Consider the following 57,671-nt stretch of genomic DNA (forward strand, 5'->3'; position numbering starts at 1 on the left):
ACAGCACAAGTCCTACAGCAACAACTCAAGGCTATCGGCATCAACGCGAAGATCAACCAGCTCGAGTGGGGTAACTACATCGAAACGTGGAAATCCAAAGATATGAACCTGATGGTTGGACGCAACACTTCCGGTGTAGATGCAGACCGTTCGATGCGTTTCTTCTTCTCGACTACTGGTTCTGCCAACGTTTGGAACTACTCCAGCCCAGCATACGATGAGCTGGTAGCAAAAGCACTTTCCACGGTAGATCAGGCAGAACGCAAGAAAATGTATGAAGAAGCACAAATGATGCTGGTACAAGACGCACCTAACCTGTTCCTGGCATCTCCGAAAAATTACTATGCCGTTCGCGACAACATTGATTTCACCCCAACGGCTGCGGGCGAAGTATACTCGCTGACCAAAACATCGATCAAGTAACATAGTTGTAATGGAGGGCTCCGCCAGATGCTAGGCGGAGCCAAGTTTCTAAATATGGAGGGAAACAAAGTGGGATCTTATCTACTCAAACGCGTCGCCAGCTTGATTCCCATCCTGTTTGGCATTTCCATATTGGTCTTTACGATCCTGCATATGGTGCCAGGTGATCCAGCTTCCATCATGCTGGGGACTAATGCCACACCGGAAGCGATTGCGGCTTTGAATAAAAGCATGGGGCTAGATCAGCCTTTGATAAACCAATATCTGAGCTGGATCACAGGGATGCTGCAAGGAAATTTTGGCGTTTCCGTTCATTCCGGCGAAGACATCCTGCCGCAGATTCTCAAACGTTTTTCGATCACCTTGCAATTGACGGTGCTTGGTGTGCTGATCGGCTGGGCACTGGCGATTCCATTCGGTATTTTATCGGCCATCCGCGCTCATTCCAAGACGGACATCGTGGTACGTGTTGTGACCCTGCTAGGTATTTCCGTACCGAATTTTGCGATCGGAACGCTTTTGCTGCTCGGCTTTTCCCTCTATTTCGGCTGGTTCCCGCCTATTGATGTCGTCAGCTTTTGGGAAGATCCGGTAGAGGCGTTCAAGGTCTTTATTCTACCTGCAACGACAATGGGGATTGTGGTGGCGGCGGGCGTCATGCGGATGACGCGCTCTGCTTTTTTGGAAACGATGGACAAAGATTTCATTCGTACAGCGCGGGCCAAGGGAAACAGCCAATGGACGATCGTCATAGGCCATGCGTTCCGCAACTCTTCGATTCCGATTGTAACCATTGCAGGAATGCAGATCGGATACCTGCTGGGCGGATCAGTCATCGTGGAGCAGCTGTTTTCGATTCCTGGTTTGGGCCAGTACATTCTGGAGGGTATCTATCAGCGTGATTATCCGGTCGTGCAGGGAGGCGTGCTTTTCGTCGCTCTGGTGTTTGTCCTGGTCAATCTGCTCATCGACCTGATCTATACCTGGATTGATCCGCGTATCAAGTATTGACAAGGGGAATGCGACATGAGCACTTTTCGTAAGCGTTTTTTGACGAATAAAACAGCCGTCTTCTGCTCTATATTGCTGGCACTGCTTTGTTTGACAGCAGTGCTGGCGCCGGTCCTCGCTCCGCATGACCCGACAGAAATGTTTCAGGAGCACCGGATGGAAGGAAGCTCAGGTGATTATTTACTTGGGACTGACCAGTTTGGGCGCGACCTATTGAGTCGAATCATTTACGGAGCGCGTGTATCACTGGGAGTAGGGATTTCTGCCGTGCTAGTCAGCGTGGCATTTGGAACGTTGTTTGGTTTGATTGCTGGTTATTTCGGCCGTTGGGTTGACGGCTTTATCATGCGTGTGATGGACGTACTCTTTGCCTTTCCGGAAATTTTGTTGGCACTTGCCATTGTTGCTGCGCTCGGGCCAGGGACGTTCAACACGATCATGGCGATCGGAATCGTTAACATCCCGATCTTTACCCGCACGGTTAGGGGAGCCGTACTCTCCATCAAAAATTTGGAGTACGTGGAAAGTGCAAGGGCCATCGGGGCTAGCACGCAACGTATTTTATTCCTGGAAATTTTTCCGAATGTAACCGCGCCACTGCTGGTGCAATCCTCACTCGCGATCTCGGGTGCGATTTTAACCGAGTCAGCACTTAGCTTTCTTGGACTGGGAATCCAGCCGCCAGACCCGTCTTGGGGAGGAATGATTTCCGAAGCACGCCGCTATATGGAGCTGGCTCCAGGCATGATTATTTGGCCTTGTATCGCGATGACGGTGACGATTCTGGCATGCAACATGTTCGGTGATGCCATTCGCGATATTCTAGACCCGCGCCATCGGAGTAAATAAGGCTCACGTTTACGTAGCCCAAAAAGGCTCACGTTTACGTAGCCCAAAAAGGCTCACGCTTGCGTAGCCCAAAAAGGCTCACGTTTACGTAGCCAAGCCAACAGTGGGGAGGAGAAGCGTTGAATACGGAGCAGATCAGGGAAAAAATAGAGCGTAGCTTGGAAGCTGGCATGGATCAGGGGATATTTCCGGGTGGCGCAGTCAGTATGCTGCGAAACGGCGAGCCTGCCCTGACCGTCTGCAAAGGAATGACAGGTCTGGGTCCCGAGGCAACGCCTGTAGATATTTATACCTTGTACGATATGGCTTCTTTGACCAAGGTGATGGTTACGCTGCCGCTGGTTCTCATCAGCGTGCAGGAGGGCAAACTCTCCTTGACCGATGCGATTACCACGTATCTGCCTGAATTGGCAGAAGGAGAAGACAAAGAGAGCAAAGCGAAAATCAAAGTGATTCACCTCTTGACCCATACCTCTGGACTACCAGCATGGCGCCCTTTCTTTTTGCTGGCAAACAGCAAAAGCAAGTACCTGCGCCAGATCGCCCATGAACCGATGGTAGATTCACCTGGGCGAGAAGTCATCTATAGCGATTTAGGATTTATGCTGCTCGGCTTTCTTTTGGAGCGGATTTGGGACGAAGAGCTTGATGTACTGGCGAAGCGACTGATTTTTGAGCCGAGCGGGATGATTCATTCCAGCTATTTGCCTCTTGCGCAGGCCCATTTGCGCGAACTGAATATTGCTCCTACGGAGAAAGGCAATTCGTTTGAGGGAAACATGGCTGTTCACTATTTGGCGGAGCTGTCAGCAGGACGCCCGCAGTACGCAAAGGAATGGCAGCAAAAACTGGGCACCTACACTTGGCGTAAAGACGTCATCTGCGGAACAGTACATGACTGCAACGCTTATTATGGTCTCGGTGGCGTCAGTGGGCACGCTGGCTTATTTTCTACACTGGCTGATGTACAGCGCTATATGCAGATTTGGACATCAGATGATGCCCCCGTACGAATCGATGCTGTCCTTCGCGCTCATTCTACGCGGTCGCTTACTGATCCGTCTGTTCACCGCAGAGGGCTGGGCTGGATCATTTCCTCGTCGGGCGGGTCACTTGCACAAGTGGCTGCGGGCTGCAGCGGTGGGGATGTAGTGTCTGGGCGCGCCTTTGGACACACAGGCTTTACAGGCACCTCGATCTGGTCGGACCCGGCGCGGGAAGTGACAGTCATTACGCTTACGAATCGGGTGCATCCAGAAGTGAGTCCGCTCATCGGTTCGTGGAGGATGTCCCATCATAACCAGCTTTTTTCTGGCGTAGGTCCAGTCGGCACATCCTAACGAAAAGGGGGAGTACCCATGGCAGCAATGCTTACGATCAATGATTTGCGAACTTCTTTTAAACAAGCCGGCAAAAAGCTGACCGTGATCGAGGGAGTCAGTCTGACTGTAGAACCTGGCGAAACCGTCGGGGTGGTCGGTGAGTCTGGGTGCGGCAAAAGTGTCACCAGCATGTCCATCATGCAGCTTTTGGGACGAAATGTAGAGATGACAGGCAGCATCCGTTTTCAGGATAAGGAGTTGCTCTCACTTTCAGATAAACAAATGCAAGCCATTCGCGGGAACCAGATTGCTATGATTTTTCAGGAGCCGATGACCTCGCTTAATCCGCTCCATACGATCGGCAAACAGATCAGCGAGCCGCTGCGCCGTCACCAGGGACTATCCAAGGAAGAGGCCAAAAAGCGGACGATCGAGCTGTTGAAACAAGTAGGGATTCCGCGCGCGGATGAGATCATTTCTGACTACCCGCACCAGTTGTCCGGGGGAATGCGTCAGCGTGTGATGATTGCGATGGCGATGTCTTGTTCGCCCAAGCTGTTGATTGCGGACGAACCGACGACAGCATTGGACGTAACGATCCAGGCGCAGATTCTGGAACTGATGAAAAAAGTCCGCACCGAACAAGGCACTTCGATCCTGCTCATCACCCATGACCTTGGTGTCGTCGCTGAAATGTGTCACCGCGTAATCGTTATGTACGCGGGGCAAATCGTGGAGGAGGCGGACGTGGGGCAACTGTTCGATAATCCGAAGCACCCGTATACAAGAGGATTGTTGAAGTCTATGCCGAGTGTCAATCTCAATCAAGAGCGGTTGGAGGCGATTCCGGGTGCCGTACCGCTGCTCAGTGATATGCCTGCGGGATGCCGCTTTGCTCCGCGCTGTTCACAGGTAATGGACATTTGCCGAGAGAAAAATCCTGAACTCATGCCTGTGTCTGACGCGCAAAAGTGCCGTTGCTGGCTGTATCGCGAGGGGGAAGGACAATGACGCAACCACTGCTCGAAGTCAGATCGCTGACGAAACATTTCAAGAACAAACAAGGCTTTTTTAGCCAGGAAAAAGTAGTTCGCGCTGTCGATGGCGTCAATTTGACGGTCTATCCCGGAGAAACGGTGAGTATTGTTGGCGAGTCTGGCTGTGGAAAATCCACTACCGGACGCTGTATCCTGCGCTTGATCGAGCCGACCGAAGGCGAGATTTTGTTTGAGGGTAAAGATATCAGAGGGCTCAATGAAACCGAGCTGCGCCGTGCAAGACGCAATATGCAGCTAGTATTCCAGGACCCATTTGCATCGCTGAATCCACGCAAAACGGTGGGGCAGCTGCTGGAGGATCCGCTGATCATCCACGGGATCGGTACCGCAGCCGACAGGCGCCGCCAGGTCGAGGAGATGATTGGTATCGTCGGGTTGTCCAAGCAGCAGCTGGACCGTTTCCCGCATGAGTTTTCCGGAGGACAGCGGCAGCGGATCGGGATTGCGCGGGCACTCATCCTGCGGCCGAAGCTGATTATTGCCGATGAGCCCGTGTCTGCGCTGGACGTATCCATTCAGGCGCAAATTTTGAACCTGATGCAGGATTTGCAAAAGGAATTTAAGCTGACCTACCTGTTCATCTCCCATGACCTGAGTGTCGTCCGCCATATTTCCGACAGGGTGGCGGTCATGTATTTGGGCAAAGTGGTTGAGGTGGCAGACAAACAATCATTGTACGAGAATCCGACACATCCTTATACGCAGGCTCTGCTTTCTGCCGTACCTGTTCCGAATCCGCACCTGACGACTCAGCGGATCATCTTGGAGGGAGATCTGCCAAGTCCAGCAAATCCGCCATCTGGCTGCACATTCCATCCCCGCTGCCGCTACTGTATGGACATTTGCAAAACGGTCGCTCCTCCCACTAAAGAGGTAACGAATGGGCATTTTGTCTCTTGCCATCTGGATCACGCGTGAGATGCAGGCTGCTAGTAAATAAAGAGGAGGTTCGACAGAGCATGAAGCTGGAGAACTTGCAACAATTAACGACCGAAGGAAAAAACGAAAGCTCTCGGGATCTGGATCGCTTAAGCGCCCGAGGCATCGTGCAAATGATGAACGATGAAGATAAAAAAGTACCTTATGCCGTGGAGCGTGTATTAGATCAAGTGGCAGAGGCGGTAGAAGTCATTACTCATGCCATGGAGAATGACGGAAGACTTTTTTATTTCGGAGCGGGAACAAGCGGGCGTCTGGGCATTTTGGACGCTTCAGAATGTCCGCCGACCTTTGGTACCGATCCAGAGCTCGTTCAAGGTGTCATTGCAGGTGGACCATCCGCGATGATTCGTGCCGTCGAAGGCGCGGAGGATTCTTTTGAGCTTGGTCAGGAGGATGTCCGTAAGTACACGGTGACCGAAAAAGATGTCGTCGTCGGTATCGCTGCCAGCGGACGCACCCCTTATGTACTCGGTGTTTTGGCCCAAGCGCAGAGCATCGGAGCAAAGACGATCGCAGTATCGTGCAACCAGCCGTCGTTTATCAACAAAGGCGTGGACGTAGCGATCAATGTAGTTGTAGGACCTGAAGTATTGACGGGATCGACCAGACTCAAGGCAGGATCCGCGCAAAAACTGGTACTCAATATGCTCACGACCGGGGCGATGATCCGACTGGGCAAGGTGTACGGAAACTTGATGGTGAATGTGCAAGCGACCAACCTCAAGCTAAAAGAGCGGGTCAAACGAATCGTGATGGAAGTAACAGGTGTCGGCTATGCCGAAGCCGAGCAGCTGGCCGAGCTGGCCGAGGGAGATGCCAAAACGGCTATCTTGATGAAAGTGACCGGAGCGAGCAGGGAAGAGGCACTGCGTCTGTTGAATCTAACCAATGGAAGAATCAGGGAAGCAATCCAGCAATTCGGTTAAATGCTTTTCTTCGTAAATGCTTCATTTTCAAAAGGGAGGAGGGTTTCCCATGTTAGCCGAATTGATCCGCTCCGAGCTGCGAGCAATCGTCGGAGAGAAAAACTGTCTGGATCGGCAGGAGGCATTGGTTGCCTATTCATATGATGCGACACCGATGCAGCAAGCATTGCCGGACGCTGTCGTCATGCCTAAAAGCACCGAAGAGGTACAACAGGTGATGCGGATTGCCGCCCGTCATCAAATCCCGATTGTGACGCGTGGAGCAGGCTCGAATTTGTGCGGAGGAACGATTCCGACAAGTGGCGGAATTGTGCTTGCTTTGAATCGCATGAATCAGATTGTGGAGATAGATGAGCAAAATCTGACGATTACCGTACAGCCGGGCGTACGCACCGTTGACATTCACCAAGCGGTAGAAGCCCGTGGGTTGTTTTATCCCCCGGACCCTGGAAGCATGGTTATTTCTACAATTGGCGGAAATATTGCGCTCAACTCCGGCGGCTTGCGCGGATTGAAGTACGGGACGACCAAAGATTATGTACTGGGGCTTACGGCGGTATTGCCGAACGGAGAGGTCATCCGCACGGGAGGCAAGCTAATGAAGGATGTGGCGGGATACGACCTGACCAAGCTGCTCGTCGGCAGCGAAGGGACCCTGGCGATTATTACGGAGGCGATCCTGAAGCTGATTCCAAAACCGCATTCGCAGCGCGTCATGCTGGCGATGTTTGCCGATATGGACCAGGCGGCGCGATCCGTCTCTGATATTATCGCCAATCGGATTATCCCGGGAACGTTGGAGTTTTTGGATCAGGGAACGATTCGTGTCGTAGAAGATTTCAAGCAAATCGGTTTGCCTACGGATGTAGCAGCGATACTATTGATCGGACAGGACGGAGAACCGCAGACAGTAGACAAGGACATGGAGCGAATCGCAGCCATTTGCGAAAAGAATGCGGCAGTCCAGATCAAGGTAGCGACGACGCCGGAGGAAGCCGATGATGTCATGACAGCGAGACGTAGTGCCTTGGCAGCCTTGTCCCGGATGCGTCCGACAACGATTCTGGAGGATGCGACCGTTCCGCGTGCGCAGATCGCACCAATGGTTGCGGCTATTCAAGAGATTACAAACCGTTACGGACTGCATATTTGTACCTTTGGTCATGCGGGTGACGGCAATTTGCATCCCACCTGTATGACTGATGCGCGCGACGAGGAAGAGATTGAAAGAGTAGAACATGCCTTCGAGGAGATTTTTGCAGCGGCTATTGATCTTGGTGGAACGATTACGGGAGAGCATGGAGTAGGGATCGTCAAGGCGCCTTATTTGGAGTGGAAGGTCGGAGCCGCTGGTATGGAGATCATGAAAGGGATCAAGCATGCATTTGATCCGAACAACCTCTTGAATCCTGACAAGATGTTTGCCAAGCAATCCCGGAACAGAGTGGTGGTTACTCGTGCTTAAAGAAGCGCTCATAGATAAGCTAGATTACGATGAACTGTCCAACTGTATGCGCTGCGGCTTTTGTCAGCCGGCCTGTCCTACCTTTCGGGAAACGGGCTATGAGGCGGCATCACCACGCGGGCGAATTGCCCTGATGAAGGCCGTTGCAGATGGAGTCATGGAGCCGGATAAAGACTTCGTCGATCAGATGAATCTTTGTCTGGGCTGTCGTGCCTGCGAACCGGTTTGCCCGGCAGGAGTGCCGTACGGACAACTGATCGAGCAGACGAGAGAAGCAATCGAAGAGGTGCAGGAGCATCCGTGGTGGGTCAAAACAATGCGCAAAGTCGCTTTTACTCATTTGTTACCCGAGCAAAAACGGCTGAATCAGCTGGGGAGCCTGCTGCGTTTCTATCAGCGCTCCGGGGTGCAAGGTGCCGTTCGCAAGCTGGGGCTCTTGCGAATCTTACCAAAGCAATTGCGCGAAATGGAAGCGATCATGCCAGAAGCTTCAGGCAAAGGGAGCCGTGAAATTCTGGGAGCAACCGTGATTCCAGCGGTTGGGGACAGGGTGCAGCGCGTAGGCATGTTTCACGGCTGTATCATGGACGTATTGTTCAACGAAACTAACCTTAACACGGTGCGACTGCTCTCGCAGGCGGGGTGTGAAGTAGTGATTGCCCCTGATCAGGTATGCTGCGGAGCGCTGCATGCGCATAGCGGCGAGCGTGGGGAAGCCCGCAATCTGGCGAAGAAAAACATCACCGCCTTCAAAAATGCGGAAGTAGACGTCATTGTCTCCAATGCGGGTGGATGTGGAGCCTTGCTGCAGGAGTACGATCATCTGCTGGAAGACGACCCGAAATGGCATGAGCAGGCAAAATGGTTTTCTTCGCGCGTGAAGGATATCAGCGAGGTATTGAGTGAGCTGGTCAAACCGCAAACATGGGAAGCCTTGCCCAAGCGGATCACCTATCAGTCCTCCTGCCATCTGCGCAATGGAATGAAGGTGACCAAGGAGCCACTCGGCCTCTTGCAAGCCATCCCCGGAGCGACCTATGTGCCGCTGCGTGAAGGAGATCGCTGCTGCGGCTCGGCGGGTATCTACAATCTGGTGCAGCCTGAAATGTCCGGCAGTCTGCTGGATGAAAAAATGGAACATGTGGAAGCGACACAAGCGGATATTCTCGTGACGTCCAATCCCGGTTGTCTGCTGCAAATGAAAGCGGGCATCCACCGAGCGGGACTGGAAGGAAAGATGGAGGCTGTCCATCTCGTTGATTTATTGGCACGTGTTCAAAAGGAGAAGGGGAACCATCTCGGGTAACAAAAAAATAACTATGTCAAAAGCTTTTGCCTATTACCTTGATGTTGAATCAGGTATGGCAAGGGCTTCTTTTTAGGATGTGACTTCCAAATATTTGAAACAGAATATAGCCTCCTTACGTATAAAGAAACAGGGACAAAAGGGGGAGTAGTATCGATGTTTCAAGCGATAAACGAACAGTTGGCTGCACGAAAAGCGCAGCTGCGCCAAAAGCTGCATGGCGAGCACAACATTCAAAAGCTGAAAGAGCAGCACGAGAAGGAAGCTTTCAAGCTCGAAAGACTGCATGAACAGCTTCAGCATGAGCAACAAGATGTTGATAATTTAATGGGTATGTCCTTTGCGACATTTTTTTACAGCTTGATCGGAAAAAAGGATGAACAACTGTTGAAAGAAAAAGAAGAGCTGCTGCAAGCCAAGCTTAAATACGAAGAAGCAGCCGAGACCGTAAAGGATTTGGAAGAAGAGATTGCGGCCATTGAAAAGCAGCTGAACAGTCTGGCGAATGCACAGAGCGAGTACACCGAGCTGCTGCTCCAGAAGGAGAGGCTGATTAGAGAAAAGCGCCCTGATTTAGTGAAACAATTGAGGGAGTATACCGATCAGCAAACACAGCTAGAAGCAAGCCATAAAGAGTTGAATGAAGCGGTTGAAGCTGGCAGCGCGACGATTCTCCAACTGCATAAAGCCATCGACAAGCTGGAATCAGCCGGCTCGTGGGGGGCGTGGGATATGCTCGGCGGAGGGGCGGTTACGACTGCAATTAAGCACAGCCGGATCAACGAAGCACGCGACGCCATTCGCGGGGCGCAGAAAAGCCTGCGGAGATTTGAGCGGGAACTGCACGATGTTCAGCGCGAAAGCCACATTCGCATTGACATCGGCGAAATGCTGACCTTTGCGGACATTTTCTTTGATAACATCATCACTGACTGGATTGTTCAAAATCGCATCTCGACGTCGTTACAGCAAGCAAAGGAAAAAAGGTCAAAGGTAGAAAGGCTGCTGAGAGAGCTGCAAGTGGAGGCGAAAGGAGTGGGAGCCCAGCTTGGAGATATTCGGCATAAATCGCTTGCCTTGATTGAAAATGCTTGATCCAATACGTTGACCCATTTAGTAAAAGGACGCGGGAGCTCTTCCTGCGTTTTTCTTATTTTAGCGCAGGAAATACGGACCACTAACGGAAATTGCATATAAGAATGACCGAATGTATGATGATGGAGAGAATTTTTTGAATATTACGCAAAGTGTTTGGCGGTAAGTAAAAATCTGAGAGAAAGTGGTAGGGAACTATGGAAATCAGAGTTGCAGTTATAGGTCCTTATGATTTGCTTGATGAGGTTTTGCGTATGGCAGCAACATTTCCGGCCTTGGCTTTGCATCCCCTCGGTTACAAAGATGTTCAAGAGGCCAAGCAACTCGTACTTCAATGCAAGGATGAGGTAGACGTTTTTTTATTTGCTGGCCCGATTCCTTACCAAATCGCTCGTGAACATGTCGGTGATCCAAAGCCGATGGTCTACCTGCCGTACAATGGAACGAGCCTGTACCGTGTGTTCTTTCAGTTACTCCGAGAAAGTGGCTCACTTTTCACAGAAAGACGGCTGCGCTTCAGTATCGACGTTCTGAATTTGCAAGAAGTGGAGCAGAGATTGGATGAGCTATCTATCTCTGTTGATCACATGTATACGATGGAATACCAGCTCAACCAGCGTGCAGAAGATATTCTGCGATTTCATTACGACTTATGGACAAGCAAAAAGGTAGACGCGATTTTCACTTGCGTAGCATTTGTCTATTGGGAGCTGACCCGTCTCGGTATCCCCTGTTACCGGGTGACTCCCACGAAATCAACGATTCAGGACGGATTGCAACGCGCACAAATCGAAGGAAAAAATTTGCAGCTTAGCGATACGCAAATAGCTATTGGCATCATCAACATCGAAAATATCGTGAAAAAGTGGAGCGCCTCCGAGTACGAGCTTCAGCGCAAGAAAATTGCGATCCAAGAAATTTTGATAGATTACGGGGAAGAAATCCAGGCTCTGATGAATTGGCCGGACCGAAACGAGGTCATTTTCGTTACCACACGCGGCGTAATCGAACGGACGACGAGCATGTTTACTCGCTTCCCTTTATTAGAAAAAATCGTAAACCGGTTAAATATATCTGCCAGTATCGGAATCGGCCTGGGACGCACCGCGAACGAGGCGCAGAGCAAAGCATCTGAGGCACTGTCAAAAGCGAAATCTGGCGACGGTGGAAGCTGCTTTATCGCCATGCACGACGGAAATGTAGTCGGCCCATTGGGAAAGGAATTTCATCTGGCTTACTCTCTGCGCAGCAACGACCCGGAGCGATTGGATGCCGCTCGAAAATCGGGCCTTAGCATCGGAACGATCAACAAGCTCATCTCCTTTTGCCAAAATTACGGGAGCTCTCAAATCACTGCCGCAGATCTAGCGAGTCGATTTGGCGTTTCGTTGCGCAGTGCACGGCGAATTCTCAGCAAATTAGAGCAGAGTCATCTGGCTGTCGTGATTGGAGAAGAGCAGCCGATCTGCAAAGGAAGGCCCCGTCAAATGTATGAATTGAGACTGCAGATTTGAATAGCTGATTTTTACGTAAGATTCAATGGCTTTCATTCCATACAAGGAGGGGGCAAGAACATATGGGAGGCTACCTGCTAAAGCGAATCGTGTCTTTATTGCCGGTACTTTTAGTTGTAGCAGTTGTGGATTTTATTATCATTCACCTGACGCCAGGCGATCCTGCTGCGGTCATGCTCGGGTCCCAAGCGACCGAAGAGGAGCTGGCGAAATTACGAGAGCAGCTTGGCCTGACGCTTCCGATCTACACGCGATTTTTCCAATGGATATTCGGCATTCTGCAAGGGGATCTGGGATGGTCCATCTTCATGGACATGCCTGTGACGGAAGCGATCTGGGAGCATCTGGGGCCGACCCTTTCCTTGACGATCATTGCGGAAATCATTGCGATTTTGTTTGCGATCCCGCTTGGGGTAATGGCGGCAAATCGACGAGGGTCTTGGATGGACCAATCCTTCATGACCTTTGCGATGCTTGGCATCTCTCTCCCTAGCTTCTGGATCGGGCTGAATCTGATCTTACTTTTCGCCGTCCAGTTTAACTGGCTCCCTGCTGCAGGCTATCAACCACTATCCAGCGGGATTTTCAACCATTTGAAATACTTGATCATGCCGGCCATTTCGCTGGGCATCATGCAAGGAGCGCTGATCGCTCGGATGACCCGATCTTCGATGCTGGAAGTGCTAAATGAGAACTATATCCGTACAGCCGAAGCGAAAGGCCTGAAGATGTGGATCGTGACGTATAAACACGCACTGCGCAATGCGTTTATCCCGATTCTGACGGTGATTGGGCTGTCTTTTGCGACACTCATCGGTGGAGCTGTCGTCACCGAAACGGTGTTTAACATCCCTGGGATCGGCAAATTAATTGTCAACTCCGTATTGAGACGAGATTACGAGGTCATTCAGGGAACCGTCCTGATGATTGCAGCAGCATATGTTTTCATCAATCTGATTGTTGATCTCTTGTACGCGTACATCGATCCGCGTGTGCGATACGACAAAAGCTAAAGGGGGCTGGATGAATGGAAACATCTTCTGTAACGATGGCAGCAGCGCAGCCTGCCGCACCACCGAAGAATCACACGAGAATTGCTTTGAACCGCTTCTTTGCCAATCGTTTGGCGGTATCCGGAAGCATCCTGGTGCTATTTATCACCTTGCTTTGTGTCCTGGCTCCTTTGCTCACCTCCTACGATCCGATTGAAATGAACGTGCAGGATCGGCTAAAGCCGCCGAGCGCAAGTCATTGGTTCGGCACAGACGAATTCGGACGAGATGTATTTACCCGGGTCGTATACGGAAGCCGGATATCCATGGGAGTCGGATTCTCGGTCGTCCTGATTACTTCCATCGTGGGACTGATGTTCGGATTGTACTCAGCCTATTACCGCAGATTGGACAACTTTCTCATGCGGATCAATGACGGTTTGATGGCATTTCCGGCCATTCTGTTGGCCATTGCGATACTCGCAGCTCTAGGTCCCAAAATGAGCAATGTCATTATTGCGCTAAGCGTCGTTTATATACCCACCATCGCCCGTGCGATCAGGTCGGTAGCGATCACCGTGAGAGAACAGACCTACATTGAAGCGATTCGCGCTCTCGGAGGAAAGTCGTGGAGAATCATTTGGCTGCACATCGCTCCCAACTGTTTATCGCCATTGATTGTCCAAGCGACGTTCATCTTCGCGTATGCCGTCATTACCGAGGCGTCACTCAGCTTTTTGGGAGCGGGAACACCGCCGCCTGAGCCAAGCTGGGGAAACATTTTAAATGACGGCAGGACCATCATGAAGCAGGCGTGGTGGATGACCGTATTTCCGGGTCTGTCCATCATGATGACCGTTCTTGGACTCAACCTATTGGGGGATGGCCTTCGTGATTTATTAGACCCGCATACGAATAAAGCGAAAAAATAAGCGCTGCAAGGCAGGAAGGAGATGGTTTATGTGCCGTTGTTGGAAGTCAAGAACTTAAAAACTCGCTTTGCCACAGAGCTCGGCGAGGTAACTGCTGTCGACGGGGTTTCCTTTCATGTGAACGCTGGGGAAACAGTCGGTTTGGTAGGAGAATCGGGATGCGGGAAAAGTGTTACTTCCTTATCCATCCTGAGATTGTTTGGCAAGCATAGCGGGACAAAGCTGGAAGGCGAAATCTTTTTTGAGCAAAATGAGCTGCTCAAATCGTCGATGGAAGAGATGCAAGAGATTCGCGGAAACCAAATCTCAATGATCTTCCAGGACCCGATGAGCTCTCTCAATCCTGTATACACGGTAGGCAATCAGATCAGTGAGTCACTCATCCTGCATCAAAAATTGTCGAAGAAAGAGGCACATGAAAAAACGATTGAAATGCTCTCTCTGGTCGGAATTCCCTCGCCAGAAAAGAGATTAAACGACTATCCTCATCAGCTATCTGGCGGGATGCGGCAGCGTGTAATGATTGCGATGGGGCTGTGCTGCCATCCGAAGCTGTTAATCGCAGATGAACCGACGACAGCCTTGGACGTTACGATTCAGGCGCAGATTCTTGATTTGATGATCGGTCTTCAGGAGCAATTACAGATGGGAATCATGCTCATCACCCACGATTTGGGCGTCGTTGCGGAAGTGTGCGATCGCGTTCTTGTGATGTACTTGGGGCAAATCGTGGAGGAAGCGACTGTCGAGACTTTGTTTGAGAATCCGAAGCATCCTTATACCATCGGGCTGATGAAATCCATTCCGACCATTGATGGCGTGCGCGGTGAAAAGCTGCATGTGATTGAAGGCATCGTCCCGTCTCTGCACCAGATTCCTGCTGGCTGTCGTTTTGCCCCAAGATGCCCTTTTGCCGATGAAAAGTGCAGGCACCATCCACCAGACTTGTTTGAGGTGGGAGACAGCCATAAAGCCAGGTGCTGGCACCATGAAAGAATCGGTATGGGAGGAGGGGGCAGCGGTGCGATTGGAAACCAATGAGCTCAAGGAAACTCCACTCTTGCAAGTATCCAATCTGGTCAAGCATTTTCCGATGAAAAAAGGCTACTTTCAAGAAAAAACATACGTAAAAGCGGTCAGCGACCTTTCCTTGACAATCTATCAGGGAGAAACGTATGGACTGGTGGGAGAATCAGGATGCGGAAAAAGCACAACAGGCCGCATGATCCTGCGCCTCTTGGACCCGACGTCAGGCAGTGTACATTACCGAGGAAAAGAAGTGACCCGCTTTTCCGAAGAAGAGCTGAGAAACATCCGAAAAGAGATGCAGATTATTTTTCAAGATCCGTATTCAGCCCTCAATCCCCGCAAAAAAATTGGAAGAGCCATTCAGGAGCCGATGAGTATCTACAACATCGGAGATCCGAAGCAGCACAAAGAAGCAGTCCTTGAGCTTTTGCGAAAAGTGGGGCTTGCGCCAGAGCATTACGACCGATATCCGCATGAGTTTTCGGGCGGACAACGGCAACGGATCGTTTTGGCGAGGGCATTGGCAGTACATCCAGCCTTTATCGTTTGTGATGAACCAGTGTCTGCGCTTGATGTATCTATCCAGTCGCAAATCCTCAATCTATTGAAGCAGCTGCAGGAAGACTTCCAGCTCACCTACTTGTTTATCGCACATGACCTCAGTGTTGTCCGACATATTTCTGATCGGGTCGGCGTGATGTACTTGGGACATTTAGTAGAAGAAGCTCCTACCGATGCCCTTTTCTCCCAGCCATTGCACCCTTATACCCAAGCATTGCTGTCAGCCGTACCTGATCCGAATCCGAAGAAAAAAAGGGAAAGGATCGTCCTTTCCGGCGAAGTGCCTTCCCCCATCAATCTACCGAGTGGCTGTGTGTTTCACCCGAGATGTCCGCAAGCGATCGACACCTGCAAAACAGTGGTTCCGACTTTACGGGAATTCGCCAATCATCATCGTGTCGCTTGTCATCTCGTTTAAATAATGGATTTGCAAAAGCAGAGAGGAGAATGGCAATGCTGGATATCATCATTCGAAATGGGCAGGTGTACGACGGGACAGGTAATCCGTGGACTCGTTTGGACATTGGAATCAAGGACGGCAAGATCGTAAAAATGGGCGAGCTCTGCGACCAAGTAGCGGATGTCGAGATAGACGCAAAAGGATTGGCTGTATCTCCCGGATTTATCGACACCCATGTTCACTCGGATTTACTGTGCACCAAGCCGGACATTCACAAAATAAAAGTGCTCCAAGGAGTGACGACAGAACTGCTTGGGCAAGATGGCATATCTGTTGCGCCCGTCACGGAACAAACGAAGCCGTTATGGCAAAAGCAGCTCCGCGGATTGAATGGAGACATCGGAGACTGGCCGTGGAATTCGATTGACGAATATCTCGATTTTCTAAGCAAGTCCACCTTAGCAGGGAACGTCGCCTATCTGGTTCCGCACGGGGCTGTTCGGACGCTCGTGATGGGGTTTGAAGGGCGCAGGGCCACGAGAGATGAAATGCAAAAGATGCGTGAGCTCGTAGAAGAAGGAATGCGTCAGGGTGCAGTAGGGCTATCATCAGGACTCGTTTATCCGCCGAATTTGTTTTCTTGCAAAGAAGAATTGATTGAAATATGCAAAGGTGCAGCCAAATACGACGGATGCTTCGTCGTCCATATGCGCAATGAAAGCAACCACATCCTCGAAGCGCTTGACGAGATGTTGGATGTAGCTCGCAGTTCAGGCGTACGTCTCCATATCTCTCATTTCAAGGTGAGTGGACGAAGCAATCGCGAAAACTTTCAAAAGGCGCTGGACAAAATGGAACAGGCTCGGGCAGAGGGGATAGAGATCACTTTTGACCAATATCCATACACCGCCGGTTCGACTGTTTTACACGCGTTGCTGCCTCCGTGGATGCACAATGGGGGGACGGAAGAGCTGCTAGCCAAATTACAGGACGAGGAAATCCGCAAGCAGATCAAAGCGGACTTCGAGCACAACCATGATTTCGAAAACTGGGTGGAGAGCTGCGGGTGGGGCAATATCGTCATCGCTTCCGTTACCTCCGAGATAAACCGCGTGGCAGAGGGCAAAAATCTACTGGAGATTGCGGCTATGCGAGGAACCACTCCTGCTGATGCTGTATTTGATCTGCTGCTCGAAGAAAATGCCGGAGTGACGATGGTCATTTCTTGGGGAGATGAAGCGGATATCACCAATGCGCTGGGGCATCCACTGCAAATCGTCGGGTCCGACGGGATATTCGGCGGAAAACCGCATCCGCGGCTGTACGGGACCTTCCCTCGAATACTTGGACGCTTTGTCCGCGAGCAAGGGATTCTCACGATGTCTGAGGCGATTCGTCATATGACGGGAGCGCCTGCCCAACTGCTACGACTGAAGGACAGAGGGTACATCGCAGAAGGGTACTGGGCGGATCTGGTGATCTTTGATCCGAATACGGTAGCAGATCAAGCGACATACGAAGATCCGCTCTTAGAGCCGATTGGTATCCACTATGTGCTTGTGAATGGAGAAGTGGCTGTAAACGACTCGATTTTTACTGGCAAGACCGCGGGAAATGTGATTCGAAGAGAAGAGATTAGCCTGAAAATAACCTGAATATTCAAAGAGAAAAAGGGGGATTTTCCATGGTCAGAAAGCCGGGCGGTATTCTTTTGTCAGTGATTCTAAGTGTAGGGCTGTCGCTAATGGGGTGCTCTTCTTCCACACCCTCTGCTAACAGTTCTAGTCAAACAAGCGAACAAGCTGAGGCAGCTCCCAAAGAAAAGAATGAACTGCGTGTGGCCTTGTCCGTATCTCCGCCTTCGATTGATTTGGTGAAAACGTCGACGACTGTCGCGCTCCAGGTAGGCTGGCATATTTTTGAGCCGCTCGTCACGCTTGATAAAGACTACAAGCCGACGCCGATGCTGGCAAAGTCTTATCAAGTGAGTGAAGACGGGAAAGAAATCACCTTTACACTCAGGGAAGGCATTACCTTTCACAACGGCAAAGCTCTCGGTGTAGAGGATGTGATCGCATCGCTTAATCGTTGGAAGGAGCTCTCACCCAACGGAAAAACGGCGCTGGCAAATGCGACAATCACGGCAAAAGACAATGACAAGGTGATCATCAAGCTGGATAAACCGTCAGGCACCTTGCTCACTTCTCTGGCCTTTCCCCAACAGGGAGCGGTGATCATGCCCAAGGAAGTCATCGACTCGGCTACGGAAGAGGGCGTAAAAGAATACATTGGCACAGGACCGTTCAAATTTGTGGAATGGAAGCAAGATCAGTACATTCTTCTGGAGCAGTTTGCCGATTATAAGGCCCTGTCCGAGCCTGCCAATGGACTCGGCGGGAAAAAGGAAGCGAAGGTGGACCGCATTTACTTCCATACGGTTCCAGACGCGGCTACACGGGTTGCCGGACTTCAGTCGGGAGAATACGATTTTGCGGATGAGCTGCCTTTTGACAACTACGAGCAGTTGAAAGCCGATCCGAATCTGGTAACAGTCGTAGTCAAGCCGCAAAAGTATGTCGGTCTGATTTTCAACAAGAAGCAAGGCTTGTTCTCCAATGTGACGGCACGACAAGCGGTGAACGCTGCGCTGGATCAGGAAGTCATCATGATGGGGATTAGCGGAAACCCGGATTTCTTCCGTCTGGATCATAGTCTGATGTTTGCAGAGCAGCCGTGGCATTCGGATGCCGGGAAGGAAAAATACAATCAGAAGAACCCGGAATTGGCGAAAAAGCTGTTCTCTGATGCCGGCTACAACGGTGAGCCTGTCACCATCATCACCACAAAGGATTACGACTACATTTACAAAAGCTCGCTCATGGTCAAAGACCAGCTGGAGAAAATCGGGGTAAAGGTCAATTTTGAAATATACGACTGGCCTACGATGGTTAGCAAACGTTCTGATGAAACCAAGTGGAACATATTTTTCACCGGATTCCCTACTTACACGAACCCGGCTCAAACCTTGTACTTGGACTCTCGCAACAAATGGCCCGGCTGGTACAACAATCCCGAGATGGATGCTTTGTTAGACGAGCTTCGCCATACGATTTCGTTTGAAGAGCAAAAAGCGATTTTTGATAAGATCCAAACGTTGTACTGGGAAGACCTCCCGAGTGTAAAGCTGGGAGATTTGCATGGACTGGCCGCTCATCGGAATTACGTCAAAGGCTATCACTACTTCATGGATTCCCCATTCTGGAATGTGTCTGTCCAATAAGACTGTTTGGAAATGAGTGAAGAAGAAATGGCGGAAAAAACGTATGATCTCATCATCCGTAACGGCATGGTTTGCGACGGGACAGGAAATCCATGGACGCGGCTCGATGTTGGCTTGAAAAATAGCCTGATTTCGAGCGTATCCAATCTGGCAGCTGCGAGCGGAGACGTGGAGGTGGATGCAGCGGGTCTCGTTGTGGCGCCCGGATTCATTGATGCCCATGTTCACTCCGATTTATGGTGTACAAGGCCGGATATTCACCGGATCAGGGTGTTGCAAGGAATTACGACAGAGCTGGCAGGGCAGGATGGGGTCTCTGTTGCCCCAGTCACGGCGGGGACGAAAGCGCTTTGGATGAAACAACTGAGCAGAGTAAACGGCGACATCGGAGAATGGCCCTGGAGCAGTATCGATGAATACTTGAGCTTCCTGGAAAAGACCAAAAAAGCCGGAAATATCGCCTACCTCGTGCCGCATGGAAATATTCGCTCCATGGTGATGGGATTTACGGGAAGAGAGGCTACGCAAAAAGAAATTGCCGCGATGCAGGAACTGGTAGAAATGGGGATGCAGCAAGGGGCATTCGGTGTGTCATCAGGGATCCAATATCCACCCTGCGTCTATGCAAATAAGGAAGAATTGGTCGGCATCTGCAAGGGTGCGGCCAAATACGGCGGCTGCTTCGTCGTGCATATCCGCAATGAAAGCAATTACTCGGTAGAAGCATTGGATGAAGTGATCGACGCTGCTCGCAAATCGGGCGTTCGCCTGCATGTGTCGCATTTTAAAGTGTGCGGCGAAAGAAACCGGGAAAAGCTGGATATCGCCTTGGAGAAAATGGAGCAGGGACGTGCTGAGGGAATTGAGATTACGTTTGATCAATACCCGTATGCTGCAGCATCTACCTTTCTACATGCGATTCTCCCGCCGTGGATGCATGACGGTGGCGTCCGGAAGATGCTTGAACGGCTACGAGACGCTAGACTTCGAGAGCAGGCAAAGGAAGAGATTTTGCACAGCGGGGAGTACGACAATCCCGTCAGAAACAATGGTTGGGCCAATCTCGTCATTGCATCTGTCTCCTCTGATGGCAATCGGAGGCTGGAAGGAATGAGCCTCTTGGAAGTGGCTGAGCGAAAAGGGACCGAGCCGGCGTATGCCGCATTTGATCTTCTCATCGAAGAAGAAGGCGAGGTCATGATCATTATTCATTGGGGCAATGAGGAGGATGTCGAGCGGGTCATGAAGCATCCGCTGCAAATGGTCGGTTCAGATGGGGTGTTCGGTGGGAAGCCGCATCCACGGCTTTACGGATCATTCGCGCGAGTGCTGGGACATTACTCACGTGAGAAACAAGCTTTTCCGTTTTGGGAAGCTGTTCGGAAAATGACAGGCGCACCAGCCCAGCTATTGCGCCTTCAGGATAGAGGGTTTCTACGTGAAGGATACCGGGCGGATATTGTTGTCTTTGATCCGGCCACCGTGGTTGATCAGGCAACGTACGAAAATCCGCTGACGCTCCCCATTGGTATTTCTCATGTGCTCGTGAATGGACAAATCGTCGTTTCGAATGGGCAGTTCACCGATGTGACGAGTGGAGAAGTCCTCCGCCGTACAAAAGCGTCACGTAAATAACAGCAGTAACATGCAAAATGCCGCTCGGGTGCTGCCGAGCGGCATTTTTCTTTGGAACATTAATCAGGTTTGTTAAAAGTCGATTTTGAATTTCAGGAAACCAGCTTTTCGCAGAGCTTCATAAATGATTACGAGCGCAGGACCCAGAATCAGGCCAAAGAATCCCATGATCTGAAAGCCGAGGAATAGGCTGACCAAGGCGGCTAGAGCGCTGATTCCCAAATTGGAGGCTAGGATTTTAGGCTCGATGATTCGGCGAACAACGGTAATCACGAGGAAAAGAATAATCAAGCCGATAGCCAGATGTGATTTGCCTGTCAGGAAGTTGTAAATCGCCCACGGGACCAAAAAGGAGCCAGTACCCAGGATAGGGAGAATATCGACGAGAACGACGAGTAAAGCGATGACTGCGGCATATTTGACTTGCAAAATAAGGAGACCTACAAACGAAAGTCCAAAGGTCATAAAGCTCAGGATGATTTGGGCACGTAAAAAACCGACAGTGGCGCGGTTCAGTTGAGAGAGAACAACATCCACCTTTTCACGTGCAGAGGTCGTAAACATCCGCATGAAACCGGCACGTAGTCTCGGCAGGTCAAGACTGATCAAAAACAGCGCTACTAGATAGATGATAGTTGTGATTAGAAAGCCTGGAATAATGGCAGCCGCACCTAAAATGCCTTTGGCCAGACTGGATGCCGAATTGATTGCCCACGTTTTTAATCCGGCGAATACGGATTGGATTTGGACGACCGCTTCCACTGGCAAGGAGGCGTAGTACGTTTCCCAGCTCAGCAAATACGATTCCACCAGCTCAAATAGATGCTGAGAAAAAGCAGGAAGCCGCTGTGCCAGATCAATTCCCTGGATGACGATCTGGGTGCCGATCCAGTATAGTCCGAGGCCAAAGCTGACAAGGAACAGGAGGAAACAAATGATAACCGAGCCGAGCCGGTTCACTTTGATGGTGCGAATGAGAAACAGGACTAATGGCTCCAGCAGAATCGCCGTTAAAAGGGCGAGTAAAAACGGGATCGAATAGGGCAATAAATATAGAGCGATGGCAAGTACAATAATCAACAATAGAATTTTCCGAATCGTCATCAAAAGGCTCCATTCTCTTTGCGGTCGGGTTAGATAACTGCTCACTTATTTTAGCATTTTTTCCAGAGGCAAAACAATCGGTCCGCATCAGACTGGGCTTTTCGCAAAAAGTCAAAAAAATAAGAGTAGAGAAAAGAATAGAAAAAAGCGAGCTCTCAAAAATTACGTGATATGATTTTAATCTATATAATCGCTGATAGTTAAATCAGTGAAGAATATAGCGTTGCAAAACGACAATCTAATTCTTATAGCGAGGTGTCAGAATGAAGCGGTTTGGATTAGCGATTCAGATTGTCATCGGTCTCATTCTGGGTATCCTGGTAGGGGCCATTTTCTTTGGCAACCCGGCCGTGGCAACCTATTTGCAGCCAATTGGTGATATTTTTCTTCGGTTGATTAAAATGATTGTCGTACCGATTGTCATTGCCACTCTAATCGTTGGGGTAGCAGGAGTAGGGGACGTCAAGAAGTTAGGCAAGATCGGCGGAAAGACGATTCTCTATTTTGAAATCGTTACCACGATCGCCATTGCGGTTGGTCTTTTAGCAGCAAACCTGTTTCAACCGGGTGTGGGCGTGGACATGTCCCATCTGGCAAAAACGGATATTCATACGTATGTAGAAGCGGCTGAATCGACACAAAGTCACAGCATGATTGATACCTTCGTGAATATTGTTCCTAAAAATATTTTTGATGCCATTGTCCGTGGAGATATGCTGGCCATCATCTTTTTCTCTGTTTTGTTTGGCCTCGGGGTAGCTGCGGCAGGTGAAAAAGGAAAGCCCGTTCTCGCCTTCTTCCAGGGTGTAGCAGACGCGATGTTCTGGGTGGTAAATGCAATCATGCGTTTTGCTCCGTTCGGGGTTTTTGCCTTGATTGGTGTTACCGTTTCCAAATTCGGTCTGTCTTCGCTGGTACCGTTGGCTAAGCTGGTCATTCTGGTCCACTTGGCGATGATCTTCTTTATCCTCGTGGTCCTGGGCGTCATTGCCCGGATCAGCGGAATCAAGATCACCATGATTTTGCGTGTGCTCAAGGATGAATTGCTCTTGGCGTACTCCACCTCCAGCTCGGAGACTGTACTGCCGAAGATCATGGAAAAAATGGAGCGGATGGGCTGTCCGAAGGCGATTGCCTCGTTTGTAATTCCGACCGGGTATTCGTTCAACCTGGATGGCTCCACGCTCTACCAAGCAATTGCAGCACTGTTCATTGCCCAAATGTACGGAATTCATATGCCAATTAGCGCACAGATTACGCTCATGCTGGTACTCATGGTTACCTCGAAAGGAATTGCCGGTGTACCGGGTGTATCGTTCGTCGTACTGCTGGCTACCTTGGGCTCTGTGGGAATTCCGCTCGAGGGACTCGCCTTTATCGCTGGTGTCGACCGTTTGCTGGATATGGCTCGCACCGTTGTAAACGTAGTCGGAAATGCACTCGCTGCCGTTGTTATCTCCCGCTGGGAAGGGCAGTTTGATAGAAAGAAAGCAGACAAATACGTTCGTGAAGTGAAAACAGAAGCAAGCGCAGCGTAAGTAGCTGCGTATAGAAGAAGCCCTTTGCCAGGTATTATCTGGCAAAAGGCTTCTTTTTGTGCATCTCTGTCTAAAACGTGAAGTCCGGTTAGGTACCTCTGAATACTGTTTGTGTAAAACTGGATCCTCTTTGGGGCGCCATCTATAAACGGCACTATTTTTCCAACATATCGAATGAACCTTACAGAAGACAATTGCGGTAACCTCTTGAAATACTCGGGGCATTTATGACCTCTTTGTACAATATATTTTTTGTCGTTCCCTTGTAACAGGAACTGTTGTATATTTTTAACAATTAGTAAGGAGGTGGTAGTAATGAGTAAATTGAAACCAAGTGCTGATTTTACTCCTATTGCTCATCGCTATGACGAGACGAGAAATACTCCAGTACAGATACTGAAAGATGCCTATGAAACGTTACAAGAAGTAGGGATACTCCCAGAGAAGTCCCAGATACTAGACGCAGGTTGTGGTACGGGCCAACTTTCAATCCCTTTGGTAGAGAGTGGTTTTTCTGTTTGTGGTGTAGATATTTCTGAGGCTATGATTAAAATTGCTCAATCTAAGATTCATCCGAGTAGTAACGCATCATACGGTGTTGGAGATGTACAATCTTTATCTTTTACTAATGATTCATTCGATGCGGTTGTCGTGTCAAAGCTCTTTCAACACGTTGGTAACTGGCAAAGATCTATTGACGAATTAATTAGGGTGACAAAACCTGGAGGCTACATCATCCATATAAGGGATCAGGGAGCATTTCGAAACACAGTCCGTCGAAAAATGGAAGAACTGGCTAATGAAGCAGGCTTTAACAATCGGTATGTGGGTGTCCAGAACAGAGAGGATATTCAAAAACATTTCTTATCAAATGGGTGTAGTTTAATTGAAGTTGGATTTAACAAGTTAACATGGGAAAAACAAGTTACCTATGACCTTTGTTTAACTGAACTGAGAGAAAAGTTGTTTGCAGAATTTTGGGTTATTCCTGATGAATTCTATAACGGATTATTACAAAAATTGGAAGCTTGGATAAACGTCCAACAACTTGGTCGTGAAACTAATGAGAATTTATTATGTCAGTTAAAAATTGATGTTTTCAGGGTAAAGTAAAACAAATCCATTGGATTCAAAAGTCATAAGAAGGTAAGTTGTTAAAACAAATGGGTATCGATAGTTAAACAAACACAACGGATAGCTGCTAATCTGTTGTGTTTGTTTATTTTTCCGTATCCCTATACGTGCTTAAAAGATACATAAATCAATACGCGATATCCCAATATTAAATGCAGTACAAACCATCAACAGCAGCAGACTAGGAAAGAGTAATAAGTGTACTTTCGGTTGGATAGGGGTAACTCTTGATCACAATTCCTTTCAATATTGCGAAAATAATATCAATATTGCCAAAGCGCTACCATCGAGCATTTCTATATTTTGTAGAGTATTTTTAGCAAAAATGAAAAAAGGATAGCAGAAAACTGTAGATTTTATAAGGATTTCAGAACTGGCACAACATTTGCAATGTAATATCTGCATACAACTGGAAGGAGGAAGAAAGAAGAACATAAATCAGATTTCGAAAATGAGGAGGCGTAACAGTAGATGAAATACATATCAAATCTAGTGAAAGTGAATAAGGATCCTGGGCATGGCTCCCATATCTCCCCTGTTTATATGACTTCAACGTTTGTTTTTGATAATGCAGATATAGGAGCAAAACGCTTCGCTGGAGAGGACCCCGGATTTATGTATTCACGCCTGGGAAATCCAAATGTACGAGAGCTGGAAGAGAAGGTAGCAGGATTGGAATTTGGTGAAGGCTGTCTGGCGTTCTCTTCTGGGATGGCTGCCATAACGGGTTGCCTTTTGGGAATTTTGCAGGCAGGAGATCATGTCGTTGCACACACAGCGCTGTATGGAGCGACACACGCTTTTCTCGCCAAAACAGTAAAGAAGTTTGGGATCGATGTAACATTTGTGCCATTTAAGTCAGGGGAAGAGCTTGAACCATACATTACAGATCGAACGAAAGTGATCTACTTTGAAACTCCATCCAATCCGACCCTATCCTTGGTGGATATGAAGAGTGTGGCAGCGATTGCCAAGCAAAAGGGCGTACTGACCGTTGTTGACAATACATTTTTGTCCCCGTATTTGCAAAATCCGATCCTTTGCGGAATTGATATTGTCGTACACAGCGCAACAAAATATTTGTCCGGTCATGGTTATCTGATTGGTGGACTAGTGATTTCGAGTAAGAACATAATTGATCCGATGAGAAAAGAAGTGCAGAAGACAATGGGAGCAAATTTGGCTCCTATGGATGCATGGCTTCTCAATCAAGGGATACGTACATTACACATTCGGATGGATCGCTCGCAAGAAAATGCACAATTGCTGGCTGAGCGCCTGGAAAACCATAAGGCAATTGAGCGGGTTTATTTTCCCGGTCTAGAAAGTTTCGAAGATAAAACGATCATGGAGAAACAAATGAAAGGCCCGGGAGCAATGATTTCATTTGTCTTGAAGGACGGATACAAAGCGGGTGTTACACTTATGAATTCAGTGAAATTATGTACCTTAGCCGTTTCTCTAGGGGACGTAGGCACGCTGATTCAACACCCGGCATCGATGACACATGCAATTATACCCAAAGAAGAAAGAGAAAAAGCAGGTATCGATGATGGACTCGTCCGTTTTTCAGTTGGAATTGAAGATGTAGAAGATATATGGAGCGATCTGGAAAATGCGTTAGGTTAACGGGTGGAATCAAACCTGGAAAGTTTTTTTCAATCCTGCAAAAGCCAAAGAGTCGAATATTGCTGGTTTTTCTGATGAAGGTTCGCAACATTGAAAAAGTGATCAAAAAGTCAGCCCTAAAAACGTTGATTTTATGCGGTTGTAAGATTGGCATAAGAATTGCTGTTGTAAATAATCAGGTACACAATATGAACCATGGAGGTTATGAACGTGAAGTATGATTTCGACGAAGTCATCAACCGCGTAAATTCAGCTTGCGAAAAGTGGGATGCTCTTCCTAATCGCTTTGGTGTAAGCGATGCGATTCCAATGTGGGTTGCGGATATGGATTTTAAGGCACCTCCTCCTGTCATAAATGCTCTGCATCAAAGAGTTGAGCACGGTGTTTATGGCTATACACTTCGACCTGATTCGTACTTTGAGGCGATTATGGATTGGATGAAAAGAAGACATCATTGGTCAATAGAGCGAAAATGGATCGTTCACAGTCCTGGCATACTCCCGGCCATATCCTTGATCATCAATTCTTTTACACACCAAGGGGATAAAGTCATTGTTCAAACACCTGTCTACCACCCGTTCTCTCGGATCATCAAGTCACTAGGGCGTCAAGTTGTCAATAACCCGCTTACATTTGAAAAGGGACGATACACAATGGATTTTGTGGATTTGGTAGCGAAGATTGACTCCACTGTTAAAATCTTGGTGCTCTGCAATCCACATAATCCGGTAGGGAGAGTTTGGAGCCAAGAAGAGTTGACGATGTTGGGACAAATTTGCATTAAAAACAATATTCTCGTAGTTTCAGACGAGATTCATTGCGACCTTGTTTACAAAGGACATGAACATACACCGTTTGCTTCTATTTCAGATGAGTTTGCCGAGCATTCTTTTACTTGCATAGCACCATCCAAAACATTTAATTTAGCGGGTCTACAAACTTCCTCTATCATTATTCCGAACGAAAAATGGAGAGATATTTTGAACCAGTCAATAAACAGTCTGAATATCGGTTCCCCGAATACGTTCGGGATTGTAGCAACAGAGATTGCCTATCAATACGGTGAAGATTGGTTAGAGCAAGTAATCGATTATTTACAAGGGAACCTGGATTTTCTTGTTCGTTACTTCCAAGAGAACATTCCGCAAATAAAAGTGATTCAGCCAGAAAGCACGTATTTAGTGTGGTTGGATTGCCGAGAATTAGGGCTTCCTATGGAAGAACTTGATACATTTATGCTTCATAAAGCGAGAGTTGCGATGAATGAAGGATATATTTTTGGAGAGGACGGCATCGGATTTATGCGAATGAATATCGCGTGTCCACGCTCCATATTAGCAGGGAGCTTACGTCAAATAGAAGAAGCCGTTAACTTTTTATGTAAGGCATAGCGTGAAAAAAGAATGGAGCAAACCTAAAATGTAAAATGGGAGGGCAATATGTCAGACTTTACCTACATTCAGGAATTTGTCCAAACATTCTCGGAAACGATTAATGAAGTGCTTGGTTTTGATGTAACCATACTTGATGACACCGGAATCCGAATTAGTGGAACAGGTGCATACCGATTTACGATTGGCGAACCATCACCAGAGGGGTCCCTACTCCGGATGATCATGAAAACGGGGAAACCCGCCATGACTCATGATGTTATAAAAAATGAATCGCAATGTATGAACTGTAAATTTCTTACACAGTGTAAGGTTTCCACCATCATTGGTTTTCCCATATTCAAACGGAATAGACCTGCTGGGGTCATAGGTATCATGGGTTTTTCCTCTGAACAGAAAGAAAGAATGATGAGAAACACCGAGACGCTATTAAATTTTTTGCATCATATGAGTTTTCTGCTTGAGAATAAACTTTTATTGATAGATAACAGTCAAGAATCAGGGTGCGATGCGTATGAGGATGCCGCGGCCTTAAAAAATGTTTCCTTTGATAGCATTGTAGGCCACAATTGTGGACTTCAAGATGTAATAAAAAAGGCAAGACGTGTTACCAACAGTCCCTCAACTGTTCTTATCAGGGGTGAAAGTGGAACTGGCAAAGAGTTGTTGGCACAAGCGATTCATTATGAAAGTAATCGAAGAAAAAATCCTTTTGTTGCCATCAATTGCGCCGCGATTCCTGAAAATCTTTTGGAAAGCGAATTGTTTGGTTATGAGGGAGGGGCTTTCACTGGATCAAGACGGGAAGGGAATATTGGTAAATTTGAATATGCCCACAAAGGGACGTTATTTCTAGATGAAATTGGTGATATGCCAATTTCACTGCAACCAAAATTATTAAGAGTTTTACAGGAGAGAACCATTGAACGTATTGGTGGGAAAAAAATCATTCCTATCGATGTAAGAGTAATAGCAGCTACACATAGAAATTTAGAGGAAATGGTGGAAAAAGGCACATTCCGAGAAGATCTGTATTACCGTCTCAATGTCATACCGCTCATTACCAAACCTCTAAAGGAACGCCGTGATGACATTGTGTTACTTCTTACCTATTTTATTAGAAAACATTGTAGAATTTTGAAAATAAATGAGCTCTGTATCGATCCCGTATTAGAGCAGTGGTTGATTCAATATGATTGGCCAGGAAACATTAGACAGCTGGAAAACGCGGTAGAATATATGGTCAATATAGCTGAATCAGATACGATAGATTTCAATGATTTACCGGATTACCTTGCGAAACAGGAGAATTTTGTTTGTTTGAAAAGGGGATTAAGTTTAGAACAAATGATTTCAGAGTATGAAAAGAATATTTTACAAACCTTTTATTTTGCCGAACCCTATAAAAATGATAAAGAAAAGATTTCACAAATGTTGCAGATTAGTCTCTCTACGTTATATAGAAAGCTGGAAAAATATCAGTTGGTTTAATGGACTTGTAAAATTTTGTTTATAAATATCAGAATATTTTTATTAGTGAAAACCAAATTCCCAAGAGAGAGGTGCATTTTTGTGAAAAAGCGTTCCATTTTAGTTGCTATCTCCTTACTCGTTTCCCTTGTGTTAACGGCATGTGGGGGGGCACAAACGGCAACCGGGAGCAAGAATCTACTTGAGCAAATTAAAGCAGATGGAAAAATTAAAATCGGTACTGAAGGAATCTATCCACCGTTTTCCTTCCATGATGCATCTGGAAAGCTGACTGGCTTTGATGTTGAAATCGCAGAGGAAGTAGCGAGCAGACTTGGTGTCAAGCCAGAATTTATTGAGACCCAATGGGATGGCATGTTTGCCGGACTTGATTCGAAGCGATTCGATATGATTGCAAATAATGTAGGAATTCGTCCTGACCGTCAGGAAAAATACGATTTTTCAGATCCTTATATCTTGTCAAAACCCGTTTTACTTGTTAATAAAGACAATGACACTATAAAAACATTTGCGGATATAAAAGGGAAAAAAGCAGCCCAGACACTTACTAGTAACTATAAGGACATAGCCGCATCCAAAGGTGCTGAGATCGTGGGAGTCGAAGGGTTTAATCAAGCCATTGACCTATTAACTTCAAAACGTGCTGAAGTGATTGTAAATGATGGATTGGCTGTTCTCGATTTCATAAAGCAAAAGCCTGATTCGCCTGTTAAAGTCGTAGCAGAGCTTGATGAACCTGCAATAATGGGAATGATGTTTAGAAAAGGCAATAAAGAATTGGTAGAGGCCGTAAGTAAAGCAATCTCCGACATGAAGAAAGATGGTAAATATTTGGAAATATCACAAAAATACTTTGGGACTGACGTATCCAAATAACGGAGGGAGTGTTTACATGTTTACAGATGACAGACTTCAACGAATCGTTGACATCGTTGTAAATTCTTTTCTCCCTATGTTAAAAGCAGGGATCGTTTTTACTGTACCATTGACACTCATCTCTTTTTTTCTGGGACTCATTCTTGCTTTGCTTACCGCACTGGCTCGGATCTCAGGAATTAAACCACTTGACGCTGTTGCAAGATTTTATGTATGGGTGATTCGGGGAACACCACTCCTAGTTCAATTGTTTATTATCTTTTACGGTCTTCCCAGTGTTGGGGTAACGATTGACCCACTTACGTCGGCTATTATCGGCTTTACGATTAGTGTTGGTGCCTATAACTCAGAGGTTATCCGGGCAGCAATCCTTTCCATTCCGAAAGGCCAATGGGAGGCAGGTTACTCAATCGGGATGAGCTACGCCCAAGCGTTAAAAAGAATTATTCTTCCTCAAGCAACACGGGTCTCTGTCCCACCCTTGTCAAATAGTTTTATCAGCTTAGTAAAAGATACATCCTTGGCTGCTACCATTACGGTTACCGAAATGTTTCGAGTCGCACAGCAAATTACAGCTACCACATATGAACCATTAGTATTGTACTGTGTCGCAGCCGTTATTTATTTGATGTTTAGTACAGTCCTTTCAGAAGCACAGGGACGTATGGAAAGACGATTCGATCGTTATGTGACGAGCTAATATAGGAGGAATGTACGTGATTGAGATGAAAAACCTGCATAAGCAGTTTGGACAAACAGAGATTTTAAAAGGTATCGATCTAAAAATAGAGGAAGGGAAAACGGTTTGCATCATTGGGCCGTCGGGGTCAGGAAAAACAACGCTGCTTCGTTGTTTGAATTTACTGGAGCTACCTACAAAAGGGTCGATCAACCTCGGAAAATTTACGTTGGATTTTGGGGATAAAAAACACATTACAAAAGATACCGTCATCAAGTTCCGCCAGCAAACAGGCATGGTTTTCCAGAGCTATAATTTGTTCCCTCATATGACTGCCCTTGAAAATGTAATGGAGGGCTTGGTCATCGTTCGCAAGCAAGAGAAAGAGTCTTCACGGGTAAAAGCGCTCCACTTGCTGGAGAAGGTCGGTTTAAAAGAACGGGCAAACCACTACCCCTCTCAGCTATCAGGTGGACAACAACAACGCGTAGGAATCGCCAGGGCGATGGCAATGGAGCCTGAAGTTCTGCTGTTTGACGAACCTACTTCCGCATTAGATCCTGAGCTGGTGGGTGAGGTTCTGAAGGTTATGAAAGAACTGGCTAAAGAAGGAATGACCATGGTTGTTGTAACGCATGAAATGAACTTCGCTCGTGAGGCAGCGGATAAGGTTGTATTTATTGATAAGGGTGTAATTGTCGAAGAAGGAACACCGGAACAAATTTTTGAACACACACAGCATGAACGTACATTGCAATTTTTAAACAAACTATGTTCGTAGAATCATGTAACGATAAAAGAGGAGGGTAATGATGTATAAAACCATTGTTCTAGGGACAGGTCCTGCAGGGTTAACCGCAGCCATCTATCTAGCACGTGCTAACATGAATCCTTTAGTCATTGAAGGACCTGAACCTGGGGGACAATTGACATTGACTACAGATGTTGAGAATTTCCCCGGTTTTCCCGATGGGATTATGGGACGAGATCTGATGCAGAACATGCGTGAGCAAGCAAAGCATTTTGGAGCAAAGTTTGAAAGGGGATGGGTTAAAAATATCGATCTTTCCAATTCCCCCTTTACTTTAGCGGTTGAAGGATTAGGAGAATTGAAAACCCAATCTTTAATCATTGCAACAGGGGCTTCTGCGAAACTATTGAATATTCCGGGGGAGAAGGAAAATATCGGGCGTGGAGTAAGCACCTGTGCAACATGTGATGGATTTTTCTTTCGAGGAAAGAAAATTATCGTTGTCGGTGGCGGAGATTCAGCTATGGAAGAAGCAAATTTTTTAACCAAGTTTGCTTCAGAGGTTCGTGTTGTTCACCGCAGAAACGAGCTTCGCGCCTCCAAAATTATGCAGGATCGCGCCCGAAATAATCCGAAAATTACCTGGAGTTTAAATTACATTCCTGAAGAAGTGATTGCAGGAGATAAATGCGTTACTGGCTTGAAAGTAAAAAACAGCGATACAGGAGAAGACGAAATTTTGGAATCGGATGGTATTTTCATAGCAATCGGACATAGACCGAGCACAGCTTTTTTAGACAATCAAGTCAAAACGGACGATATGGGATATATCCTCGTGAATCCGGGTACAACCGAAACCAATATTCCTGGTGTATTCGCCTGCGGGGATGTTCAAGATCACAAATACCGCCAAGCCATTACTGCTGCAGGAAGCGGCTGCATGGCTGCTCTGGATTGCGAAAGATATCTTGATTCACAGGGGTGAGCATACAGGGCATTTTGGTGAAGGGGGGTGGTTTAGCAATCGTGTTATACGGAATATTTACAATATTAGGAATTGTGGAGGGGATAATGGATGAGAGAGATCAAAACAGAGCAAGAGTTTGATGAGGCGATTTTATCAACAAAACCAGTCGTTGTTAAATTTTATGCCGATTGGTGCCCGGATTGTCAGCGCATCGATCCATTCATGCCAGCTGTGGAAGAAGCGTACAGAGAAAAGATTGATATGATCGCAGTAAATCGAGACCATTTTGCAGACTTAGTAGAGAAGCTAGATGTGTTTGGAATCCCCAGCTTTATTGCTTTTCAAGAAGGGAAGGAACTGATTCGCTTTGTAAGCAAACTCGGAAAAAACCAGGAAGAGGTTGAGCAGTTTCTCAATCAAATCGTAGAGGTAAGTGGTAAATAATCATTTGCGATAGGGAGGATTGTCATTATGAAAGAGATCAAAACACAACAAGAGTTTGATGAGGCGATTTTATCAACAAAACCAATCGTTGCTAAGTTTTATGTTGATTGGTGCCCGGATTGTCAGCGAATCGATCCATTCATGCCAGCTGTGGAAGAAGCGTATAAAGAAGAGATCGATATGATCGCAGTAAATCGAGACCATTTTGCGGAACTGTTAGAGAAGCTAGATGTGTTTGGAATCCCCAGCTTTATTGCTTTTCAAGAAGGGAAGGAACTGAGTCGCTTCGTAAGTAAACTCGGAAAAAGCCAGGAAGAGGTTGAACAGTTTCTCAATCAGATAGTAGAGGTAAGCGGAAAATTACAGAAATAAATAATCATTCACTCGTATTACTCCTAAAACATCCCAAGCATATTCCTGCTTGGGATGCTACTTTCTAAGTGGCTGATGAATCGATTACGAAGAGGATTCAATCCTTATGACGAAAGCTAGTGGAAATGGCGGGAAGGAAGAGAACAGGGAGGTTTTACCTATGAGCATGATGCAAGAGGCGCAAATGAAGAGTCCTTTGCACACTCTGCCAAGGCTTAGCGCCATGCTGGATAGAGAGATTTGGATCAAACGTGATGACGCAAACGGCGATATTTTAACAGTAGGAAACAAAAAGCGAAAGCTGCAATACCTGCTGTCAGACGCGATTCAAAAAGGAGCAGACACGGTCATAACGACAGGTGGCCCCAATTCAAATCACGCTCGAGCGACGGCAGCTATGGCTATACAGCTAGGTTTGAAACCTATTCTTGTATTAGGCGGCCACAAACCGGAGAGCAAAAAAGGAAATCATCTTTTGAACCATTACATGGGAGTAGATGTTGTTTTTTCAGGAGCGAGTACGCATGAAGAGATGGAGAAGGCATTGAACCAGCACGTGGAAAAAGTGAAGGCGGAAGGATTGCGACCTTATGTTATCGGGGTAGGGGGGTCAAACGGTTTGGGTTCATTAGGCTTTGTAGACGCCTACTTTGAGCTGAAAGAGCAAGCGACAGAAAAGAAAGTGCAGTTCGACTGGCTTTTTGCGTCAGCAGGCTCCGGAGGAACGATCGCTGGATTGATCTATGGATGCTACCTGCACAAAGACGCCACCCGGATTGTAGGGGTATCGCCCTGGCTGCGAACTGCTGGTATCAAAGCCAAAATTGAATCTTGCTTACACGAAGCAGTCTCCTTAAAAGGCGATGGCCGAAAGCTTCATCTTGATGATCTCCCCGTGTACATACATGACGAATACATCGGAGAAGGTTATGGATATCCTACGGACGGCGGAATGGAAGCCCTTCATTTGCTCGCGAGCAAGGAAGCCATTTTGTTGGATCACGTCTATACAGCAAAAGCGATGGCGGGCTGTATTGATTATATCCGCAAAGGAAAAGTAAGACCTGGCGAAAAGGTATTGTTCTGGCATACAGGTGGAACTCCAGGACTCTTTGCGATCAGTGGCTGAACAAAGAGGTACACGAATAGCCCACGTTTGAGAAACCAAGAATTATTAGCTCTAATGGCGAAACAATCGGGACGATTAAAGCCAAACAAAATAAAGATGTAGACTGAGACAATTAAGTCAAAGACTGACGATGCGTCACTAAAGCTAACGGAGAACGGGAGCTTAAACATAACACAGAAGGCTGCTGACGTTTTTTTAAGCGGCAGCCTTCGCTATGCTAACGTGCGAGCAGGATAGTTGAGCAATAGTAAGAATACGTAAAGTAGGTTTATTCAAATGTCAGAAATTGTAGAAACGTGAGGGTTACCTCAAATAAAGGATGGAGTAAAAGGCGGGGTGTAAGGTTATGAATGCGTTAGAACAATTACCAGGACCGGAAAGCCAGACACCAGAAGATTTCGTACAATTCGCGAAAGATTATTTCGAATTAGCACTGCCGGTAGAAATTGTTGAAAAAGTTTATGAGGGTGTCCCTGTTACTGTGGAGATGATTCAAATGCTAAACCCCGACTGTGCTACTGAGGAAGTTTATCGAGAGTTGGAATTATTGAGGTTAATTTAACGAAAATAAAAGATTGAGCTAACGGGGGCCGATCCCCGGTTGAGTACCGAGAAACGGCCGCTGCTTAACGCATCCTTTTTTACATGTTTACTTGACAGGGATACGACCAAATGAACTGGATCTTTTAAGTTGCTGCTTCGGGTCGAAATTAGCGCGAAGGGAGGGCGTTATTGGCTTTTTTCTACGGGTGCTATCCCAGCCAAACTCTCCCCGGCAAAACAGTAACGGGGAGGACTTACGGTTGTGATGACACCGGAGAGGGGAGCGATTACCGGATTTCCTTCAAACGTACCCAAAAGCTCTCCTTCCATGCACGTCTCACCAGCGGTGGCTTCAGGGATAAATAGCCCGGGGTGCGGGGCAGTCAGCGTGGTGATCTCGTTGTAAAAGGCAACGGAGGAACCGGGGGAAGCGGCATCCACCAGGCCAAGGTGATGCAGGCAGCGGATGATCGCCCGGCAGCACTCCACAGCAGCAGGGATATCGATGGTTCCGCCGGGTTGACCCGCGGGCAATTCGATAATCAGCGCTTTTTGGCCGGCTCGGCACGATTCAACGAACAACTGCCCTCTGACCCCGCTTGATTGAATGACAATCGGGAGTGACAGCGCCTCCGCAAGCTCCCGAATTTCCGGATATTCCTTGTAGAGGGCGAGTGTATACGTGGTGCCTCCAGCACCGATGCAATGCAGATCGATCACATATTGTGCATCGCGCGTCTCTAGCCAGAGCGCATGGGCCAATTGCATGGTGGGGCTGCCCTCGGCCCTGCCGGGGAAAATGCGGTTCATATCGATCCCATCAAAAGGGGAGACGCGCGTTCTGTTTCGGAAGGAGGCGGGATTGCAAATCGGGATGACTTTCACGAGGCCGTTGATCGTCTGCTGATTAAGCTCCTTCATAAGCAGCATAGCAGCGTGAACAGCCGTCTGCTCATCGCCGTGGACAGCAGCTGTTACGGCAACGCGCGGTCCATTCCCGTTACCGAATTCATGTACGGAAAAGCTAGTGACGCTTGTCTGCTCAAACATTACCTCACGCATGAGGGAAAACCTCCTTTTCCTTACCGGTACTTATCATGCAATGAAACGTTTAAATAGTCCACTCCCGGCCGGGTCAGCTTAATTCCCACCCTGCCTCTTGTCGTAACGACATATCCCCGCTGCTCAAGGGCTTTCAGCCGGCTGCGTATTTGCTGCTCCGATAAATCCCTGTGCCATTCGTGCGTCTTCTCCGCGATTTTTTTCCTGCCAATCGATTCCCCCTTCTGGTTAAACGAATGAATCAATTTCAAAATAAACAGGAATTCCTCTAGATCCACAGGCAGCTCTTCTACCTGTGGGAGGGGGGCGGCTGTTTTTGCCGGTACTAGGCTCGCAGCTAACAGTGGCTCCTTCTGGTGCTTCTGTTGGAAAAAGCTTTCATCGGGGATATCATTCATGGTGATGATCGTCCCGTCGCAAACGGCGAGCATGTAATCGATCGTATTTTTCAGCTCCCGCACATTCCCGTACCAGTGGTATTGCATCAATCGTGCCATCACCTCGGGGAGGAGCTGGATGTGGTTCCTGCCGCTTTGCGAGAGGAAGTGCTTCACGAGATGAGGGATATCTGCTTTCCGGTTGCGGAGCTCTGGCAAATGGATATACAGGATTTTAAGCCGGTGGTAGAGGTCCTCCCGAAACGTTCCATGTTCGATCATGTACAGCAGATTCCGGTTAGTGGCCGCGATGACACGCACATCGATCGGGATGATCTTGTTTCCTCCGACCCGCATGATTTCTTTTTCTTGTAAGACTCGCAGCAGTCTGGCTTGCAGCTTTAATGAGATGTCACCAATTTCGTCCAGGAAGATCGTGCCACCGTTCGCCTGCTCAAACAGTCCGATTTTCCCACCTTTTTTAGCTCCAGTGAACGCTCCTTCCTCATAGCCGAACAATTCGCTTTCCACCAATTCATCAGAAAGTGCGCTGAAATTGACTGCGAGAAACGGGCCGTCCCGACGCAGCGATTCGTTATGAATGGCGCTCGCATACAGCTCTTTTCCCGTCCCGCTCTCTCCTTCGATCAGCACGGTCAAATTGGTTTTGGCGATTTTTCCAGCGATCTGCGTGCATTTCTCGATGGCGGGGCTGTCCCCGCGAATATCGGAAAACGTGTATTTGGCGATGTAGCCCTTTTTCACCAGCTCGCGCCGAAACGTTTTTTCCATTTCAATCGTTTCGTGCGCATTTTTAAACGTGGCGACGATAGCACCCTCACTCTCCAAATAAAAGCGGTGGACGATCACATCGGTATGCAGGACGGAAAACCAGCCGGATTCCTCCGGCGAGTTGTTCAATACAAATGAAACCAGTTCGGAGTTTTGAAACACCTCTTGCAGGTGTCTGCCGAGCGCTTTCGCATGAAACATGCCCAGCATGTGCTGCAGGTTTTCGTTGAACACGGTAATGACGCCCTTGCTGTTGACTGCCAAAATCCCGTCGTTAACCCCGTCCAATACTTGCTTGAGATGCTTGTTCAACCGATCCGATTCTTTGCTCTTTTTGGACAGGTTTTTGCTGAGATCGATGATTTTTCGTATGTATTTTTCGGAAACGATGTCTCCCTTTTTCGCAAGTAAACCAATATGCTGAAGGATGGTCATGACGGTCGTAATATCAATCAAACGCGGGCCAATATTCACGATCTCCTTGATAAAGGAGGGGACCAGGCTTACTTCTCCCGGCGTGATGGCAAACTCTACCTCCGGGATGTTTTTTTTGCCCGGGTAGAAAGGGATATAGTTGATATGGTTGATTCCGAGCTGCAGCAAGGTTTCGATTGATTCATAGACGGTTTCCGGAGCATCGTTCACATACAATGCGTTTGTCTGTTCCGGTAGAAACAGCAGCTTGTCAATGTGCTCAAAATTGACCGTCCGCTTGGCGACTACGACCGTGCAGCCGCTTCCGATAAAAGGAGCCGTCTCTTCCTCGATGGCAGAGGTAGAGAGAATGATGAGCTGGTTGTGAAATATTGTCGGAATGCCTTCTTCATAGGAGTAGGCATAGATGCGGACGAAATCGCCAATCACGTCTTGAAGCTGCCGGACAAGCATTTTTCGCGTTTCCGTCGTTCCGGTCAATAAAATGAGCTCTTTGGCGTACATAGTCAGCCCTCCAATTCTTCCACATTAATGGCGGTTAATGGTTGTAAATGTTTATATTTACCGACGTTATTTTTAACCATTATAGGAGGGAAAAAGGTGATTTGTACACAAAATATAGAAAATTTAAAATATAACCAGCTCCATCCTCCACTATTTTCAAGTTGGCACAGTCTTTGCTTAATAGGATTCCTGACAGGTTGAATCAACTTGTTTATACACTACACATGAAGGAGGGGGATGTTTTTTGAAAAAGAAGAGAAGCTTCCTTACCGGACTGAGCTTTATGCTCGTTGCCGGAATGCTCGCCGCTTGCTCTGCGCCTGCAGAACAGGCAAAGCCCAGTACGGATACAGCAAGCGCGGGTAACACCGCGGCGCCGGCAACCAGCTCAGCGACAGAGACTACGCAGACAGAGAAAAAGGCAGAGGAAAAAACGATCACGTTAGCAGTCGAGGCAGAGCCTGTCTCGCTCGACCCGCAAAACGTGACGGATGGAAACTCCATCACGGTACAAAGAGCAATGTTTGAAGGACTCCTGACCTTTACAGACAAAATGCAGCCCGTGCCCGTTCTGGTGACCGATTACCAGCTGAACGAGAATGCAACGGAAATCACGTTCACCTTGCGCGAGGGTGTCACCTTCCATGATGGCTCGCCGTTTAACGCCGAGGTGGTGAAGGCCAACCTCGATTTCGTCCGAGATGAAAAAAATGGCATGGCAAGAAGAAGCTATTTCTCGTTTATCAAGGAAGTCGTGGTCAAAGATCCGACACACGTGACAATCGTCGCCAATGCCCCCAATTCGACGATGATCTCCTACCTGGCTCATCCCGCAGCCTCGATGAAATCGCTGGAGGTTCTGAAAAAGAAGAAGGCTGACCCTACCTTTAACCTTGACCGCAATCCGGTGGGCACAGGTCCCTATCAGTTTGTGGAATGGAAAGAGAATCAGCACGTGAAAGTTACCCCGTTTGCTAACTACTGGAACAAGGATCAGGCAGCCAGGGCTGATAGCATCGTGTATAAACCGGTCGTGGAAGCCGGCACGCGCATCAATATGCTGAAAGCCGGGGAAACGGACATTATCACCAAACTGCCGACCCTAAAAGCCAAGGAGATTGCCGCGGACAAGAAATTTAACGTCTACAAGACGCCCTCGCTAAACGTCTATTACGTCGGAATGAACCTGAAGCTGAAAAAATATCAAGACAAGAAAGTCAGGCAGGCCATGAACTACGCAGTGAACAAGGATGAGTTGATCGGCGGCGTGCTGGACGGCTACGGCACAGTGGCGGATTCCGCGATCGCACCCAACACCTACGGCTATTCGCAGCAAAAAGTATATGAGTATAACCCGGATCAGGCCAAGAAAATGCTTGCGGAAGCGGGGCTGAAGGACGGCTTTGAGGCAACGCTGTGGACCCGTAATTCCAGCGAGTTCATCGCGATTGCCGAAAATGTAGCGATGCAGCTGGGCAAGGTCGGAATCAAGGCGAAAGTCCAGGCGTACGAGAGCGGCACCCTGTTCGACATGCTCGACCACGAAAAAGGAACGGACCTGTGGATCGGCCGCTGGTCTCCGGGAACGGGGGAAGTTGATTACGGCATTCGCCCGAATTTCCATACGAAAAGCTTTGCGCCTGACAACAATAACTCCGGCTTCTACAGCAATGCGCAGGTAGATAAGCTGCTTGACGAAGCGATCATGACCGCGGGCAAGGACGACGCGATGAAAAAGTACGCAGAGGTGCAAAAAATCATTTATGATGACGCGCCTTGGGTATTCCTGCATGTGCCCGACCTCATCGTTGCGAAAACAAGCGCTGTTTCCGGCGTGATGGTGCTGCCGAGCGATACCGTGATCGTGAACACCGCTGAAAAGCAATAAGACCAAACACGTTGCGGGCATGTTTTCGCAGATTGCCTTCTAGATCGATTGCCAGCAACGGTTCCCTAAAGAGGTGAACTTTTTGTTTTCATTCATTATGAGGCGGACGGCTGGCATGGTGCCAATGTTGATCGTTGTTTCCATCATTTCGTTTTTATTCGTCCACCTGACGCCGGGGGACCCGATCCGCGTGCTGTATGGAAATGAAATCGATGCGGATACGTACCAGAAGCTCAAGGAAAAGGAAGGCTTCAACGACCCGCTCTACCTGCAATATGTGCGCTATATCGGCAAGATCGTCACTCAGGGAGATTTCGGCATTTCCTATCGCACGAAATCGAATGTGTCCGATGAGATCCTGCGCCGCTTTTCCTATACGCTTTTCCTGACGCTCGCCAGCATGGTCTGGGCGGTGGTGATTGGGCTTGTGGTTGGAATCCTTTCTGCCGTCAAGCGGAACTCGCTGCTAGATCGGGTCGGCATGGTGTCCGCTATCACGGCCCTGAGCATCCCGGAATTCTGGTTTGGCCTGATGCTCATGCAAATTTTCGCGGTGCAGCTCGGCTGGTTTCCGACGAGCGGGAGCGGAACCATCTCCCATCTGATTTTGCCTTCACTGACGCTGGGACTAGGCGTAGCAGCCATCATCGCCCGGTTTACGCGCTCCAGCATTCTGGAGGTGCTGCGGGAGGATTATGTCCGCACGGCGAGGGCGAAGGGGCAAAATCAATGGGTCATCGTGTTGACACATGTGCTGCGCAGCGCCTTGATTCCGGTTGTGACCATGACCGGCCTGCAGTTTGGCTTCTTGCTCGGTGGTGCCGTCGTCGTGGAGCAGGTTTTTGCTTGGCCTGGGCTGGGCTCCTACTTGATCGACTCCATTCTGACGCGCGATTATCCCGTGATCCAGGCGCTGATCCTGCTCTTTTCCGTGCAGTTTTTGGTGGTGAACCTGCTGGTCGATGTTAGCTACGGACTTTTAAATCCGCAAATTCGCTACGAATAACAAGGAGAAGGAGAGCGATATGCAGACAATGGAAAACCAATCTCCCTCGCCTTTTCGGACGTTTCTGAAAAAGTTTCGCAAGCAGCGCGTTGCGCTCTGGTCCCTGTTCGTCGTCGTGGGCATCGTTTTCGCCGGCGTGTTCGCCCCGGTGCTCGTCCCCTATGACCCGCATCGGCCCGTTACGGATCAATACAAGGAAAAAGGAATGGATGCGAGCCGGCTGACGAATGAGCAGGTGTCGGTCACAGTTTGGATGAGCGATGGAAGCAAAGCCGCTGACAGCGATGGAAGCGGGATCACCCTGGTGAGCGAGGATGGGCAGATCGCCGCGGCTCGGAAAACGGCAAGCGGGGCGTTCGTGTATGCGAACGGGGAAGGAACGACCTCTATCCTCGTATCCAACGGAGAGATCGCCACCCGCTTGAAAGTGGTCGTCTCCGGTCAGGATAACGGACGTCCCTATCTGTCACAGTTGGTGGCTACCGTGCCAAAGCAGCCTCTGCAAAATGGAGCGAGCGTGAAAGGCGACGTTGGTGCCATATTGACGGACGGCACGAAGTTGGCAGAGATGACGGATATCCTGGCCTTTGCAAAACAGTATGAGGCGGTGGAGGCTGCTGCGCCGGCAACGAGCGATGGCTTTGCCAATTCGGCAGAAGCCCCCGTCGAAAGCAGGTCCCTTTCATTCCAATCACTAACGCCCGCTGTAGTGGATGTGAGCCAGGATGGCACGATCACCGCAATCGGAGATGGGGAAGGGGTGATCAAGGTATCGGTTGACGGGATTTCGACCCTGATTCCGGTGGCGGTGAACCAACCGATTAGAAAGTCCATTCCGGTGCGGCTTGCGCCAGACAGCCTGGTTATGAACCTGATGAATGCGTATAAACACCAGCCTCCGTCCTCCCTGCACTGGTTTGGCACCGATCACCAAAATCGCGACATATTCTCCCGGGTCCTTTGGGGAACACGAGAAACGCTGCTGATCGGATTCGTTTCGGTCTCCATCGGCGCAGTCATCGGGACGGTGCTCGGGCTGATCGCCGGTTACTGGGGACGGTGGATCGATGGATTGATTACTCGATGTACAGATGTGCTGTTGGCCTTCCCCGGCATCTTGCTGGCCATCGCGGTGATCGCCCTGCTTGGACCCGGCATCACGAATATCATCTTCGCTGTGTCCGTCTTTACGATTCCGATCTTCATCCGGATCGTGCGGGGCAGTACGCTGGCACTGAAGGAGATGACCTATGTGGAGGCGGCGCGGTCCATCGGGGTCCGCGACTCGGTCATTGTCATGCGGCATATCTTTCCAGGTACGATGTCGGTGGTGATGGTTTATTTGACGATGCGGATCGGAACCGCCATTCTCATCGGGGCCTCACTGAGCTTCCTCGGGCTGGGCGGAGACATTACCGCTCCCGAATGGGGGGCTATGCTGAGTGCGGCGAAGGATAACAGCCGCAATTTGTTCCACCCTACCTTTTTTCCTGGCATCTCCATTGTGATCACCGTGCTTTGCTTCAACCTGATGGGCGATGGGCTGCGTGATGCGCTTGACCCGAAATTAAAGGAGTAGGAGGTGAACGCTCATGCAAGACATCATGCTGGAAGTAACCGACTTGACGGTCAATTTTCTGGGCGATGAGAAAGAATATACGGTCGTGAACAGCATTTCCTTTCATGTGAAAAAGGGGGAGACGTTGGGGCTGGTCGGGGAGTCCGGCTGCGGCAAAAGCGTTACCTCCCTGTCCATCATGAGGCTGGTGCCGACGCCTCCGGGGCGTATCGCGTCGGGAAAAATCCGCTACAAGGGCACCGATCTCCTCACTCTGAAGGAAAAAGAGATGAACGCGATCCGGGGCAATGAGATTTCGATGATTTTTCAGGAGCCGATGACGTCGCTGACCCCCGTATTCACGATTGGGCGTCAGCTGGATGAGGTGATTCTGCTCCATACGGATTTGTCCAAAAAGGCGGCGAAAGCGAAATCGATCGAGATGCTGAAGCTGGTCGGAATTCCACGTGCGGAGGAGATTTATGCCAGCTATCCACATGAGCTGTCCGGCGGCATGCGCCAGCGGGTGATGATTGCGATCGGGCTGGCCTGCGAGCCGCAGCTGTTGATCGCGGATGAACCGACGACGGCGCTCGATGTGACGATCCAGGCGCAAATTTTGGATCTCATGCGGGAGTTGAAGGAAAAAACGGACACCTCCATCCTGTTCATCACGCACGACCTGGGAGTCGTCGCCGAAATGTGCGACCGGGTGATCGTCATGTATGCAGGAGAAATTGTGGAGGAGGCAGATGTGGATACGCTGTTCCACAATCCGAAGCATCCCTATACCTGCGGGCTGCTGGAGTCGATCCCCAGCCTGCATGAGAAAAAGCACCGCCTGTTTTCAATCGGCGGACAGGTGCCGGCCGCCGGCTCGATCAGGATAGGCTGCCGTTTCCGTGACAGGTGCAGCGTTGCTTTAAAGCGATGCGAGGAAGAGGACCCGGATTTGGTTCCGCTTGCCAGCGGGCATTTGTGCCGCTGCTGGCTGTATGCGGAGCAAGGGGGACGATCATGAGGGATACGCTATTGGAGGTACAACGGCTGCAGGTGCATTACCCGATCAAAAAGGGCTTTTTCCAACGGACACAAGGGTATGTCAAAGCCGTGGATGACATTTCCTTTACGATCGCCCGAGGAGAGACCTTCGGTTTGGTTGGCGAGTCAGGCTGCGGCAAGTCCACGACCGGCCGGACTGTCATGAATCTGATCAAGCCAAGCAGCGGGCAGGTGCTTTTTGCGGGGGAAGATCTGGCCGCCCTGTCCCCGAGGCAGATGCTCACGAGGCGGAAGGACCTGCAGATGGTGTTTCAGGACCCGTACGCATCCCTAAACCCACGCCTGACCATCGAGCAGATTTTGGAGGAGCCGCTCACGGCCCATCAGGTTGGGGATGCGGCTTGGCGAAAGCGGACCATCATGCGGATGATGGAGGTATGCGGACTTAACCCTGCGTATCTGAAACGGTACGCGCACGAGTTTTCGGGGGGACAGCGGCAGCGGATTTGCATCGCACGGGCTTTGATCTTGAAGCCGCAGTTCATTGTGGCTGACGAACCGGTCTCCGCGCTTGATGTCTCCATCCAATCACAGATCCTCAATCTGCTCCAGGATTTGCAGGAAGAATTTCAGCTCACGTATCTGTTTATTTCGCATGATTTAGCGGTGGTGAAGCATCTGTGCAGCCGGGTCGGCGTGATGTATTTGGGCCGAATGGCGGAGCTGGGCACAGCGGACAGCATTTACAAGAATCCGCTCCACCCGTACACGAAGTCCCTCCTGTCGGCTATACCCGCTGCAGACCCCAGGCAGAAACGAGAGAGGATCTTGCTGCGCGGCGAAGTGCCGTCGCCAGCCAATCCCCCGATGGGCTGCGCATTCGTGACCAGGTGTCCGAGCGCGAAGGACATCTGCAAGCATGAAAGACCTCATGTCAGCAAGGTGGAAGACGATCATTTGGTCGCCTGTCATCTCTTTACGTAAGAGAGGAGACAAATATGGAAGAAACAATGGTAGTAGTCAAACGCGGCACTCAAATCGAAAGCACACACGCCGGGAGCATCGCCGTCATGGACGGGTATGGCAATCTCCTGTATAGTCTCGGAGACATCACGCGGATGACCTTTACCCGATCTGCACTGAAACCAGTTCAGGCTATTCCCGTTCTGCAGTCGGGTGCCGCGGAGCGCTTTCTGATGACGGATAAGGAAATCGCTATTTGCTGTGGTTCTCATAATGGAGAAGAGCAGCACACGCAGGTCGTCAAATCCATGCTGTTTCGCATCGGGCTGCAAGAGGAAAACCTACAGTGCGGCGCCCACCCACCATACAGCCAGGCGCGTTATCTGGAGATGGTGCGAAAGCAGGTGGAGCCCAGCGAAGTACATAACAATTGCTCGGGCAAACATGCCGGCATGTTGGCGCTGGCGATGCACCTGGAAAGCGATATCGCTACCTATCACCATTTGGAGCACCCCGTTCAGCGCAAAGTGGCGGAAAGCCTGTCGGAGCTGGCGGAGTTTCCAGAGGATCAGATGATGACGGGCATCGACGGCTGCGGCGTTCCCAATTTTGCCATTCCACTTCACAAATTGGCGCTCGTCTTCGCCAAATTGGCCAATCCCGACAACGTTGAGCCCCTCTCGCTTAGGCAAGCGATCAAGCGACTCACCCACGCCATGGTGCAGCATCCCGAAATGATCAGCGGGATGAATGATTTCTGCACGGAGCTGATGAGGGTCGGAAACGGAAAAATCATCGCCAAGGGCGGCGCGGAAGGTGTGTATTGCTTGGGGCTTCCACAGAGGGGGATCGGAATCGCAATCAAGGTAGAAGACGGTAATTGGAGGGCCGCCCCCCCGGCTGCTGTCGAGGTCCTGAAACAGCTGGGGGAGCTTACCTTGCAGGAGGAGGCGGCGCTGAAAGCTTTTCACACGCCTGTGATCGAAAATCGGAAAAGAGAGGCGGTCGGCAGCGTAGAGCCCGTCTTCCGGTTGAAAGCAGCAAACACCATTCACTAAGGGGGATATCATGATGTCGCTTGTGAAATGTAACGTCTCGAGGCTGCTCTCCGTTTTTCTGGCTTCCATTTTAATGGTGGCAGGTGTAGCGCAGGGAGCGTACGCGGAAGAAAGCACGGCAGCAGCAAAAGGAACGCTTGTCATAATCGGCGGGAACCTAGAAAAGAGCAATGCGGACATCTACAACAAAATGATTGAGCTTTCAGGGGGAAAGGAAAAGGCCATTATCGGGATTTTTCCCACGGCCAGCGGATCCATGACCTCGTCGAACGAGATGAAAAAAGATTTTGAAGCGTACGGCATTCCGGAGGGTAATGTCCGCATCATCGACATTACCGAAAAGAACTATGCCGAAAAGGTGAACAATGCTGGCGTAGTCGACGACATTTCCGAATGCACCGGGCTCTTTTTCGTTGGCGGTGACCAGTCGCGAATCACCAAAGCGTTTTATAATCCGGACGGTTCCCATACGAAGGCGCTCGATGCGGTGTGGGACGTGTTCAAGGAGGGCGGCATGATAAGCGGCTCGTCTGCTGGAGCGGCGATTATGTCCAATCCGATGATCCAGAACACCACCTCGTTGGAAACATTCGAAAAGGGAGTGACCTACGATGGGGACAAACCTGGATTGTGGGTGACGAAAGGTCTCGGCTTCTTTGAGGGCGGCATCGTCGACCAGCATTTCAGCAAGCGCGGCCGGATCGGCCGTCTCGTCGTGGCGCTGGTCCATGAAAAGATGAACTACGGCTATGGCATTGATGAAAACTCCGCGATGGTCGTGAAAGGCAGCGAGATCCAGGTGATCGGCGCAAGCGGCATGTTCCTGATCGATGTATCAAAAGCAAGCCTTACCAAGAAAGGCGCCTATGAAAACGTCGATGTTTCCTATATCGAAAAAGGGGACAAATACAATTTTGCCACCAAACAGTTTACCATGGACAAATCCAAAACGCTGATTCCGAAAGGGAAAGAGTATTACGAAGGGAATGCGCTGAACACCAACATTTTTGGTTCGGACGCTGCGAAAACGGCCCTGCTGGATGATTTGATCGATAATACAGAAAAGCAATCGCGCGGCCTGGCGTTCAGTCTCGACTCGAATAAGAAGGGAAAAGGCGTATCCGTCGTCTTCAGCAAAACCGCCGATACGATCGGATACTACGATGCCTCCGAGTATGCTTCCTCGGCGCTTCACGTCCGAATGGATATCATTCCGATTGAGGTCCAGGTAAAAGAGTCGAAATAATGAAATGTTTCACTTGTTTGCCCGAAGTAATCAGGCTCCATCCGTCTGTCAAAGCGGCACGCCGTTAACGTATGCGAACATATCCATTTATAAGCTGACGGAAGGAAGCAGCTTCAATCTCAATACGTGGAGCGGTTCGGGAGGGCTGTCATACAGCCTCGATGTGAACAATGGCGTCGTCACATCCTAGAACGGCAGCATCTACGGGACGTAAATAGGGAGTGTTCAATTGAAAGAGCCCTATCGATCTGGGTAAAAAAGAACCCCTGCCGAATACGGCAGGGGACAATTGTTGTAGTGGTACGTATGCTGGTATTACAATTTAAAAAGAACTCTTTTACGGAAGGAATATCCCTGTGAAAACCAAAACCGAGAAAGAAAAGATGTTAAACGGTGAGCTTTACCAGTCGGCTGATCCAGAGTTGGTGAAGGATCGTTTGAACGCACGCCGGTTGACACGGCTTTTCAACCAGTCGCTTGAAACCGAGGATGATCAAAGAAAAGAGCTACTTCGGGAATTGTTTGGCTCAACGGGAAATAATTTATATGTCGAGCCTACGTTCCGATGCGATTATGGCTATAACATCCATGTCGGTGAGAACTTCTTTGCAAACTTCGATTGCGTGCTCCTCGACGTTTGTGAAATTCGAATAGGTGACAACTGCTTCCTGGCTCCCGGCGTTCATATCTATACCGCGACTCATCCCATAGAGGCTCAGGATAGAATCTCCGGAGCGGAATTCGGTAAGCCGGTCACAATTGGCCACAACGTATGGATCGGCGGGCACGCGGTGATCAATCCCGGCGTAAAAATAGGCAATAACGCGGTTATTGCTTCCGGAGCGATTGTTACAAAGGATGTTCCTGATAACGTGGTTGTTGGTGGTAACCCAGCCAAGGTCATTAAACGAATTCAGATCAGATAGTGATGGATTTCCCATCAAATTTTGTCAGCGAGAAGCCGCAAAACTTTTCATTGTAGGTCTCCCTGTAATCCTTCAGGATCCCAATGGCAACCGATTCACCCAGCTTTAGCCCCTCTATTCCGTCTGAGCGCCAGTGTACACCGGCCGTGTCTCGGCCAAGAGCTATATTGGCGGCGAGTTTGTTCAATTCGTTGCCGATTGTCAGGGGTGTTCCCGAGTAAGGAAGCAATGAGAGGCCATCAGCACTGGCTTGGACCGGATTCGGGATCACGAACGATTCGTTGCTAAACGCCTTCAGCATCGTAACTCCAGCGCCGGCAATGCAGGCGTGTCCAGCAGGATAGGAAGTATGAGTAGGACAGCCTTCCGGATAGGCCATGGGCAGAAGGTAACTGCCAAACGTACTGAAGACCTTGGAAACTGCCTGCGACTGGAGTAGCTCCGAGTTGATCGGGTAACTGGCAGCGCCTGTCAAATGGTTGTGGACTCGCCCCCCGAACTCTTCCGGCCTAAGACGGCGATGAATCAGCCATTTCTGGAACCAGGAAGCCTCTAGTGCGGACCGTGCTGACCGAACCACAAAATCTAATATGTGTGGTCCGCCAAAGGTGACAAAACCGACCTGAGTCACCGAATTAAGATAAGGGTTGGCTGAATCCAGTGCACTCTGTCCTAATCCAAGAAGAATCAGACAAGCAGCTAGAAAACCTTGGAACGTGAAGTCACGATGAACCCATTCACTTAAATCTCGACCACTGCGGATATAACGAGGCGTTGGGTCGAATACATTCTGCGCAGCTGGAGCCATTCCGTTCTGGATATCCAGCCATTCCTGATACGAAGTCATGTGGTTATCGCCGGCCACGGTGGTTCGATATCGCTGGATGACCGTTGTGGCCCCGTTAGGGATGTTCTTCCACAGAAATTGGGAGATATAGGGCCCCACCAGGTCTCCGAGTGTATTCCCCCGGAACAAGGTCCCCGTGGTTACCGCTCCGCCGACTTTTGGACCACGAAAATCGGAAAAGTTCGATAAATCAGATGAAGCAGCAATCGTCAGCGGGTTCGTACTGAATTCTGCAAAAGGCACATCGCGGGTCAGCGCCTGCCAGTAAAGTTCCGCCATCTCACTGGCCGCCCAGGCACTGCTGAAGGCAGGGGGTGCAATCATGCCCAAATGATGGGAATCGGGTCCCGCCAGATCGAATGCATACGCTCCCTGGGGATTCGTAAGCTTTACAACACCGCCTAAAGGGATAGATTCAAAATCTGCCGGATCACCAGTCTTTAACGCCTTCATGAAGGACTCATAGGCTTTTAGGTCAACTTCGCCGAGGCCATTGTGAGGTAAACCCTTGGAATAGTTGCCGATTTTATTTGAATACAGTTCTTCATCTCCGTTGCACGGATGGGGCGGGAGAGGACGATCCTCTTGGAACTCCGCTGCTTCCTCACGAATGGAAGCTGATTGTTTGCGACGGACCTTCGCTTTTACCGGACCGATTTCACACGATTTCCGTTTGTCTTTTTCATCTTTTTTCATAATGAACATCTTCTCCTAAGTATGACAATGACATCAATGTAGTATATTGTTTTTACATGTATTGGCAATGGGTGCTCATCCTAATCAGCTTCGATTTGGTCCAGGGAGTGGGGAAAATCAAAACATGTGTGACTGCATTAAAGGGTTTGCTCCGCGATCTTACTCGGTCGCCCATCGCGAATACCAAGAAATAATTAAGAGGACTCCCTGTAAAGCTACATAAAAAGACACTTCAATCTTTAAGGATTGGAGTGTTTTTTGTATGATCCAACAAGAAAGCTGGAGCGTTTTCTCCGTTTTTCTCTCCTCCACTACAGCCCGACAGACGCATACCCGCACTTTAGGGTTGACACCATTTGCTGGAAGCATTACTATGATACCAACAACTTAATATTAACATTTTGATAATAACAAAATAGAATTAACGATTCTAGATAACGAGGAGTAGTTTGCGATGAAAAAATCATCCCCTGTAAACAAACAAGGGCAAACAGAACAACAATTTCTTCGCGATTACGATGCAAGCCAGTTTGAGCGACCATCGGTGACTGTCGACATGCTCGTTTTTACCGTTGCGGACGAAGAGGAGCAAAACTATAGAAAGCTCTCCCCGAAATCATTGAAAATTTTGCTTGTCAAACGGGGAGAGCATCCCTTTTTGGGCCAGTGGGCATTACCAGGAGGCTTCGTTTCAACAGAGGAGAGTCTGGAAGAAGCAGCCAAGCGTGAACTGCGTACGGAAACCAATATCGACAACATTTATTTGGAGCAGCTCTATACATGGGGGGATGTTGGGAGAGACCCTCGCACCCGGGTAATCAGCACCTCCTACATGGCTCTGGTAGATAGTGAAGCCATGGAAGTAAAGGCTGGAGATGACGCAGCAGATGCGGAGTGGTTCCGGATCGAGGATAGATGGGTGCGCGAGACCAAAACGGCGACTGCCGACGGATCTATCAAAGAAAAATGGGTGGAGCTGAGGCTCAGAAGCGAAGGCGAGGAGCTGTCTGCGACGATCAAGGTGACCAAAACAGTCGCAGGCCGAATAGTCCGGGAGACGAGGGAAATCGTGGAGGCGAGCCAGCTTGCCTTTGATCATGCCAAAATTATTCAGTATGGGCTGGAGCGGCTGCGAAACAAGATCGAATACACTGACATCGCCTTTGCACTCATGCCAGAGCTGTTCACGCTATCAGAGCTGCAGCAGGTGTACGAGGTAATTTTGGGCAAGGAGTTGTTGGCCGCCGCATTTCGCAGGAAGGTAGCCGATAAAGTTTTAGAAACCAATCAATATCGAAAACATGCAGGGCACCGGCCGTCGAAATACTTCCGGTTTAATCCGGAGTGGATGGATCAGACGTAGCCCGCTATTAGGGAGGAACCAAACATGAAGCAAGGACATAACCGCAATAGGCGCGTGAAAATAGCCCAAGAAACGCTGCAAATAGTAGAGCAAGGCCACTATGTAAACAACGACGGACAAAAAATCAGCCTGTCTGAGGAGCTGTCCTACGCGATCAGCCATTCGCGCTTGTATCGACCAGACGATTTGAACCCACAAGCATTGGCGAATGTGGTCAACGAGGCAGGTGCGGTGATCGAGGTATCTGCCGAATCAAGTCTGGAAGCAGCGAGGCGATCAGGCTGAGCAACTGCTTGCTACTCCCTATTTGCTTTCTTTTATTACAGCTCCAGCGGTGAATGCAGGTGTTGTTCGGGAGAGGGAGCCACAGAATGCTTGGATGATCGGCCAGGTCATGAAAGAGCGGATCCGCAAAATACTGCGAATGGCAGCCATCCATGGGCACCGAACGATTATTTTGGGAGCTTACGGATGCGGGGTTTTTCGTAATCACGCCGATGAAGTGGCTGATTACTTTGCGGCAGTATTAATGGAAGAAAAGTACGCTCAGTACTTTAAACGCATTGTCTTTGCGATTTATGACAACTCTGCTCGTCAGGAAAACCTGCGGGCATTTAAGGAGAGATTCGCATGAGTGCCAAGCGATTTGACCTATTCTCGGACTGGAGCTGGTTTGAGCGTCTGTGGCTGCTCTCTTTCACCCTGATTTCGGTCTATCTGTTTTTTGCCCTCGATGATACGGTTATCGGATTGTGTGCTTCGCTGACCGGCATGCTCTGCGTCGTGCTCGTCGCCAAAGGCAAAACGTTCAATTACTACCCGGGCATCGTCAATGTGGTGCTGTACGCTTTTATTGCTTACGGTCAAAAATATTATGGCGAAGTCATGCTGAATCTTCTCTATTTTTTACCGATGCAATTTATTGGGCTCATGATGTGGCGCAAAAACCGGGTGTCGGATGTAAGGCAAAACGATGTCAAAGTAACTGTTTTGAGCAACCGTGCTCGTATCGGGTGGAGCTCACTTTGCATCGCCGCAACGATTGTCTACGGTCTGGTGCTGAAGCAAATGGGTGGTGCCCTGCCCTTCGTAGATTCGCTCACTGCCATTCTCTCTATACTTGCGATGATTTTTATGGTCAAGCGGTTGGTTGAGCAGTGGGTCGTTTGGGTCATCATTGATTTGTTTACGATCTACATGTGGCTGGTTGCGTTCCTTGGGGACGGCAATGATGTCTCGATTCTCGTCATGTGGTGTGCATACTTGGTGAATGCGGTATACGGCTTGAGAAATTGGATCAAGCAGTATCGCCTGCGAAAGGAGGAAGAGGTATGGGTACAGTAGGCTTCATTGGCGGAAAGTTTTTGCCGCTGCATCAAGGACACGTCTACGCGATTACGCAGGCAGCCTGCCGCTGTGATGAGCTGTATGTCGTCCTCTCCCATAGCCCGCAGAGGGACCGAAAGCTGTGCCAAGAGGCAGGGATCAGGGAGCTTCCTTACGAAGTCAGGCTGAGATGGCTATCTACCCTCGTAAAAGACATGGAAAATGTGCATGTGCTGGCAGTAGAGGATCAGGCGGATAGTGACGAAGCGTATGACTGGGGGGATGGAGCGGCGGATATCAAACGCCAGATCGCCAAAAAAATTGATTTGGTGTTCAGCTCGGAAGCAGCATACGAACCGATTTTTCGCCGCTTGTATCCGGATGCTGAGCATGTCATCATTGATGCCGCGCGCAGTCATGTGCCCATCTCTGCGACCCAAATCAGAACCGAGGGCGTGTTTCGGCACTGGGAGCACATACCAGCTTGCGTCCGGCCCGATTTTGTGAAAAAGGTAGTGATTGTGGGGACGGAGAGCTGCGGGAAATCAACATTGACGCGCTATCTCGCGAAGATCTACAACACAGTGTTTGTGGAAGAGTACGGGCGCACCATGTGCGAAGAGATTGGCGGCTGCGAAACGATTATGACCAAGGAATATTTTCCTTACATTGCATACGGTCATAAAATGAAGGAATTTGAGGCGCTGAGGCAGGCAAACAAACTCTTGTTCATTGATACGGAAGCGATTGTCACTCAGTTTTACTCAGAGCTGTATGCGGATCAATCGTTCGCGGTCCTTGATCAAATGGCGAATGAGCAAGAGTACGACTTGTGGCTTTTCATGGAGCCAGATGTGGCTTGGGTGGAGGATGGGCTGCGGGTACATGGGGAAGAGCGTGTGCGCTGGGCCAATCACGAAAAGCTGAAGCAGATGATAGATGATCGAAATATCGCGTACGTAACGATCGCGGGCACTTATCAGGAAAGACTGACCAAAGCAATCCAGCATGTGGATGAACTGCTGCGGGCCACTTCCCAACAGAGTTGATTTTTTGCTAGACTAAAGTCAGCAAACGATTCTGACATAAGAAAGGAGCCGTGGCTGCATGCAGACGATCGTACAACCGCTGTCGCCTTTGAGCTTGAAAGAATGGGCGGTCGCTGTCAAAGCCCTGGGACAAGGGGAGCAAATCATCACCATTCGCAAGGGTGGATTATACGAAGAAACCCGAGAATTCCGTTTGGAAAATAATCAATTTTACTTGTATCCGACCTATGAGCACCAGAAGCGGGACATGGTCAAGCCAGCCTATCATCATCTGCTCGATGCGACCTTGGAAGGCTGGACGAGTGATCAGAAAACAGTAGCAATCGAGTATTTTGCCGAAGTGACTGACGAAGCCAGGCTAATGGATGAAGCAAAGCTGCGTGCACTTTCCCCGTACCATATTTGGACAGACAACTTCGCGGATGTCCGCCTGCACTGGAAGAAAAAGCAGCCTCTCCATATTTTATTTGTGCGCATGTATCGCCTGCAGCAGCCTGTCATAATCCCAATCGAGGCTGCTTACCAAGGCTGCAAATCGTGGCACGACCTGCTAGCGGAGATTCCGAGACATGATTTTCTCCCCGTGCTAGAGGGCGATGCGTTTGCGCAGAAAAAAGCAGAGATCATGGAGATTTTGCAAAAGTAAAGTTTGCGTCCTCATGTTCGCTTTTGCGGGCAACATGAGCTTTTTCAGTCACCAGCAAAGCAATGGAGCCGACTGACCCACATAGGGGACAATCGGCTTCCTCATCACTCGTTTACATTATTCAGTATCACCGTTCAAATCAATATACAGTCTTACACTGTTCGTTACGACCACCCAATCGTATATCTTTTTTACGCGGATGACTTGTGGCTGGAGATTTCCGGGCAGCGGTGTCGGAGTGGGAGTAGGTGTAATCGTAATGACCGTAACCAAAAATGAACAGGAAGTGGAATCGGCTGCATTGCAGGTCACGGTGGTCGTTCCCAAAGGGAAAAAGGAGCCCGAGGGGGGGGGAGCATATCGTGCCGGCAGGGGAGGCAAAAAAGACAAATGCGCCGGTCTGCCCGGCCTCAGCGTCTACCGTAATATCTGGCGGACAAACTTGACCGATTTTGAGCACGAACGCATTGATGAAATCCGGGCTGGGATCGCTCATCTGAAAAGCACCCGGGGTCGTAGGGAAGTTGGAGGCGAATGTATCTCCTGTGATGTACACGTCAAGCAATGGATCAAGGGCTATTCCGTTGCCTGTCGTAGAGCCGGTATTGGCACCCAGGTACGTCGAAAAGACCAAATCAGCTAAACCCATGCTCACAGGTCGCAGCTTCGTATAAAAAGCATCTTCTATCGCAGGACCGCTAGGATCGGCGGGCTGGATGGCATCAGGCGTTGTGGGAAAGAGGGGCGAAAAAGTGAACCCAGTAAGGTATACATTGCCGATCGCGTCTATCGCAATGCCTTTTCCAACCGTCCCTGTTGCTTCAACGCTGACACCGCCGAGGTGCGTAGAGTAGACGAGATCCGCCGCTCCTGAATTATTCGGATTGAGTTTGGTAAAAAAGGCATCATTTACACCTACGCCGCTTGGATCAGCGGGTTGAAACGAATTGCTGGTAGTAGGGAAGTCATCTGCGCCTGTTGATCCCGTAACATACATCGTGCCTGCCGAATCCACGTTAATTCCCGCGCCCACCGTATTGCCGTCTGTACCCCCGAGGTATGTCGAATAAATCAAATCGGATGTCCCAGTGCCAGCGGGATTCAATTTCACAACAAAAGAATCCGTAAAATTGGTTACCACGGAAGGATCGGCTGGTTGAAAAGCTCCGGCACTGGTGGGGAAGTCCTGAGAATCCGTTTGACCGGTAACCAGAGCGTTTCCTAAGGAATCAGCGTCGATGCCAAACCCTAATGAATTACCTCCATCGTCTCCCCCTAGGTAAGTAGAATAGATGAGGTCGGTTGTACCTGTGCCAGCAGGATTCAACTTGCTTATAAATGCCTGTAAGGTCCCCGGAAATAAAGGGCTTGGATAGGTCTCCTGAAAAGCACCCGTAGTCGTAGGGAAATTAGTTGATTGAGTGAACCCCGTTACATATGCTGTCCCGAAGGTGTCGATGCGAATGCCTGCGCCCTGACTTCCTGCCCCAGACCCGCCAAGATACGTAGAGTAGAGCAATCCTGTGCCGTCCGCATTAAACTTGGTCACGAAAGCGTCAAAATCTCCAGCGAGCGATGTCTGGAACGCTCCCGGGTTCGGGAATACAGGAAAGTTGGGGGAATCGGTGAACCCTGTAATAAATGCGTTGCCCATAGTATCCAGAGCAATCGCATTCGCGGAGGTCGTGCCGGAACTTCCGCCTAAATAAGTGGAGTAAATTAAGTGCGAACCATCCGGACTCAGCTTCGAGACATAAGCATCAAAAGATTCAGGACTGGGATCGGTAGGTTGAAAAGAGCCGATAGTGGTCGGGAAATTAGGGGAAAGCGTGGACCCGGTCACAAAAGCATTCCCTTGCGAATTGACCGCGATTCCTGCTGCTTGTGATCCTTCTATGGTTCCTCCCAGATAAGTGGAATACAAAAGGCCGGGATCAATGATTAAAGGATACATGGGGTCATAATTGTCTTCCAGTTCAACGCCAAAAAAATCGCCAAACGCATCTGTTGACAGATAAAATCGGCTTTTGACGAAAGTTTGTCCGTTGTTGGTATTTTGAATGCAAACCGGCCGCTCGTCCATAAGATTTCCGACTGAGGTGTGAATGACCAGGTTTCCAGCTTCATCAAGAGATAAGCGTTCCGCTCCGCGATAAGCCAGGCGGATATCCGTGACGCCTGCTCCCGGCTGGACAATAAAGGTGTATTTCAATCGTCCGTGGGAGCTGGAGAACATCAGATCAATTCCTGGCCACAATTCCCGATAGGCAATCTCGCTGAACGTCTTTAAATTCGTAATCCATTTGGAAGAATCGCAGCCTTTGAGGTAATGAACTTTACCGGCCAGTTCTTGCTGTCCGGATAGTTGAACATTCTCACTGGCATACAAAAACTGGAGAGACAAGGTGAGGTTTGAACGAGGGGAGACCAGGTGCAAGCGTGCCTCGTGCGGAGTAAAGAAAATTCCAACTGTTGAACTAGTAGCGTAATAGCGAACTGTGGAATCGACTTGACCAGCGTTGGGGATAATGGACAAAGCACTGTTTCGGGGCTCTTTCCCGATCAGGATGCCCTTCTCGCTTGCTGTCGACATTTGCAGAATCTTCCTTTCTGCGTATGCAGTTTGCTGTCATCATATGTGCTCATGCTGAGTATGGTCCTTATAATGGGCATAGGCAAAGCATCCCGTCATCTGCAACGACAGCGAGGACTTCGTCGCAAAGACGCTGAGTGAATCATTTCGTTGGACAGCCTGGTACCAAACAAGGGGATTGGCTCGGCGCTCATGCAGCAAGTGGAGGAAACAGCGAAACAAAAAGGCTGCACGCTTCTAAGACTTGTGACGACGAACGACACCACGCATGCACTGGGGGCTTTTACCAAAGAAAAAGGGTATCAGTTCAGCCAGCTGTATGTGAATGCAGTGGAGCAGGCACGAAAAATCAAGCCGGAAATCCCGTTGGTAGTGGATAACGGCATTCCGATTCGCGATGAAATCCTGCTTGTGAAAAGTTGTGAAGCGATCTTGTAAACGCAAAGGACACTTCTTTTCTCTCAAGAAGTGTCCTTTCTCTTTGCAGATCATCTGCTTGGGCCGTACGAGTAGCGAATCAAAGCGACGATTGGCTCGTTGACTGGGCCTGTTTGGTTCGCGCACTCGCAACCACACTGAGCAATACCAAGGCAAGGTTAAATGCCATCGCAATTGTAATTCCGTATTGCATGGACATTCCTGCGGTTTGGCTCATCGCGATAATTGCACCGCCGATTCCGACGGCTACGCCAGGCGTAAATGAATCAGCAAATTGCAGGCTACCGGAAACCTGTCCGGATTCCCCCTCTTTTGCCAAGGAGAAAGCGACGGTACCACTCGTCGTATGGGCCAAGCCAATTCCGATACCAGCAATGATTTCTCCAAGCACGGCCATCGCGATATTGAGCGTAGGTACTGAGGCCATGACGCCGATCCCGAGAATCATCAGCAGGATACCGATCATGATCCGTTTATTCCGGCCGCGCCCTTGATCTGCCGCATCCCAGCGTGCCTGCAAAATGGCTACGATGCACCAGCTCAAGGCGGCACTTGCCACGACCAGTCCAGCTCGGTCTGCCGCAAGTCCTTTCGTATCAGTCAAGGCGAGCACAAGAAAGTTTTGCGTGCAGACATAGGCGGCGAAAAACAATCCACGCGAGGCGATGAGCGACGCCAATCCTGAGCGGAAAGTAAATGTTCCTGTCGGCAGCAGTTTGCGGAGTGGCTGGATCATGAGCACCAGGCCGGCCACAAGCAGGATGATTCCTGTTGCCTTTGGAAGCATGCCAAGACCGCTGAGGAATAGACCGGTACCGATTGCCAGCAGGACAGACAGCCCGACGACGCTTGTTTCGCTCTTTGCCTGGCTGCTCGGCATTTTCAATTTGCGGAAGACGGGCAGGCTGAGGAGCACGGCCAGCAGTAGAAATGGAAGAACGCCCCAGAAAACGAACCGCCAAGACCAGTACTGGGCAATCAGACCGGCTACATAAGGACCGAGCATCGAAGGCAAAACGTAGGCTGTGCCGAGAGCGCCCAAAATTTTGGCGCGCAGCTCATCCGGATAGCTCAAGGAGATGGCTGTGTAGATGCAAGTGTACATCG

52 protein-coding genes and 1 pseudogene (2 of these 53 running past the window's edge) are annotated in these 57,671 nt (G+C 49.2%); 47 read left to right on the forward strand and 6 right to left on the reverse strand.

Translation table 11 applies throughout. The features are described from left to right. From ACIFQN_RS01830 to ACIFQN_RS01915, 18 genes are all read left to right on the forward strand, one after another. A protein-coding gene (locus ACIFQN_RS01830; RefSeq protein WP_429831301.1) for an ABC transporter substrate-binding protein crosses the window boundary here: on the forward strand, nt 1–423 show its 3' portion. The gene continues 1,122 nt to the left of window position 1, outside the view; 423 of the gene's 1,545 nt are visible here — the last part of the coding sequence; the start codon falls outside the window, past its left edge; the stop codon is at nt 421–423. 69 nt (nt 424–492) lie between these two features. Then, the gene (locus ACIFQN_RS01835; RefSeq protein WP_429831302.1) at nt 493–1,434 is read left to right on the forward strand and encodes an ABC transporter permease; all 942 of its coding nucleotides are present in this window, start codon (nt 493–495) and stop codon (nt 1,432–1,434) included. A 15-nt stretch (nt 1,435–1,449) separates the two neighbouring features. Next, on the forward strand, nt 1,450–2,283 hold the full coding sequence (locus ACIFQN_RS01840) for an ABC transporter permease (protein WP_429831303.1): 834 nt from the start codon (nt 1,450–1,452) through the stop codon (nt 2,281–2,283). A 119-nt stretch (nt 2,284–2,402) separates the two neighbouring features. After that, nucleotides 2,403–3,623, forward strand: a complete 1,221-nt coding sequence (locus ACIFQN_RS01845; protein ID WP_429831304.1) for a serine hydrolase domain-containing protein — start codon at nt 2,403–2,405, stop codon at nt 3,621–3,623. A gap of 18 nt (nt 3,624–3,641) precedes the next feature. Continuing rightward, complete coding sequence (locus ACIFQN_RS01850) at nt 3,642–4,616, forward strand: ABC transporter ATP-binding protein (RefSeq protein WP_429831305.1); 975 nt, start codon at nt 3,642–3,644, stop codon at nt 4,614–4,616. Continuing rightward, nucleotides 4,613–5,581, forward strand: coding sequence for an ABC transporter ATP-binding protein (locus ACIFQN_RS01855; RefSeq protein ID WP_429831306.1), 969 nt, complete (start codon nt 4,613–4,615; stop codon nt 5,579–5,581). The genes ACIFQN_RS01850 and ACIFQN_RS01855 overlap by 4 nt, the downstream gene beginning before the upstream one ends. Nucleotides 5,582–5,622: 41 nt before the next feature. Further along, nucleotides 5,623–6,531: an N-acetylmuramic acid 6-phosphate etherase gene (gene murQ, locus ACIFQN_RS01860; protein WP_429831307.1), complete on the forward strand. Its 909-nt coding sequence runs from the start codon at nt 5,623–5,625 to the stop codon at nt 6,529–6,531. A gap of 49 nt (nt 6,532–6,580) precedes the next feature. After that, complete coding sequence (locus tag ACIFQN_RS01865) at nt 6,581–7,996, forward strand: FAD-linked oxidase C-terminal domain-containing protein (protein WP_429831308.1); 1,416 nt, start codon at nt 6,581–6,583, stop codon at nt 7,994–7,996. Next, entirely contained in the window at nt 7,989–9,302 is a 1,314-nt protein-coding gene (locus ACIFQN_RS01870) for a (Fe-S)-binding protein (protein WP_429831309.1), read from the forward strand. The genes ACIFQN_RS01865 and ACIFQN_RS01870 overlap by 8 nt, the downstream gene beginning before the upstream one ends. 156 nt (nt 9,303–9,458) lie before the next feature. Then, nucleotides 9,459–10,397 carry a hypothetical protein gene (locus ACIFQN_RS01875; protein WP_429831310.1) on the forward strand — a complete coding sequence of 313 codons (939 nt, stop codon included), beginning with the start codon at nt 9,459–9,461 and terminating at the stop codon, nt 10,395–10,397. Between the two features lie 197 nt (nt 10,398–10,594). Then, complete coding sequence (locus ACIFQN_RS01880; RefSeq protein ID WP_429831311.1) at nt 10,595–11,911, forward strand: transcriptional regulator; 1,317 nt, start codon at nt 10,595–10,597, stop codon at nt 11,909–11,911. A 62-nt stretch (nt 11,912–11,973) separates the two neighbouring features. After that, nucleotides 11,974–12,924: an ABC transporter permease gene (locus tag ACIFQN_RS01885; RefSeq protein ID WP_429831312.1), complete on the forward strand. Its 951-nt coding sequence runs from the start codon at nt 11,974–11,976 to the stop codon at nt 12,922–12,924. A gap of 14 nt (nt 12,925–12,938) precedes the next feature. After that, the gene (locus tag ACIFQN_RS01890) at nt 12,939–13,835 is read left to right on the forward strand and encodes an ABC transporter permease (RefSeq protein ID WP_429831313.1); all 897 of its coding nucleotides are present in this window, start codon (nt 12,939–12,941) and stop codon (nt 13,833–13,835) included. 21 nt (nt 13,836–13,856) lie between these two features. Next, complete coding sequence (locus ACIFQN_RS01895; RefSeq protein ID WP_429831314.1) at nt 13,857–14,876, forward strand: ABC transporter ATP-binding protein; 1,020 nt, start codon at nt 13,857–13,859, stop codon at nt 14,874–14,876. Between the two features lie 52 nt (nt 14,877–14,928). Then, a complete protein-coding gene (locus ACIFQN_RS01900) occupies nt 14,929–15,843 on the forward strand; it encodes an ABC transporter ATP-binding protein (RefSeq protein ID WP_429831415.1) in 915 nt (304 codons plus the stop codon). A 35-nt stretch (nt 15,844–15,878) separates the two neighbouring features. Next, complete coding sequence (locus ACIFQN_RS01905; protein WP_429831315.1) at nt 15,879–17,480, forward strand: N-acyl-D-amino-acid deacylase family protein; 1,602 nt, start codon at nt 15,879–15,881, stop codon at nt 17,478–17,480. 29 nt (nt 17,481–17,509) lie between these two features. After that, nucleotides 17,510–19,105: an ABC transporter substrate-binding protein gene (locus tag ACIFQN_RS01910; RefSeq protein ID WP_429831316.1), complete on the forward strand. Its 1,596-nt coding sequence runs from the start codon at nt 17,510–17,512 to the stop codon at nt 19,103–19,105. Nucleotides 19,106–19,117: 12 nt separating this feature from the next. Beyond that, the gene (locus ACIFQN_RS01915; RefSeq protein WP_429831317.1) at nt 19,118–20,740 is read left to right on the forward strand and encodes an N-acyl-D-amino-acid deacylase family protein; all 1,623 of its coding nucleotides are present in this window, start codon (nt 19,118–19,120) and stop codon (nt 20,738–20,740) included. 72 nt (nt 20,741–20,812) lie between these two features. Here ACIFQN_RS01915 and ytvI read toward each other — a convergent pair whose 3' ends face one another. Further along, nucleotides 20,813–21,844 carry a sporulation integral membrane protein YtvI gene (ytvI, locus tag ACIFQN_RS01920; RefSeq protein WP_429831318.1) on the reverse strand — a complete coding sequence of 344 codons (1,032 nt, stop codon included), beginning with the start codon at nt 21,842–21,844 and terminating at the stop codon, nt 20,813–20,815. 263 nt (nt 21,845–22,107) lie between these two features. Between ytvI and ACIFQN_RS01925 the strand changes: the two genes are divergently transcribed. From ACIFQN_RS01925 to ACIFQN_RS01985, 13 genes are all read left to right on the forward strand, one after another. Continuing rightward, nucleotides 22,108–23,382 carry a cation:dicarboxylate symporter family transporter gene (locus ACIFQN_RS01925; RefSeq protein ID WP_429831319.1) on the forward strand — a complete coding sequence of 425 codons (1,275 nt, stop codon included), beginning with the start codon at nt 22,108–22,110 and terminating at the stop codon, nt 23,380–23,382. Nucleotides 23,383–23,697: 315 nt separating this feature from the next. After that, a complete protein-coding gene (locus ACIFQN_RS01930; RefSeq protein ID WP_429831320.1) occupies nt 23,698–24,495 on the forward strand; it encodes a class I SAM-dependent methyltransferase in 798 nt (265 codons plus the stop codon). Between the two features lie 492 nt (nt 24,496–24,987). Next, on the forward strand, nt 24,988–26,145 hold the full coding sequence (locus tag ACIFQN_RS01935) for a trans-sulfuration enzyme family protein (protein WP_429831321.1): 1,158 nt from the start codon (nt 24,988–24,990) through the stop codon (nt 26,143–26,145). 204 nt (nt 26,146–26,349) lie between these two features. Next, nucleotides 26,350–27,537, forward strand: coding sequence for a MalY/PatB family protein (locus ACIFQN_RS01940; protein WP_429831322.1), 1,188 nt, complete (start codon nt 26,350–26,352; stop codon nt 27,535–27,537). A 48-nt stretch (nt 27,538–27,585) separates the two neighbouring features. Beyond that, on the forward strand, nt 27,586–29,028 hold the full coding sequence (locus ACIFQN_RS01945; protein ID WP_429831323.1) for a sigma-54 interaction domain-containing protein: 1,443 nt from the start codon (nt 27,586–27,588) through the stop codon (nt 29,026–29,028). 81 nt (nt 29,029–29,109) lie between these two features. Further along, nucleotides 29,110–29,904: an amino acid ABC transporter substrate-binding protein gene (locus tag ACIFQN_RS01950; RefSeq protein ID WP_429831324.1), complete on the forward strand. Its 795-nt coding sequence runs from the start codon at nt 29,110–29,112 to the stop codon at nt 29,902–29,904. A gap of 16 nt (nt 29,905–29,920) precedes the next feature. After that, the gene (locus tag ACIFQN_RS01955) at nt 29,921–30,604 is read left to right on the forward strand and encodes an amino acid ABC transporter permease (RefSeq protein ID WP_429831325.1); all 684 of its coding nucleotides are present in this window, start codon (nt 29,921–29,923) and stop codon (nt 30,602–30,604) included. A gap of 16 nt (nt 30,605–30,620) precedes the next feature. After that, on the forward strand, nt 30,621–31,364 hold the full coding sequence (locus ACIFQN_RS01960; RefSeq protein ID WP_429831326.1) for an amino acid ABC transporter ATP-binding protein: 744 nt from the start codon (nt 30,621–30,623) through the stop codon (nt 31,362–31,364). Nucleotides 31,365–31,395: 31 nt separating this feature from the next. Then, on the forward strand, nt 31,396–32,319 hold the full coding sequence (gene trxB, locus ACIFQN_RS01965; protein ID WP_429831416.1) for a thioredoxin-disulfide reductase: 924 nt from the start codon (nt 31,396–31,398) through the stop codon (nt 32,317–32,319). Nucleotides 32,320–32,409: 90 nt separating this feature from the next. Beyond that, nucleotides 32,410–32,745 carry a thioredoxin family protein gene (locus ACIFQN_RS01970; protein ID WP_429831327.1) on the forward strand — a complete coding sequence of 112 codons (336 nt, stop codon included), beginning with the start codon at nt 32,410–32,412 and terminating at the stop codon, nt 32,743–32,745. A gap of 27 nt (nt 32,746–32,772) precedes the next feature. Further along, nucleotides 32,773–33,117, forward strand: coding sequence for a thioredoxin family protein (locus ACIFQN_RS01975; protein ID WP_429831328.1), 345 nt, complete (start codon nt 32,773–32,775; stop codon nt 33,115–33,117). 160 nt (nt 33,118–33,277) lie between these two features. Then, nucleotides 33,278–34,246 carry a 1-aminocyclopropane-1-carboxylate deaminase/D-cysteine desulfhydrase gene (locus ACIFQN_RS01980; RefSeq protein ID WP_429831329.1) on the forward strand — a complete coding sequence of 323 codons (969 nt, stop codon included), beginning with the start codon at nt 33,278–33,280 and terminating at the stop codon, nt 34,244–34,246. A 346-nt stretch (nt 34,247–34,592) separates the two neighbouring features. Then, a complete protein-coding gene (locus ACIFQN_RS01985) occupies nt 34,593–34,808 on the forward strand; it encodes a hypothetical protein (protein ID WP_429831330.1) in 216 nt (71 codons plus the stop codon). Nucleotides 34,809–34,975: 167 nt separating this feature from the next. On the opposite strand, the gene ACIFQN_RS01990 is transcribed toward ACIFQN_RS01985, so the two are convergent. Both ACIFQN_RS01990 and ACIFQN_RS01995 read right to left on the reverse strand, forming a co-directional pair. Continuing rightward, complete coding sequence (locus ACIFQN_RS01990) at nt 34,976–35,851, reverse strand: succinylglutamate desuccinylase/aspartoacylase family protein (RefSeq protein ID WP_429831331.1); 876 nt, start codon at nt 35,849–35,851, stop codon at nt 34,976–34,978. A gap of 20 nt (nt 35,852–35,871) precedes the next feature. Further along, a complete protein-coding gene (locus tag ACIFQN_RS01995) occupies nt 35,872–37,959 on the reverse strand; it encodes a sigma 54-interacting transcriptional regulator (protein ID WP_429831332.1) in 2,088 nt (695 codons plus the stop codon). Nucleotides 37,960–38,203: 244 nt separating this feature from the next. Between ACIFQN_RS01995 and ACIFQN_RS02000 the strand changes: the two genes are divergently transcribed. From ACIFQN_RS02000 to ACIFQN_RS02040, 9 genes are all read left to right on the forward strand, one after another. Continuing rightward, a complete protein-coding gene (locus ACIFQN_RS02000) occupies nt 38,204–39,847 on the forward strand; it encodes a glutathione ABC transporter substrate-binding protein (protein ID WP_429831333.1) in 1,644 nt (547 codons plus the stop codon). A gap of 82 nt (nt 39,848–39,929) precedes the next feature. After that, nucleotides 39,930–40,853 carry a nickel ABC transporter permease gene (gene nikB / locus ACIFQN_RS02005; protein ID WP_429831334.1) on the forward strand — a complete coding sequence of 308 codons (924 nt, stop codon included), beginning with the start codon at nt 39,930–39,932 and terminating at the stop codon, nt 40,851–40,853. A gap of 19 nt (nt 40,854–40,872) precedes the next feature. Next, on the forward strand, nt 40,873–42,432 hold the full coding sequence (locus tag ACIFQN_RS02010) for an ABC transporter permease (RefSeq protein WP_429831335.1): 1,560 nt from the start codon (nt 40,873–40,875) through the stop codon (nt 42,430–42,432). 13 nt (nt 42,433–42,445) lie between these two features. Then, nucleotides 42,446–43,432, forward strand: coding sequence for an ABC transporter ATP-binding protein (locus ACIFQN_RS02015; protein ID WP_429831336.1), 987 nt, complete (start codon nt 42,446–42,448; stop codon nt 43,430–43,432). Next, on the forward strand, nt 43,429–44,397 hold the full coding sequence (locus ACIFQN_RS02020; protein WP_429831337.1) for an ABC transporter ATP-binding protein: 969 nt from the start codon (nt 43,429–43,431) through the stop codon (nt 44,395–44,397). The genes ACIFQN_RS02015 and ACIFQN_RS02020 overlap by 4 nt, the downstream gene beginning before the upstream one ends. 14 nt (nt 44,398–44,411) lie before the next feature. Further along, entirely contained in the window at nt 44,412–45,434 is a 1,023-nt protein-coding gene (locus tag ACIFQN_RS02025) for an asparaginase (protein WP_429831338.1), read from the forward strand. Nucleotides 45,435–45,444: 10 nt separating this feature from the next. Beyond that, nucleotides 45,445–46,680, forward strand: a complete 1,236-nt coding sequence (locus ACIFQN_RS02030) for a cyanophycinase (RefSeq protein ID WP_429831339.1) — start codon at nt 45,445–45,447, stop codon at nt 46,678–46,680. A 4-nt stretch (nt 46,681–46,684) separates the two neighbouring features. Next, nucleotides 46,685–46,870, forward strand: coding sequence for a hypothetical protein (locus tag ACIFQN_RS02035; RefSeq protein ID WP_429831340.1), 186 nt, complete (start codon nt 46,685–46,687; stop codon nt 46,868–46,870). A gap of 193 nt (nt 46,871–47,063) precedes the next feature. Next, entirely contained in the window at nt 47,064–47,606 is a 543-nt protein-coding gene (locus tag ACIFQN_RS02040; RefSeq protein WP_429831417.1) for a sugar O-acetyltransferase, read from the forward strand. Here the strand turns inward: ACIFQN_RS02040 and ACIFQN_RS02045 are convergent. Beyond that, nucleotides 47,599–49,149 (reverse strand): vanadium-dependent haloperoxidase, encoded by a 1,551-nt coding sequence (locus tag ACIFQN_RS02045; protein WP_429831341.1) that lies wholly within the window; start codon nt 49,147–49,149, stop codon nt 47,599–47,601. The genes ACIFQN_RS02040 and ACIFQN_RS02045 overlap by 8 nt on opposite strands. A gap of 454 nt (nt 49,150–49,603) precedes the next feature. Here ACIFQN_RS02045 and ACIFQN_RS02050 point away from each other — a divergent pair, with 454 nt between their 5' ends. From ACIFQN_RS02050 to ACIFQN_RS02075, 6 genes are read left to right on the forward strand one after another with little or no spacing between them, the layout of a single operon-like run. After that, on the forward strand, nt 49,604–50,512 hold the full coding sequence (locus ACIFQN_RS02050; protein WP_429831342.1) for an NUDIX hydrolase: 909 nt from the start codon (nt 49,604–49,606) through the stop codon (nt 50,510–50,512). Between the two features lie 24 nt (nt 50,513–50,536). Continuing rightward, complete coding sequence (locus ACIFQN_RS02055) at nt 50,537–50,797, forward strand: poly(ADP-ribose) glycohydrolase domain-containing protein (protein ID WP_429831343.1); 261 nt, start codon at nt 50,537–50,539, stop codon at nt 50,795–50,797. A gap of 49 nt (nt 50,798–50,846) precedes the next feature. Then, nucleotides 50,847–51,146, forward strand: a complete 300-nt coding sequence (locus ACIFQN_RS02060; protein WP_429831344.1) for a TIGR02452 family protein — start codon at nt 50,847–50,849, stop codon at nt 51,144–51,146. Beyond that, nucleotides 51,143–51,856, forward strand: coding sequence for a nicotinamide riboside transporter PnuC (pnuC, locus tag ACIFQN_RS02065; protein ID WP_429831345.1), 714 nt, complete (start codon nt 51,143–51,145; stop codon nt 51,854–51,856). Before ACIFQN_RS02060 ends, pnuC begins: the two co-directional genes overlap by 4 nt. Continuing rightward, nucleotides 51,844–52,887 carry a multifunctional transcriptional regulator/nicotinamide-nucleotide adenylyltransferase/ribosylnicotinamide kinase NadR gene (gene nadR / locus ACIFQN_RS02070; RefSeq protein WP_429831346.1) on the forward strand — a complete coding sequence of 348 codons (1,044 nt, stop codon included), beginning with the start codon at nt 51,844–51,846 and terminating at the stop codon, nt 52,885–52,887. The genes pnuC and nadR overlap by 13 nt, the downstream gene beginning before the upstream one ends. A 58-nt stretch (nt 52,888–52,945) precedes the next feature. Then, nucleotides 52,946–53,533, forward strand: coding sequence for a DUF1802 family protein (locus ACIFQN_RS02075; RefSeq protein ID WP_429831347.1), 588 nt, complete (start codon nt 52,946–52,948; stop codon nt 53,531–53,533). A 139-nt stretch (nt 53,534–53,672) separates the two neighbouring features. On the opposite strand, the gene ACIFQN_RS02080 is transcribed toward ACIFQN_RS02075, so the two are convergent. Further along, complete coding sequence (locus tag ACIFQN_RS02080; RefSeq protein ID WP_429831348.1) at nt 53,673–56,126, reverse strand: SBBP repeat-containing protein; 2,454 nt, start codon at nt 56,124–56,126, stop codon at nt 53,673–53,675. A gap of 141 nt (nt 56,127–56,267) precedes the next feature. On the opposite strand from ACIFQN_RS02080, the pseudogene ACIFQN_RS02085 reads away from it, so the two are divergent. Then, nucleotides 56,268–56,564: pseudogene (locus tag ACIFQN_RS02085) on the forward strand (GNAT family N-acetyltransferase); the annotation flags it as partial. 79 nt (nt 56,565–56,643) lie between these two features. Here ACIFQN_RS02085 and ACIFQN_RS02090 read toward each other — a convergent pair. Beyond that, nucleotides 56,644–57,671: the 3' portion of an MFS transporter gene (locus ACIFQN_RS02090; RefSeq protein WP_429831349.1), read on the reverse strand. It continues 358 nt past the right edge of the window; 1,028 of the gene's 1,386 nt are visible here — the last part of the coding sequence; its start codon lies beyond the right edge, outside the window; its stop codon occupies nt 56,644–56,646.

This window comes from Brevibacillus sp. NRS-1366, assembly GCF_050467985.1.

Bases quoted from the DNA above. Each gene is read 5' to 3' on its own strand.
- ACIFQN_RS02020 (WP_429831337.1), top strand. From the start codon at position 43,429: ATGAGGGATACGCTATTGGAGGTACAACGGCTGCAGGTGCATTACCCG.
- ACIFQN_RS01955 (WP_429831325.1), top strand. From the start codon at position 29,921: ATGTTTACAGATGACAGACTTCAACGAATCGTTGACATCGTTGTAAAT.
- ACIFQN_RS02045 (WP_429831341.1), bottom strand. From the start codon at position 49,149: ATGAAAAAAGATGAAAAAGACAAACGGAAATCGTGTGAAATCGGTCCG.
- trxB (WP_429831416.1), top strand. From the start codon at position 31,396: ATGTATAAAACCATTGTTCTAGGGACAGGTCCTGCAGGGTTAACCGCA.
- ACIFQN_RS02080 (WP_429831348.1), bottom strand. From the start codon at position 56,126: ATGTCGACAGCAAGCGAGAAGGGCATCCTGATCGGGAAAGAGCCCCGA.
- ACIFQN_RS01995 (WP_429831332.1), bottom strand. From the start codon at position 37,959: ATGTACGCCAAAGAGCTCATTTTATTGACCGGAACGACGGAAACGCGA.
- ACIFQN_RS02040 (WP_429831417.1), top strand. From the start codon at position 47,064: ATGTTAAACGGTGAGCTTTACCAGTCGGCTGATCCAGAGTTGGTGAAG.
- ACIFQN_RS01975 (WP_429831328.1), top strand. From the start codon at position 32,773: ATGAAAGAGATCAAAACACAACAAGAGTTTGATGAGGCGATTTTATCA.
- nadR (WP_429831346.1), top strand. From the start codon at position 51,844: ATGGGTACAGTAGGCTTCATTGGCGGAAAGTTTTTGCCGCTGCATCAA.
- pnuC (WP_429831345.1), top strand. From the start codon at position 51,143: ATGAGTGCCAAGCGATTTGACCTATTCTCGGACTGGAGCTGGTTTGAG.
- ACIFQN_RS01930 (WP_429831320.1), top strand. From the start codon at position 23,698: ATGAGTAAATTGAAACCAAGTGCTGATTTTACTCCTATTGCTCATCGC.
- ACIFQN_RS02030 (WP_429831339.1), top strand. From the start codon at position 45,445: ATGATGTCGCTTGTGAAATGTAACGTCTCGAGGCTGCTCTCCGTTTTT.
- ACIFQN_RS01985 (WP_429831330.1), top strand. From the start codon at position 34,593: ATGAATGCGTTAGAACAATTACCAGGACCGGAAAGCCAGACACCAGAA.
- ACIFQN_RS02010 (WP_429831335.1), top strand. From the start codon at position 40,873: ATGCAGACAATGGAAAACCAATCTCCCTCGCCTTTTCGGACGTTTCTG.
- ACIFQN_RS01970 (WP_429831327.1), top strand. From the start codon at position 32,410: ATGAGAGAGATCAAAACAGAGCAAGAGTTTGATGAGGCGATTTTATCA.
- ACIFQN_RS01840 (WP_429831303.1), top strand. From the start codon at position 1,450: ATGAGCACTTTTCGTAAGCGTTTTTTGACGAATAAAACAGCCGTCTTC.
- ACIFQN_RS02025 (WP_429831338.1), top strand. From the start codon at position 44,412: ATGGAAGAAACAATGGTAGTAGTCAAACGCGGCACTCAAATCGAAAGC.
- ACIFQN_RS02015 (WP_429831336.1), top strand. From the start codon at position 42,446: ATGCAAGACATCATGCTGGAAGTAACCGACTTGACGGTCAATTTTCTG.
- ACIFQN_RS02075 (WP_429831347.1), top strand. From the start codon at position 52,946: ATGCAGACGATCGTACAACCGCTGTCGCCTTTGAGCTTGAAAGAATGG.
- ACIFQN_RS01980 (WP_429831329.1), top strand. From the start codon at position 33,278: ATGAGCATGATGCAAGAGGCGCAAATGAAGAGTCCTTTGCACACTCTG.
- ACIFQN_RS01910 (WP_429831316.1), top strand. From the start codon at position 17,510: ATGGTCAGAAAGCCGGGCGGTATTCTTTTGTCAGTGATTCTAAGTGTA.
- ACIFQN_RS02050 (WP_429831342.1), top strand. From the start codon at position 49,604: ATGAAAAAATCATCCCCTGTAAACAAACAAGGGCAAACAGAACAACAA.
- ACIFQN_RS01880 (WP_429831311.1), top strand. From the start codon at position 10,595: ATGGAAATCAGAGTTGCAGTTATAGGTCCTTATGATTTGCTTGATGAG.
- ACIFQN_RS01855 (WP_429831306.1), top strand. From the start codon at position 4,613: ATGACGCAACCACTGCTCGAAGTCAGATCGCTGACGAAACATTTCAAG.
- ACIFQN_RS01890 (WP_429831313.1), top strand. From the start codon at position 12,939: ATGGAAACATCTTCTGTAACGATGGCAGCAGCGCAGCCTGCCGCACCA.
- ACIFQN_RS01940 (WP_429831322.1), top strand. From the start codon at position 26,350: ATGAACGTGAAGTATGATTTCGACGAAGTCATCAACCGCGTAAATTCA.
- ACIFQN_RS01925 (WP_429831319.1), top strand. From the start codon at position 22,108: ATGAAGCGGTTTGGATTAGCGATTCAGATTGTCATCGGTCTCATTCTG.
- ACIFQN_RS01945 (WP_429831323.1), top strand. From the start codon at position 27,586: ATGTCAGACTTTACCTACATTCAGGAATTTGTCCAAACATTCTCGGAA.
- ACIFQN_RS01990 (WP_429831331.1), bottom strand. From the start codon at position 35,851: ATGCGTGAGGTAATGTTTGAGCAGACAAGCGTCACTAGCTTTTCCGTA.
- ACIFQN_RS01900 (WP_429831415.1), top strand. From the start codon at position 14,929: ATGAAAAAAGGCTACTTTCAAGAAAAAACATACGTAAAAGCGGTCAGC.
- ACIFQN_RS01885 (WP_429831312.1), top strand. From the start codon at position 11,974: ATGGGAGGCTACCTGCTAAAGCGAATCGTGTCTTTATTGCCGGTACTT.
- ACIFQN_RS01915 (WP_429831317.1), top strand. From the start codon at position 19,118: ATGAGTGAAGAAGAAATGGCGGAAAAAACGTATGATCTCATCATCCGT.
- ACIFQN_RS01865 (WP_429831308.1), top strand. From the start codon at position 6,581: ATGTTAGCCGAATTGATCCGCTCCGAGCTGCGAGCAATCGTCGGAGAG.
- ACIFQN_RS02055 (WP_429831343.1), top strand. From the start codon at position 50,537: ATGAAGCAAGGACATAACCGCAATAGGCGCGTGAAAATAGCCCAAGAA.
- murQ (WP_429831307.1), top strand. From the start codon at position 5,623: ATGAAGCTGGAGAACTTGCAACAATTAACGACCGAAGGAAAAAACGAA.
- ACIFQN_RS02035 (WP_429831340.1), top strand. From the start codon at position 46,685: ATGTTTCACTTGTTTGCCCGAAGTAATCAGGCTCCATCCGTCTGTCAA.
- ytvI (WP_429831318.1), bottom strand. From the start codon at position 21,844: ATGACGATTCGGAAAATTCTATTGTTGATTATTGTACTTGCCATCGCT.
- ACIFQN_RS01895 (WP_429831314.1), top strand. From the start codon at position 13,857: ATGGTTTATGTGCCGTTGTTGGAAGTCAAGAACTTAAAAACTCGCTTT.
- ACIFQN_RS01935 (WP_429831321.1), top strand. From the start codon at position 24,988: ATGAAATACATATCAAATCTAGTGAAAGTGAATAAGGATCCTGGGCAT.
- ACIFQN_RS01875 (WP_429831310.1), top strand. From the start codon at position 9,459: ATGTTTCAAGCGATAAACGAACAGTTGGCTGCACGAAAAGCGCAGCTG.
- ACIFQN_RS01850 (WP_429831305.1), top strand. From the start codon at position 3,642: ATGGCAGCAATGCTTACGATCAATGATTTGCGAACTTCTTTTAAACAA.
- ACIFQN_RS01905 (WP_429831315.1), top strand. From the start codon at position 15,879: ATGCTGGATATCATCATTCGAAATGGGCAGGTGTACGACGGGACAGGT.